This window comes from Stutzerimonas chloritidismutans (genome assembly GCF_038562055.1).
Taxonomy (GTDB): Bacteria; Pseudomonadota; Gammaproteobacteria; order Pseudomonadales; family Pseudomonadaceae; genus Stutzerimonas; species Stutzerimonas chloritidismutans_A.
Genome location: NZ_JBCFXD010000009.1, coordinates 57,397 through 113,301 on the forward strand (window position 1 = coordinate 57,397; position 55,905 = coordinate 113,301).

The window sequence follows — 55,905 nt, forward strand, 5'->3', positions numbered from 1 at the left end:
AACGTGACCGCGGGATTAAGGCGCTAGCCTCACGCGGGCACGCTTAGGCACACTGCCTTGCAGCTTATTTGACCAAGCCGAGAAATTCGCTGCGGGTCGCAGCATTCTCGCGAAATTGGCCGAGCATGACCGAGGTGACCATCGATGAGTTCTGTTTCTCGACGCCGCGCATCATCATGCACATGTGCTGCGCTTCGATCACCACAGCGACCCCCCATGCACCTGTAACCTGCTGAATCGCTTCTGCAATCTCGCGGGTGAGATTTTCCTGGATCTGCAGCCGGCGCGCATACATGTCTACGATGCGGGCGACTTTCGACAGGCCGAGCACCTTGCCGTTGGGCAAATAGGCGACATGAGCCTTGCCGATGAAGGGCAGCATGTGATGCTCGCACAACGAATAGAGTTCGATGTTCTTGACCAGCACCATTTCGCTGTTGTCGGAGCTGAACAGTGCGCCATTTGTAACGTCCTCCAGCGTCTGCTGGTAGCCCTTGCACAGGTACTGCATGGCTTTGGCGGCCCGCTTGGGCGTATCGAGCAGACCCTCGCGGTTGACGTCCTCACCCAGTTGGCCAAGGATCGCGGTGTAATGTGTTTCCAGAGACATTTGTCTACCTGTCAGGCTTGCAAATAAGCGCGAGTGCGAAGGTTAGGGACTTGACGGCTGGGCTGCAAGCAGCGCGCGCCTTATTAGAGAGGTTCATGAGTGGCCGCGCCAGGGTTACTCGTCGCGCCCTTCGAGCATGGTTCGTTTGAGCATCACATACACCGCGCCGGTACCGCCGTGTCTAGGCACGCAAGAGGCGAAGCCCAACACCTGAGAGTGCTGGCGTAACCAGGTATTGACGTGGCTTTTGATCAAAGGACGCTTGCCGTCCTTTCGTGCTGCCTTGCCATGGGTTACGCGCACGCAGCGAATCTCGAGTTTGCTCGCTTCGGCGAGAAAATCCCAAAGCAGCTCACGGGCTTTCTCGACGCTCAGTCCATGCAAATCCAGGCTGCCCTCGAACGGGATTTGTCCCGCTTTCAGCTTGCGCATCTGGCTGTCCTGAACACCGTCGCGGACCCAGTACAGTTCGTCTTCAGCCGCAACATCAATTACAAACTGATCAGACAGCCCGTCGATCCGGATCTCGCCGTCGCTGATCGAGGCGTTGGCCCGCAGCGTGGCGATCTGTGCCTTGTTGCTGCGTGGTTTGCCCGTCTCAGCCCGGTCGTGCTCAATCGGCTTGACGCCACGCACAGCTGATCTGAACAGTGAAAAATCATCGTCTTGCATGAGGCCTCCGCGTTAGTCGGCCATTTTATCGCAAAGCTTTGGTCGAGAGCCGCATCCATTGCCGACGACGACATGGGGCTGGCCGACATCTCAGCGCCTTTTTCTGAGGCGCGGCGACAGGCTCAAGTCGTTCGGTGCGCGCGCGCGGCGGCGAGCTCGACGTCGGATGATCATGCCTAGGAGAAGTAGAGCCACGCCCAATGTCAACAACGTCACTGCGGCTTCTTTATCCAGCGGCATGCTAGCGAGGGCTTCGATTCCGCTAAACAGCGAAGCCGCGCCAATGCCGGTGAAGAGCACTCCAGAGACGATCAGCAGCAGGCCGAGCGCGGCCCCAAGTCGCGAGCCCCAGCTGCGGTGTTGGCGAGGGCGGAGACGGCGAGCATCGAATCCATCGGTTCGTTTCATTCCAGTTCGCTCCTCAGAACGGCTATCGCCCCGTCAAAAAACGCAGGCGAGGTAAGCAAGACGAGGCGAAAGCAGCCGAAGACGCCGGGTTTGACTGTACTTGAAGATCACGCTGAGATTTTTTTACGGCCGGGTTGCCAGGGCAGGCTAGGTATCAACAGCCTGCTACGTCTGAATCCACTAGGCCAGTCTATTCGATGTCAGATAACACTTTTCGGTTCGGTGCGGCTTAAACCAATGCGCCGGCATCAGCTACGCAGACCGCAAAGTTGTCCGCGAGAATGGTCATCTCCATGCGATGCACCTCTGCCGCCGCAATCGTGCCGTCTCCCATCGGCAGGTCGCGTGTGGCACAGGCCTTGTCAACGAGTGTGCAGCGGTAGCCGTAATCCTTTGCCGCACGGACCGTGGTGCTCACGCTTGAATGTGTCATGAACCCACAAACAATGAGGTCGAGGCGACCGTGCTGCTGCAAAAGTTCATGCAATCGTGTGCCGGCAAATGCGTTGGGCAGCGTTTTGCCGATCACCGTTTCGCCAGGAAGCGGCGCTGCCTCCGGCATGATCTGACCGCGCAGCCCTTGGGGATCGAACAGCCCGCCCGGAATGCCCAGATGGTGGACATGCACGATAGGAGCGCCAGCCGCGCGGGCTGCGGTCAGTAGCTCGCTGACCTGCTCAAGCGCGGAAGTCAGATTCGGTAGTGCCAGTGTCCCGGTCCGATATTCTTCCTGAACGTCAATGACGACAAGGGTCGCGTTGGCCAGAGTCGCTGGTGCATAACTGCGGCCACTGAGCTGAAGCATGGTCTGTGGCTTGGACATGACTGACTCCTTGTTCTGAGAGGGGCATGATTGTGGCGCCAGTCGCGCGAGATGTGAACAGCCAATAAGTGATGAATTGGTCATATAGATTGGTGTTATGGGCGTTTTGCCATCGCACATAACCGCAAAACTCGCGAAACGCGCGTGGCCATCGGCTAGACTTCCGCCCTTTTTAGAGGAGATGCCCCGTGACCGCTTCGCCTTCCCGTTTGCGTACCTTGCGTGATCATATTCGCTGGGCTGTCAGCCGCTTCCACGCCGAGCAACTTTTCTTCGGCCACGGCACGGACAACGCTTGGGACGAAGCGCGTCAGCTGGTACTGGGTGCCTTGCACCTGCCCTGGGAAATGGCTGACAGCTATCTCGATTGTCGGCTGGAAGACGATGAGCGCGAACATCTGCAGACTCTGTTGCAGCGACGGATCGAGCAACGCGTACCGACTGCTTATCTGCTAGGACAAGCCTGGTTCTGCGGGCTTCCATTCATCGTCAACGATCACGTGCTGATTCCGCGCTCGCCGATTGGCCAATTGATTGAACGACGCTTCGAGCCGTGGTTGGCGCAGGCGCCAGCACGAATTCTGGATCTCTGTACCGGCTCCGGTTGCATCGGCATTGCCTGTGCCTATGAGTTTCTTGATGCCGAGGTGCTGTTGGCAGACCTGTCATTCGAAGCGCTGGAAGTGGCCAATCGCAACATTGAACAGCATGGTCTGGAAGACCGGGTCTACACCGTTCAGAGCGATGGGTTCGATGGTTTGCCCAAGCAGCGCTTTGATCTGATTGTTTCCAATCCGCCTTATGTGGACGCTGAAGACTTTGCCGATATGCCTGCCGAGTTCCAGCACGAGCCGGCCCTGGGTCTGGCTTGCGGCGACGACGGTTTGGATCTGGTCCGCAGAATACTGGCGCAGGCGGCGGATCATCTAACGGAGAAGGGCAGCCTGATCGTCGAAGTGGGCAACAGCCAGGTGCATGTCGAGGCACTTTATCCTGAAGTCGACTTCACCTGGCTCGAGTTGACCGAAGGTGGACATGGGGTTTTTCTGCTCGCCGCGAGTCAATGCCGGGATCATCAGGCGCTTTTCCTAGAGCGGCTTGCGCAAAAGGGCAACTGAAGGTCGGCTCAGTACAAGGGTAGGGCTGTCAGCGGGTCGCGATCCAGATCAGTAGCCCGGCCTGAAACAGTGAGAACACAATCAGGCAGGCAATGGTGAATCGGAGGGTGCCGTCCTCTCGACGCAGTTTGCTCAGTCGCTCATGGGTCTCGCGAATCCGATTTTCCTGTTCGAGCAGGTTTCGATCAGCCTGCTCGAGCATGGCCGCCGCTTCTTGCAGTTCGATGATTTGCACCTTTTCGATGTTCCAGTCGGGCCGCAAGGCACTGACACGAGGTGCGCTATAGGTTGCCTTGGACTTCTGGGGTTCGGCGTAGAGTACGTCGAATCCTTGACTCAGCAGGCAATGATCGCGCCGCAACCGTGAATCTTCGCCGGTTATATCCTTAAGCGGCAGCGCGCCGCCTTCTACCAGATAGTGAGCCCAGCGTCGTTGTGCCCAAGCGGCCCCTTGCGCCAGAAGGAAGCGCCCGAGGCCACGGTTTATCGGTTCTACATGCAAGCCTGAATCGGGGCCGAAGCGCAGCTCCTTGGCTCGGTGATCGGCCCAGACCTCCAGCAGGTTGTGCTGCTTCGATAACACTTGTCCCGGTATGCGAACGATGAGTCTCAACAGGCTCTGCTCAGGCGTATGTCGTTCGAGCTGGGCCAGCTCCACGAATCGCAGCGGACGTGTCCCGCTGTCTCGATCGGTAGCCAGCGGAGCCAGACGGAGCAGCCGGAATCGATCCGGCGCGAGCGCGGCCCAGGGGTGCGGCTGCTGCGCTACCGCGGACGTCTGGGCGTCGTTTTCTTCAGGGGCTGTAGGGCTGTCGGTCATCTCGGTGTCCATAGGCCTGGCGGTGGTCAATGCGGCAGGCAAGGAGCGTATCGGCCGGCGGTCGCCTAACTGGAGGCTGGCAATACGCCGTGCTCGGTCAAGAACCGGCTGATCTGCTCCGTCAGTTCGTGCGCGATAGGTAATTCGGGACTGTTATAGGAGGCCATTTGGCCGGCGCGATCCTGAGGCGTGATGCGTAATACGTGTCCCATTCCTTTAATCAACGCCAGCTCGGCCTCTGGTCTGGCCAGTTTCAGCGCTTGCGCATCTCTGGAGCTGACCTGAATGTCGTGGGTGCCCTGAACAATCAACGCTGGTGCTGTGGTGTTGCCAAATGCTGTGGCCGGATCATTCTGGAACAAAGAGATTAGGTAAGGTTGAACGCTCGAGCGAAAAAGCACTTCCAAGGGGGCGGGCACTTGCTGGTGGCGCCTTCCCGCGTTCAATTCATCTATCAAATAGTGCGCGTGCGCCAACAGGGGGGGCGGTAGACGGCCCTGCAGTTGCTCTCGCAGCAGCGTATCAATGGGGCGACCGCTACCGGCAAGGCAGATCAACGCGGCAGGTTTGACGGTCGGTTCGGCCAGACTGGCAATCAACCCGCCTTCGCTGTGGCCTATCAGCACGAGCGCGGAAAAACGTGGGTCGGCTTGCAATAGTCGCGACCAGGCCACGGCATCGTCGACGTAATCTCCCACCTTCAACTGGCTTTCGTCTGGCGCCACCGCCTGGCTCTGCCCGACGCCACGCTTGTCGTAGCGCAGGCTGGCTATACCGCGCTTGGCCAGTGCCTGCGCCAGTCGCTTAAGGCTGTCGTTGTGTCCCAGTGGGTTGTTGCCGTCGCGGTCGGTCGGGCCCGATCCAGCTATCAACAGCGCGACCGGCAAGGGGGCGTCGCTCTTAGGCAACAGCAGGCTGCCATGAAGACGCCCGTCCGGCACCTGCACAGTCATCCTCTGATTTATCCACGTCTGGGCTTGGGCTAAGGGAGCGAACATGACGAGCAAGGCGATCAGTAAAAAGAAACGCATGGGCAAAAAATAAACCATCGTCGGAACGGGATACGAAGCGAGCTCGCGAGTCGGCGGGTTGGCAGTATGCGCTGACTGCGCAGGCAGCGAAACCTCCAGCGGCTCGGGTATACTTCCGCCCCCTCTTTAGGTCGATCGCGGAGCGCCCTGCATGTCCGGCAATACATACGGCAAGCTGTTCACCGTCACCACGGCTGGCGAAAGCCATGGTCCGGCACTGGTCGCGATTGTCGATGGCTGTCCCCCAGGCCTGGAGCTAAGCGCCGCTGACCTGCAGCGCGACCTGGACCGACGCAAGCCCGGCACCAGCCGGCACACCACTCAACGTCAAGAGGCCGACGAGGTCGAGATTCTTTCTGGCCTGTTCGAAGGGCGGACCACCGGTTGCCCGATCGGTCTGCTGATCCGCAACACCGATCAGAAATCCAAGGATTACTCGGCCATCAAGGATCAGTTCCGTCCCGCTCATGCCGACTACAGCTATCACCATAAGTATGGTCTGCGAGACTATCGCGGAGGTGGCCGCAGCTCAGCCCGCGAAACAGCCATGCGCGTCGCCGCCGGTGCCATTGCCAAGAAATACCTGGCGACCCTGGGCATCCAGGTGCGCGGCTACATGAGCCAGCTGGGCCCGATCGAAATTTCTTTCAAGACCTGGGACAGCGTCGAGCAGAACGCTTTTTTCAGCCCCGACCCGGATAAGGTTCCGGAGCTCGAGGCTTACATGGATCAGTTGCGTCGTGATCAGGACTCGGTTGGCGCGAAGATCAGTGTCGTCGCCGAAGGCGTTCCGCCGGGGCTTGGGGAGCCGATTTTTGACCGTCTCGATGCTGAACTGGCACATGCCCTGATGAGCATCAACGCGGTGAAAGGTGTGGAGATCGGCGCTGGCTTTGCCAGTGTGGCCCAGCGCGGTACCGAGCACCGTGACGAGATGACGCCGGACGGTTTCCTGTCGAACAATGCGGGTGGCGTTCTGGGAGGCGTTTCGTCCGGCCAGCCGATCATCGCGCATCTGGCGCTCAAAGCTACGTCGAGTATCACGACGCCAGGACGCTCCATTGACGTCGACGGCAACCCGGTTGAGGTCATCACCAAGGGTCGCCACGATCCATGCGTAGGTATCCGAGCCACGCCCATCGCCGAAGCGATGATGGCCATCGTTTTGCTGGATCATCTGCTGCGTCATCGCGGGCAGAACGCCGATGTGCTGGTGGGTACGCCGGTGTTGGCGCAGCTTTGAGCCTGTCGCTGGAGGCCTGAAGCTGGAAAGCGAGCAAAGCGCTCGCTTCGGCGTCACGTTTTCCAGCTGCTGGCTTGTTGCTTATGGCGGCTTCCATTCCTTACTGGCGTCTGTCCGGGTTCTATTTCTTCTACTTTGCGCTGCTCGGTTCGGCGGCGCCGTTTCTCGGCCTCTATTTCGACCACCTCGGCTTTTCTGCAGAGCGCATCGGCGAGCTGGTCGCGATTCCCATGCTGATGCGTTGCCTGGCGCCGAACCTGTGGGGTTGGCTGGGCGATGTCACAGGCCGACGTCTGGCGATTGTTCGGATTGGTGCGCTCTGTACGCTGATTTCGTTCAGCTTGATCTTCTACAGCAAGAGCTACGCTTGGCTGGCGCTGGTGATGGCGCTGCATGCCTTCTTCTGGCATGCCGTTTTACCGCAGTTTGAGGTCATTACGCTGGCTCATCTGCATGAGCAAGCGTCCCGCTATAGTCAGATCCGCCTGTGGGGTAGCATCGGTTTCATCGCTGCGGTGGTTGGGCTTGGTGCGCTATTCGAACACCTGAGTCTCGACATTTATCCGGCGGCGGTCCTGTTGGTGATGATCGGGATCGTGATCAGCAGCGTATGGGTACCCAATGCGGTGCCGGCGGAGCGCCCTGAGCCGGAGGGGCAGGGTGGCTTTCTTCGCCAGCTCTGCCGACCGGGGGTCTTGGCATTTTTTGTGTGCGTCGGACTGATGCAGGTCAGTCATGGACCGTACTACACCTTTTTCACCATTCATCTCGAAGCGCTCGGCTACGGGCGTGGCACCATCGGACTGCTCTGGGCACTTGGAGTGGTCGCTGAGATTCTGATCTTCCTGGTGATGGCGCGGTTGCTTGCGCGCTTTTCGTTGCGTCAGGTCCTTGCCGCTAGCTTTCTGCTGGCGGCGCTGCGCTGGCTAGTGCTGGGAACTTTGGCTGATCATCTTGGGGTGCTGTTGATTGCGCAGCTGATGCACGCGGCAACCTTCGGCAGTTTTCATGCGGCCGCCATTCATTTCGTCCAGCGCAGCTTTGGTCACCGCCAGCAAGGGCAGGGGCAAGCACTGTATGCGACCCTTGCTGGAGTGGGCGGGGCGCTGGGTGCGCTTTATTCCGGCTACAGCTGGGCCAGTCTCGGCCCTTTGTGGACCTTTGCCATTGCCAGCCTGTCAGCGCTCGGCGCAGCCGTTATCATCGTCTTCCCGCGCAGGAATTCGGCATGACCGCTATACCGTGGAGACCGTTATCGACGCTGGCCAGTTTCGCTATGGCAGCGGTTGGTCGCCAGCCATCAGCAGTAACGCCCGGCCCGTCTGATGAGCGCCGAGGTTCCGACATTTTTTTCCAACGCCGGGGCAGCTATCCCGACAGGAGACAACCAGTATGGGCATCCTTAGCGTTTATCAGGACACTGCGCCGGAGCAACCACTCAAAGTGCTCACTCATGTTGATGATATTGCGGCCACCCTGGCCGAAGTTGGTGTACACCTGGAACGCTGGGAAGCCAGCACGCCCATTCGAGCTGGTGCAAGTTCAGAGGAGGTAATAGCCGCCTACCGTCCGCAAATCGAGCGATTAATGGGCGAGCGCGGCTACGTCACGGTCGACGCCATCAGCGTGACCAGCGACTCTCCAGAGAAGACACCACTCCGTGCCAAGTTCCTTGAGGAGCACCAGCACGCCGAGGACGAGGTGCGTTTCTTTGTCGTCGGCCGCGGGCTGTTCAGCCTGCATATCGAGGACAGGGTGTATGCAGTGCTGTGCGAGAAAAACGACCTGATCTCGGTGCCAGCCGGAACCCGGCATTGGTTCGATATGGGCGAGCACCCTCACTTCGTTGCCATTCGCCTGTTCAACAATTCAGAAGGTTGGGTCGCGCAATTCACCGGAGAAGACATTGCCGGCCGTTTTCCGCGCCTGGACGATTTCTGATCCCGGCAAAGCCATCCCCTTACCAATATCGAAAACACCACCAGCGCAGTGAGGATCGTCTTCGGCGTGCTGTTCCCACGTATCGCGTGGTTCGATCGGCTTGCCGTCCGGCGGGATTCTCTTTCTCTTCGATATATGAAGAGCTTGATGCTGCGCAGTGCTAGCGCACCTGTGGCCTGCTGCGAGAGGGTAGTCTGGCTGGTCATCCAGCGGTCGCAGCTTCGTGGCGAACGATCCGCGCCGTGAGCAGATCGCATACTGAACCCTCAAACCCGCGTGGCATCCTAATTACGAACTCACTGTAATTTGGAGTCTTGTCATGACCGATGCCTTCGGCGGTATCTTCGGCCTGCTTATCCTGGCGCTGGATATCTGGGCAATCATCAGCGTGGTGCGTAGCGACAGCAGCACCGGAAAAAAGGCCCTCTGGATGTTGCTGATCGTCGTCCTGCCAGTATTGGGCCTGATCATCTGGGGCATCATGGGGCCGCGCGGCAATCGGCCTGATGAGCGCAACCTGAGACACTAACCGGTGGAGGCCTGGAGTGCCCTGCTGGCCTTGATCGTATTGGTGGCTAACCTGATAGCCATCGTGCAAATCTGGCGGAGTCGTATCGAGGTGGGTCGCAAGATCATCTGGAGTCTTGTCGTCGTCCTGTTACCCGTCGTCGGACTGGTCATGTGGTTCGTGGCCGCCGGACATTTCGCCAAGGTCAGGTTTTAGATGCGCATAGCCGTTCTGGTCGCGTTGCTGCTTTGGGCCGTTAGTGCCTGGAGTGACGAGGAGGCTGCTTGGGCTGCACTTCGTGAGGGCCGTGCCGTTCTGCTCATGCGCCATGCCTTAGCACCTGGGACAGGCGATCCGCCAGGTTTCGTACTGGAGGATTGCACAACTCAGCGCAATCTTGATCAGGCGGGCCGCCTGCAGGCAAAGCGATGGGGTGATCTGCTACGGCAAAACCGCATTACTGCGCCGCGGGTACTTAGCAGCCGTTGGTGCCGAGCGTTGGAGACGGCGGAACAGCTAGGCTTTGCGCCAGTTGAGCCGCTGTCGATTCTCGATTCGTTCTTTGTCCAGACCGACCGCAAGAACGAGCAGACCCAAGCCTTGCACATGTACCTGCGAGCATTGCCAGGCACCTCGCCCGTCGTGCTCATCAGTCATCAAGTCAATATCACCGCACTGACCGGGGTTTTCCCCAGATCCGGTGAGGCTTTGATCCTCGCATTGCCGATCAGCGATCCGCCTCGCGTTCTGGCGAGGCTCTCTCCGCCTTAGCCTGAACCGAGCGCGTCAGCATCTTTCTTGCACGTATTGCCAGTGTTGAGAGTATTCCTCAAGCGAATCGCATGACCACTTCAAGAGCAGATTATGACAGCAGTGGTCGTACGATGAACCAGCCGACGTCGTCACCCACTTGCACGGCGAGGCTGTAACGCTCTGGCTCCAGTACCTCGACACTCGGCATTAGGCGCAAGGCAAAGTGCCGATGAAGCTGAGGCCAGCTCCCATCAGGCGCTTTAGGGAAGTTGGATGTAAATCATCACTAGACGATAGCCAGTGGTGATGGGCTATCTTCATTAAGCGTCCCTTGAAGGCGGGCGGTTTCTCCTGTCATAAGACCAAAGTAGAGTGCGCCTCTCTGGAAATCGGGCCGAGTGCGAGGCCCGTCTATTAAGTCATCCATCAGCGAGATACCCATGAGCGACTATCAGGAAACTCTCTACGAGGGGTACGGCCAGCGCTTCAGAGTCGACAAGATGCTGCATGAAGTCCACACCGAGCATCAGCATCTGGTGATATTCGAGAACGCCCGTATGGGACGCGTGATGGCGCTCGATGGGGTTATCCAGACCACCGAGGCAGACGAATTCATCTATCACGAGATGCTTACGCACGTGCCGATTCTGGCTCACGGGCTGGCGCGGCGAGTGCTGATCATTGGTGGGGGTGATGGCGGCATACTGCGTGAGGTGGCCAAGCACCGTGACGTCGAAAGCATCACCATGGTCGAAATCGACAGCACCGTAGTGGAGCTGTGCAAGGAGTTCTTGCCAGAACACTCAAAGGGAGCGTTCGAGGATCCCCGGTTGAACCTGGTGATTGATGACGGGTTGCGCTTCGTGGCAACCACCGACCAGAAGTTTGACGTGATTATCTCCGACTCGACCGATCCCATCGGGCTAGGAAAGGTGCTGTTCTCCGAAAACTTCTACCAGGCGTGCCGTCGTTGCCTCAACGAAGGTGGCATCCTAGTCACGCAAAACGGCACTCCCTTTATGCAATTGGCTGAAGTCCAGACCACCGCCAAACGGATGACCGGCCTGTTTCCCGACTGGCATTTCTACCAAGCTGCGGTCCCCACCTATATTGGGGGCGCCATGACGTTCGCCTGGGGCGCTTGCGATGCCGACAGTCGCAAACTGTCGTTGGAAACCTTGTGCCAGCGTTTCGTCGGCACTGGGATCGTTACCCGCTACTACAACCCACACCTTCATATCGGCTCGTTCGCGCTGCCTCAATACGTGTTGCAAGCCATCAGCAAGCCCAGCAATGGCTGAGTAAACTGTTTACTGCAACGAGATTCATTGCAGTAAACAGCGGTCGCACTCTTGTGTCGTGATCGCGGGTGTCAAGCTTCCCGTTGCGGAAGCGGTTTATACGTCGTATGTTCCAGTGGTAGCGATGGAGCACTGGAGTCGCTTGGTGCTTAGGCTGCTACGCTGTGCAGTATTGGTGACGTACGGTCAGAGCCGTTCGATTGCTGTATCGAACTCCCGGACGTTGCCGAGGCCTATTAGAAACACCGCTGGGTTTCTTTGTTCGATCAACCAGGCAATTCGCGACCGGCGCTGTCCGGTCGTTCCGCAACGAGGTAGACAAGGGCTTTCCATTCCTGAAATCGTCATCCATGAGTGAGAGGAGGTTGTTTTTATGAGTGCCACCTTCCATGAGGATGTAAGCGGCAATGTTCTATTGAGGATGAAGGAGGGCGGTTTCGACTTTGCCCGCGTTCATCCGATCGAGTTCTACGCCGTGTTTCCCGATCGTGAACGTGCCTGCGCCGCGGCCAGCAATTTCCGTGGCGAGTGCGTCAATACACAGATAGCACCCCGCGACGATGGCGCCTGGGACCTCCAGGTCAGCAAAGTTATGTATGCCACTTTTGATGGTATAGGCGATTTTGAGCAGGACCTGGAGAACCTGGTCGAGCCGCTAGGTGGTGTGCTGGATGGTTGGGGGGTGACCCAAGAGCTTTCGGGGTGCGCTGTCTGACACATCAATGCTTCAGGGCAAAGTGAGTCCGCTTTGCAGCGCCTGGTCCCATGGCGGGACCGGGCCGAAGCGACGCTTCAAAAACTCAAGCAACAATCGGCTGCGTGAATCGGCTTCCCGAGTCAGGCGCAAGGCATAGATGCCGCTAGGTTCCGGTTCTGGCAGGCCACCTTCACAGAACAGCGGCAGCAAATCACCACTGAGGAGTTGGTCACTGATCAGCCAGGTGGGTAGATGGGCGATACCCAACCCCGCCAAAGTGGCAGTCAGCAACGCTTCCGCATTGTTCGCCACCATGCGCAGCCGCTTCGGTTTTAGCAGTTGTCGTTTGCCCTCGTGCTGGAAACGCCATGCGTGCGGAGGCGCCAGCGCGTCCCAGTCCAGCCCGTCGTGTTCCGGCAGTTCCGCTACCGTTTGCGGTACTCCTCGCCGCTGCAGATAACTCGGGCTGGCACAAACGATGCGCCTCATCGGTGCCAGCGGCGTTGCCACGAGGCGCGTGTCGGCAAGCTGGCCAATACGTAGCACCAGATCGACCTCTCCCAGATGCTCGCCGTGCATATCAATAAAGCTATCGATCAGGCGTAGCTGGATGTCCACTCGAGGGTAGGCCTGCAAGAAATCGGCAAGTGCTGGCGCCAGATGTCTGCGTCCGAAAGGAGCGGGTGCGTCAATGCGGATGCGGCCTTCCGGTGCGCTTTGTAGCGAGGCCATCTCGGCCCGAGCAAGTTGCAATTCCTGAACGATGCGTCTGGCGCGCTCGGCAAACAGCTGCCCAGCAACGGTAGGCTTGATCGCATGGCTGGTACGACTGACCAGCTGGCAACCCAGTGATCGCTCCAATGCGTCCATGCGTCGCGAGACGGACGAGGGCGCTAGCGCATGCATTCGCCCCGCCACCGAGAAGCTGCTGGTATCGATTACGTCGAGGAATAACTTGAACTGATCACTAAGGGTTGTTGCATCCATGATGCTCGCTTCGCTTTGCGAAATACGCAAAGCCATTGTGCATGCTTGTGCATATGCCTACCAGAGCTCGCTGAGTAGCATTGCGCCTTTCATAGGAGGCGTTATGGACCTGGTCGGATTTGTTTTGGACGTGGTGCTGGGTCTGGCGTTGGGCACGCTGGGTGGCCTGTTCGGTATTGGGGGAGGGCTGATCGCAATTCCGGTATTAGGTGTGTTGTTCGATCTGGACCAGCAGGTCGCTCAGGGCACCGCCTTGGTCATGGTGGTGCCCAACGTGCTGCTCGCCATCTGGCGCTACCATCAGCGCAATCGCATCGACCTTCGCCACGCGGCAGCGCTGGGCATCGCCAGTTTCTGCTTCGCCATCGCGGGTGCTGCGCTCGCTGTATCGCTGGACGCTGAGCGCATGCGGATTGCCTTTGTGGTGTTTCTCGTCGCCTTGGCTATACACACATTGTCGCGGGTGTTCTTCAGGCCGCCATCCGGTGGGACCGAACTGCGTCATCCCTGGCCCTGGTTAGGCGTACTGGGCGCTGGCGCCGGCGGGCTGGGCGGGTTATTTGGCGTGGGGGGCGCAGTGCTTGCCACGCCAGTACTCACAGCTGTATTTGGCACGTCACAGGTCGTGGCACAAGGTCTTTCTCTTGCGCTCGCGGCGCCAAGCACCGCTGTTACGCTGGTCACTTACGCCACTCATGGTCAGGTGAACTGGATGCTCGGGTTGCCGCTTGCCATCGGGGGGCTATTGAGCATCAGCCTCGGGGTGAGGTTGGCCCATGCGCTGCCGGAGCGTACTTTGCGTGTGCTATTCAGCGGCTTCCTGTTGCTGAGTGCTGTCATGCTGGCCTTAGAGGTCTGAACAGTCGGTAGTAAATAAGCGCTAGATTGCTGCCTGGTTCGGCTTTCGGCGAATTTCACGACGGGCGCTGCGCACCAGGCGAATGGTCAGCAGAAACGCGGCGCAGCTCAGTCCGGCGATCAGGCCTTGCCAAAGCCCTGCCGGTCCGCTGGGCTCGCCAAACCTGTCGGTAAGGCCAAGCAGGTAGCCCACCGGCAGGCCAATTCCCCAATAGGCGAAAAGCGTGAATATCATGGTCATCCGCGTATCCTGATAGCCGCGCAGTGCGCCTGCTGCGGTGACTTGAACCACGTCCGAAAACTGAAACAGTGCGGCGTAGAAAAACAGGCTGGCGGCTACGGCGATCACGGCCTGATCGGGTGTGTAGATACGCGCAATCTGCTCGCTGAACAACAGCATGCTGCCTGCCGAGAAACAGGCATAGACGAGGCTTGATACGATCCCCACGCCAGCAACAAAGCGTGCGTCGCGTGGTGCGCCTCGACCCAGCGCCTGGCCGATGCGAATGGTGATGGCCATGCCCAGCGACAGCGGAATCATGAAGATCAGCGAGGTGAAATTCAGCGCAATCTGGTGCCCGGCTACCACGGTCGCACCGAGGCCGCCGATCAGAAGCGCAATGACCGAAAAAATGCTGGCCTCTGCGAACACCGCAACACCAATCGGTACACCGACCGATAGCAGTCGGCTGAGCACCGGCCATTCTGGCCAATCGAAACGGGTGAACAATTGACTGGGCTGGTAGTAGTTGGCGCGGCGCACCCAGAACAGCATCGCCAGCAGCATGAAAGTCATGACCACCGCGGTAGCCCAGCCACATCCGACGCCGCCCATGGCTGGCAGCCCCAACTTGCCGTAAATGAAGATGTAATTGAGCGGAATATTCAGCATCAGCGCAAGAATGCCGACCACCATGCTGGGTCGAGTGTGACCAAGCCCATCGCTGTAACAACGCAGCACCTGGTACAGCGCCACTGTGGGAAAGCCGCAGGCGACTGCGCGCAAATAGGCCATGGTTGGGTCGATCAGTGCCGGTGCGACTTCCATCAGATGCAGCACCGGTTCCGCGTTCCACATCAGCACGGCGAAAAACGACCCCACACCGAGCCCCATCCATAACGCCTGGCGCACCAAGGGCCCAATCCGGTCGTGCTGGTCGCGGCCAAAGTGCTGAGCGACATTTGGGGTAGTCGCCAAGATGACACCTGTTACAAGGAGAAATACCGGCACCCAGATCGAGTTGCCCAAGGCAACTGCTGCTAGGTCTTCGGGACTGACGCGGCCAGCCATCAGGGTGTCGACAAAACCCATGGCTGTGTTTGCCAGTTGAGCAATCATCATCGGCAGGGCGAGGGCGAAGAGGGTGCGCAGTTCAACGCGAACCCGTCTGAGTCTGAGCTCAGTGGGCATTGCAGATTATCCGGATTGTATACAGGAAGACCGACTAGTCTACGCCGCCAAGCGCACGCGCGGGAAGCCAGCAGAGCGGCTCGACGCGGTCTAGAATGGGAAATCACTGACGGAGCCTGACAAATGCGCATCCTTGCCGATGAAAACATTCCTCTGGTCGAGGCTTTTTTTGCTGAGTTCGGCGAGATACGCCGCATGCCTGGGAGAAGCATCAACAGGGCCGCACTCGAGCAGGCCGACGTACTTCTGGTGCGGTCGGTTACCCGGGTTGACCGCGAGCTACTCGAAGGGACTGCAGTGCGCTTCGTGGGCACTTGCACGATCGGCACCGACCACCTCGACCTCGATTACTTTGAAGAGGCGGGAATCAGCTGGGCTAGCGCACCGGGTTGCAACGCTCGGGGCGTCGTCGATTATGTGCTCGGCAGTCTTCTGGCTCTGGCCGAAGGTGAAGGCGTTGAGCTAGAGGGACGCCGCTATGGTGTGATCGGCGCCGGCGAGGTCGGGGGCCGGCTGATAGAGGTTCTGCGTGGCCTGGGCTGGGACGTGCGAGTCTGCGATCCGCCGCGGCAGGCACGTGAAGTGGGTGAGTTCGTCACGCTGGATGAAATACTGGCCGAGTGCGATGTCATCAGCCTGCACACCCCGCTGACCCTGGAAGGGGAGCACTCGACTTTTCATCTGTTGAACCAAACCCGTCTGGAGCGGCTGCGACCCGGTACCTGGCTGATCAATGCCGCACGCGGCGCGGTCGTCGACAATCACGCTTTGCGCGCGCAGTTGGCCAGGCGGACAGATATTCAGGCAGTACTCGATGTCTGGGAGGGAGAACCGCAGGTCGATGTCGAATTGGCCGAGTTGTGTTGGATCGCGACTCCGCATATCGCCGGTTATAGCCTCGACGGGAAGTTGCGCGGAACGGCGCAGATCTATCAAGCGTTTTGTGCCAGCAAAGGGCTGGAGCCAAAGGTCGAGCTGGCAGAGCTGATGCCACCCACGTCGCTGCGCGGCCTGGTCTTCGAGGCGTCCGCAGGGTCGGCTGACCTGTTGGCGACAATCTGTCGGGCGGTTTACGACCCACGGCGTGATGACGCCGCGTTTCGCCGTCATCTGGGCGGCGAGGAGGCCCAGCGCCGGGTCGGCTTCGATCAGCTGCGCAAGCAGTACCCGCCGCGTCGAGAAATAGACGGTTTGCAGATCGAGATCAAAGGCGCTCAACCCCGGTTGGAGAGAATCGTACGAGCCTTGGGCGCCACCTTTAAGTGTTAACCGGGCGCTGGCAACCAGGAGCGTCGACGAGACGGGCGTCAGGCTGGATGCAATTTGCAGCCTGCTCCGCTAGCATTACCCGTCCTCTGCTTTATCCCGCGATGGTGTTATGAGTTATCAGGTACTAGCCCGCAAATGGCGTCCGCGCTCGTTCCGCGAAATGGTCGGCCAGACGCATGTGCTCAAGGCTCTGATTAACGCGCTGGACAGCCAGCGCCTCCACCACGCCTATCTGTTCACCGGGACGCGTGGCGTCGGAAAAACCACCATCGCGCGAATCATCGCCAAATGCCTCAATTGCGAGACGGGTATCAGCTCCACACCTTGTGGAGAATGCTCGGTCTGCAGGGAAATTGATGAAGGTCGGTTCGTCGACCTGATCGAGGTGGACGCCGCAAGTCGAACCAAGGTCGAAGATACCCGCGAGCTGCTGGATAACGTGCAGTACGCCCCTAGCCGCGGGCGTTATAAGGTCTATCTGATCGACGAAGTGCACATGCTCTCGTCGCATTCGTTCAACGCATTGCTTAAGACGCTTGAAGAGCCGCCGCCCCACGTCAAGTTCCTGCTGGCCACCACGGATCCGCAGAAGCTGCCGGTGACCATCCTGTCGCGCTGCCTGCAGTTCTCGCTGAAAAACATGCCACCCGAGCGGGTAGTCGAGCACCTCACCCATGTGCTTGGAGTGGAGCAGGTGCCGTACGAGGAGGATGCGCTCTGGTTGCTCGGGCGTGCCGCTGACGGTTCAATGCGCGATGCGATGAGCCTCACCGATCAGGCGATCTCCTTTGGCGAGGGCCGGGTGCTCGCGGCTGACGTTCGCAGCATGCTCGGAACGCTGGATCATGGTCAGGTTTATGGCGTGCTGCAGTCGCTGTTGGAGGGCGATGCTCGTGCGCTACTCGAAGCGGTGCGTCATCTGGCAGAGCAAGGCCCCGATTGGGGGGGGGTGCTCGCGGAAATGCTCAATGTTCTGCACCGCGTTGCTGTCGCTCAGGCTTTGCCGGATGCGGTCGACAACGGGCAGGGTGATCGTGATCGAGTACTGGCGCTGGCGCAGGCGTTGCCGGCCGAAGACGTACAGTTTTACTACCAGATGGGGCTGATTGGCCGGCGCGATCTGCCGTTGGCGCCCGATCCGCGAAGCGGCTTCGAAATGGTTCTGCTGCGTATGCTCGCGTTTCGGCCTGCCGATACTGAAGACGCGCCGCGAACACCGCTAAAGATATCGGGAGTCAGTCCGGCCACGACTGACTCCAGAGCAACGAACGTGGCCGGTTCAGCAGCATCGGCTGCGCCGGTTCGTGATACGGTTGCGCTGCCGGTGGCGTCGACACAACCGGCACTAACAGCTCCGATAGATGCGCATCCGTCGCAGACTATGCCGGCCAACGTTACTGCCGAGCGGGCGCCAGAGCCTGCGCCAGCGATCAAGGTTTCGTCGTCGGCAATAGCAACAGTGACAAACACTCAGTCTGCGCCCGCTTTGTCCAGATCTGCTAAAGCGAAATCAGCGCCGCCGGTGGTGGATGTGCCCTGGAATGAGCCTCCAGACACCCCGCCGATAGCTGTGGAAAGCGAGGCGTTGGAACGAAAGGTTGAGCCTCTAGCTGAGCCAGCGCATCACACTGCGGTGGTTGAAGTGAACGAGCCGGATGATGATGAGCCGCCGCTCACGGACGAAGACTACTTCGAAGTTGAAACGCAGGCGGAAGCCTACCTTGGCGGACTGGACGATTTCGAGGCCGATCCCCAGCCGGTCGAACCGGCTCCAGCCGTCGAGCCGGCCACGGGGTTAGCGGCCGAGTGGCTGGACATTTATTTGAAGCTGGGACTCGCTGGCCTCACCGGAAGTATCGCTGCTAACTGCACCTTGATTGCAGTGGAGGGCGACCGCTGGCTCATGCACCTGGACCCGGCACAAAGTGCGCTATTTAACTCCACTCAGCACCGGCGTCTCAACGACGCACTCAACCAATACCACGGGCGCACTTTGCAGCTGGATATCGAGTTGCAGACCCCGCAGCAGGAAACGCCGGCGCAGGCTGCTGCGCGGCGGCGTGGCGAGCGTCAGCGGGCTGCAGAGCAGTCGATTCAGGCAGACCCCGTGGTCCAGCAGTTGATGCAACAGTTCGCTGCCGTCATTCGCGACGGTACCATCGAACCCGTAGAACACACCGAACCCTGATCCGAGGTAAACCCCATGATGAAAGGTGGCATGGCCGGCCTGATGAAGCAGGCGCAGCAAATGCAGGAAAAAATGCAAAAGATGCAGGAGGAGCTGGCCAACGCAGAAGTGACCGGTCAATCCGGTGCTGGCTTGGTAAGCGTCGTAATGAATGGTCGGCACGACGTCAAGCGTGTCAGTCTTGATGACAGCCTGATGCAGGAAGACAAGGAAATTCTCGAGGACTTGATAGCCGCTGCGGTAAACGACGCGGTTCGCAAGATCGAGCAGAACAGCAAGGAAAAAATGGCCGGCATGACCGATGGTATGCAGTTGCCACCGGGTTTCAAAATGCCCTTCTGAGTGATGCCGGGTGCCGTTCCAGGCATTCGTCCAGCGTGGCCTATCGGCGCCGTGAACGACGCTTAGCGAAGCGAATTTCACGGCGTTGTTCTAAACGCCGCTTCTGTATAAAACAGCCCCATTGCCTCTCAGTTTGGTGAGCCCATGTCTTTCAGTCCGCTTATTCGTCAACTCATTGATGCATTGCGAATTCTTCCAGGCGTAGGGCAAAAAACCGCCCAGCGCATGTCTTTGCAGATGCTTGAACGCGACCGCAGTGGCGGGCTGAGACTGGCTCAGGCGCTTACGCGTGCAATGGAGGAGGTGGGCTATTGCCGTCAGTGCCGCACGCTAAGCGAGGAAGAGCTGTGCCCGCAATGCGCTGACCCGCGTCGGGACGATAGCTTGCTTTGTATCGTCCAGAGCCCTGTGGATGTGTTCGCGGTGGAGCAGACTGGTTTTCGAGGTCGCTATTTCGTACTCAAGGGCCACCTTTCTCCGCTTGATGGCCTGGGGCCAGAGGCCATAGGCATCCCGGAATTGCTCGGCAGGGTGGCTGACGGAAATTTCAGCGAGGCAATTTTGGCCACCAATCCCACCGTCGAAGGCGAAGCTACTGCGCATTACATTGCGCAGCTCTTGATTCCCAAAGGGTTGACGCTCAGCCGTATTGCGCACGGTGTGCCCCTTGGCGGAGAGCTTGATCTTGTCGATGGGGGCACGCTTGCGCATGCGCTGGCTGGGCGGAAGACGATCACGCTCTGACATATCGTTCTCGATGTGCCGAAAGCGATGCGAGCAGGAGCCGCTATATAACCTCCGGTTCAATCCTTATGGCGCCTAAGTGGGTGCTTTGCTCGCCTGACTTGATGTAAAGTTCTAAGCCACAACTCATTAATAACCAAAACTACATTTTTGTGTTCGTTCGGTTATATACATGGCGCTGCCTATCCACTTGAGGTCGACAATGAAGGCTAAACACTGGTTGGTTCCCGCACTGCTGCTGCTAAGCGCTTTTGCGCAAGCGCAGGAAAAATTCAAAGTCGGCTATATCCGTGTAATGGATGATGCTCAGGCGATGGTTGCCCATGAGGGCGGCTTCTATAAGAAGCATGGTCTCGACGTCGAGCTGGTCGAGTTCAGTTCCGGTACCGATCTGATCAAGGCAATCATTGGCGGTCAGCTGGACACTGGGGTTCTGGGGTTCACCAACGCGGTCGCATGGGCATCCAAGGGGGCTGACCTCAAGGTCGTCGGTGGCGCCCAGCAGGGCTATCACTCCATCGTAGCCCGCGAAGGGACAGGTATCGAAAAGATCGCCGACCTTAAAGGCAAGATTCTGGCATCGCAGAAAGAAGGCAGCACCGCCGATGCGGTGCTGCGTGGCGTGACCTTGAAAGCTGCCGGCTTGGCGCCCAGCGACGTCAACATCATGGGTACGAGTCCGGCAGTAGCCGTCCAGTCGCTCGTCTCGGGACGCACCGATGCTGCGTTTCTCTTCGAGCCCTACGATCGGATCGCTCAGCTCGTGGCACCCGTCAAGCAGATCTATGAAATAGGCGAGGTCTGGCCGTTCCCGTGCATGGTGGTAATTACCGCCGGCGAAACCTTGGAAAAGCGCAAAGAGGCAGTTTGGAAGTCATTGGATGCTCAGCGTGAGGCAATTGAGCTGCTGGAAAATCAGCCAGCAGAAGCTGCCAAATTGATTGCCGACTACTTTATCGCCGAGCCTACGCTCAAGACGCTGAACCGCGGTGAATTGCCCCGTGAAGTGGTAATTGAAGAGGCCATTGCGACCCAAACCTTCGGCGCCAAGCTTGGCAGCGATGATCTGGCGCGTATTCAGGAACTGGCCAATATTCTACAAGAGCTTGGTTCGCTCAAAACTCGCGATGGCAAGCCATTCGATACCAGCGCCATTCTCGACCTGTCCTGGCAAGAGTCGCGCGAGCTGTAAACATCGGCAGATCGTTCCGCACTGCCCGGCCATAGAGCCGGGCAGTGTCATTTAGCCCACTGATTGGGCAGTTCTTGAGGTTTCCCTAGCGATATGCAACTCAGGTTCGAAGAAGTAGACAAGCAATTTGGCCAGCTTGAAGTCATCAAGGGTTTCAGTGGCGAGTTTGCCCAAGGTGAGCTGGTCGCTCTGGTAGGACCTTCCGGTTGCGGGAAGTCGACGTTACTGCATTTGGTTGCCGGACTCGAAAAACCTACCGCAGGACGTGTACTCGCCGATGGCAAAAAAATTCCTGGTCCCAGTCCCCGGCGCACCTTGGTTTTCCAAGAGCACGCGCTATACCCCTGGCTGTCATTGCAGGCCAATGTGGCAATGGCTCTTGAGTTACAAGGCGTAGCTAAGGCCGATGCTTTCGAGCAGGCCAGGGTCTGGCTCGCTCGGGTCAGCCTAGAAGGCTTCGAGCACTACTACCCGCATCAGGTCTCGGGCGGCATGCGGCAGCGTACGGCACTGGCACGTGCATTCATTGCCAAGCCGGAAGTTTTGCTGCTCGATGAGCCGTTCGGGGCGCTTGATGCGCTTACACGCATGGCATTGCAGGATGTTCTGCGTGAATTGATCGACGAGCATCAGCCTACGGTGTTGTTGGTCACGCATGACGTTGATGAGGCGCTGTATCTGGCTGATCACGTGCTGGTGTTCAGTGCCCGTCCGGCCAAAGTACTTAGAACGTTCAACTTCATCCATTGCGAGAAAAGCCACGACCTTTCCGAATTCGCTGCCGAGCGGCGCGAGATTCTTCGCTTGTTGGGTATCAAGACGGAGGTAGGGCACTGATGAGCCAGGGGCGTCGTCTGACCGGACCGAAGAAATACCTCGCCGTGGTGTTGGCGATTCTATTCATCCTGCTGATTTGGCAGATCGCTGCGTGGAGCCTTCCTGCATTTCTGATGCCTGGGATACCTGTTGTTTTCGAGCGGTTGTTTACCACGGTCTATGAGCCGGAGTTTCGCGAAGGGCTTTATGGCAGCATGAGCCGACTGGGGAGCGGTTATAGCTTCGCAATGCTGTTTGGTATCGGCTTCGGATTGCTGGGTGGTGTGCTGTTCTTTTTTCGTGAAATCCTACGTTCTGCCATCGTAATCCTCCAGTCAATCCCCTCGATCGCGTGGGTGCCGCTGTTCCTGATCGTGATGGGTTTCGGCAACTTACCAATCATCGTCGTGGTCGCACTGGCAGCATTCTTCCCGATGGCGCTGTCGGTCATGAACGCCACCGAAAGCGTGCAGCCTGTCCAGGTTGCCGCTGCTCGGGTGATGGGCGCATCACGTTGGCAGCTGGTGCGGCGGGTCTATCTCCCGGCCGTGATGCCCGAACTGATTACCGGCGCGCAGCTGGCTTTCGGAAACGCATGGCGAGCGCTGATCTCGGCAGAAATGCTGATCGGCTTCGGTCAGGGCCTTGGGCGCTCGCTGGCTTATTCCGGTGAGATTGCCGACATGGCCGGCGTGATGATGAATATCCTGGTCATCGCTATTCTGGCGACCTTGATCGATCAGGTTGTTCTGGAGAAGTTCAAGCAGCGCATGCTGCGCTATCAGTACGTGTAGGACGGCGCCGTGAAAACCTGTCTGTTACGGCTGATGCTCCTGCTGATGGCGCCAGTTGGGGCTCAGGCTGCCACGCTGGAGGCTGTTGCGGTTGACTCTTATCGTCCGCTCAAAGCGGCGGAGGCTGAATCAATCGGGGAGGGTTTCGAGGCCAATTGGCTTGTCCGCCTGGGCGAAGCCTTGGGCTACAACATAGCGCCCATAGTTATCACCGGAGAGGGCCAGCTTCGCTTTGGTCAGCTTGGGTCAGTTGCTGCTTACTATTCCAGTGAGATCAGCGCTCTAACCGCAAGCGAAGCAGGCCCAGACGGCTGGGCTGAGCTTGCTGGTGAGCCGTTCTGTGTCACCGCAGGAAGCCCGCATGCGGGCGTTGTGGTCGGTCGCTTCGGCGGCGTGGCACATATATATCCCAGTACGGCACAGGCACTGATCGGGCTGAAACTCGGTGAGTGCCAAGCGGTTGTAGGCGACCTTGTCTTGCTGCGGCAAATCGCCGAGTTGCCTGAGTGGCGTCGTTATAGCCGGCTACTTCCTGCCCTTGGAGATGCTCACGTGACATTGAGCGTTGCGACAGCTGATATAGCGCTGCAGCAGCGCATCGAGCAATTCACTGCCAGCCGTGAGGGGCAGGATGCATTGGCTGAGGTAACGCAGCATTGGATCGAGGAAGTTGCCTTTCAGGCCTACGTGCTCGCCGATACGCTTGACTGTCACTAGGTTATCCAGACCTAGATGCCGTCATTTCGCGTCGATTAGCTGTTGCAAGGCCCTGCTTAACCCTTCCAGCTTCAATGGGGCTCGGATATGTCCGCGCAGCGTCCCGTTCGGGCCAACGATCGCTAGGTTGCTGCTGTGACTGACGTTGTAGTCGGATACCGTAGTATCCGTTGCCGAAACGAAAGGAAGCCCAAGACCTTTGGAGAGCTTCTGCAGTTCGGGCATTTCGCCGGTCAATCCTTTGAAGTCTGCTCGGTAATAACTCAGGTAGGTACGCAGTGCTTCAGGCGTGTCGCGTGCAGGGTCGGCGCTGACCAAGATCACTTGCAGCTGGTCACGTACCGTGGGCGGCAGCTGGTTGAGTAAACGACGCATGTCGCTCAGCGTTGTCGGACAGATGTCAGGGCAAGCCGTGAATCCAAAAAAGAGCAGGAACCAGCGCTCACGTAGCGCATCGCTTGTGAAGCTCAGGCCCTGTTCGTCAACGAGTTCAACAGTAGGCAACTGTCGCTCCCGTGGAAGCACTAGCAGATTAGCCTCGTCGAGCATGGCTCCGCGATCAATTGCAAACGACGCTGAGCAGAGCGCGAGAAGACCGAGCATCGCTCCGCAGCGTATCGCCGACGTCCAACTGATGATCAAGCCTAGCGCTCGTTCAGTTCGAATGCGGTCAGGGTGAAGGTGGGGATGCCCATGTCCTGCAATTTGCGTGAACCTCCGAGTTCAGGGAGGTCGATAATCGCAGCGGCCTCATGAATGTGAGCGCCCATGCGGCGAACCAGCTGAGCCGCGGCGACCAGCGTACCGCCCGTGGCGATCAGGTCGTCCAGCAGTAGAACCGAATCCCCTTCGCAGAGGCTGTCGGTATGCACCTCAAGGTAGGCTTCGCCGTATTCGGTACTGTAGGCCGCTGCCAGCACGTCGGCTGGAAGCTTGCCCTTCTTACGAAACAGGACCAAAGGCCGGTTCAGTTCGTAGGCGATGATCGAACCGATGAGAAATCCACGGGCATCCAGCGCACCCACATGGGTGAAATCGCTTTCGACATAGCGCTGAATCAGGCTGTCCGCCACCATGCGCAGGGCTTTTGGCGACTGCAAGAGTGGCGTGATGTCACGGAACACCACGCCCGGTTTGGGGAAGTCCGGAACCGGTCTGATCAAGGTTTTGATCGCGAATTCGTCAAAAATCATACGAGCTCCGTTAGGCGTCCATGTTTCCGCCCGCCAGGGCGCACAACCGGATGGAATCAAGAATTCGGACTTCCTTTCCTTCAGCTTCGAGCAACCCACTCGCTTGGCAGCGGGTGAACACGCGCGAAACGGTTTCCACCGCGAGACCCAGGTAGTTGCCTATTTCATTGCGTGACATGGGCAGACGGAACTGATTGGCGGAAAAGCCGCGGGCGCTGAAGCGGGCCGACAGATTGATCAGAAAGGTCGCGATGCGCTCGTCGGCAGTCTTCTTCGACAGCAGCATCATCATCTGCTGATCATCGCGAATCTCGCGGCTCATGATGCGCATCAGCTGACGGCGCAGCTGGGGCAGCAGCACACTGAGCTCGTCGAGGCGTTCGAAGGGGATTTCACACACCGAGGTTGTTTCAAGCGCTTGCGCGGAAACTGGATAGGTTTCGGTGTCCATTCCGGACAGCCCGACCAGCTCGCTCGGCAGGTGGAACCCGGTGATCTGCTCCTCGCCGGCATCCGTGACGCTGAAAGTGCGAAGGGCACCGGAGCGGATGGCGAACACGGAATTGAACGCATCACCCTGACGAAACAGTGTTTCGCCTTTCTTCAGGGGGCGTCCGCGCTTGACGATCTCGTCCAGCGATTCCATGTCCTGCATGTTCAACGAAAGCGGCAGACAGAGGCCAGAGAGGCTGCAATCCTTGCAATTAGCCTGCGGCTGTTTGCGGACCTTGATGGGCTCGGACATTGCGGGATCCTGATAAACCTTACGGTGCGCAAGACTAACTCACGCAGGCACCTAAGGCCAATCGGTACAAGGGTCGCAGTGGGGGTGGCAAGGGCCGTTATTCACATGGCGTGTAAGAGCCGCGACGCGGGGCGAGGTGGCAGGCAGTGGTCGAACTGCATACACACGGCATGGACGAGTAACCGCCCGGCCGGCAGAATGGTCATCGCGTCCGCACTTAGCTGGATGAGACCATCAGCAGCCATCTGCTCCAGAACTGGCCAGGTTTCCTCAAAATAGACCTTGAAGCTGACACCGAAGATGCTTTCGATTTCGTCGAAACGGAGCTCGAAATCACAGAGCAAGGCCTGAATGGTGTAGTGCCGGATCTGATCGTCTTGATTGCATCGCAGACCCCGAACCGTAGCGAGTTGGCCTTGTGCCAGCGACTGCTGGTAGAGCGTGATGTCGCTGTTGTTCTGGCAATATAAGTCGCCGATCTGGCTGATCGCTGAAACCCCGAGGCCGACCAGATCGCAATGTCCATGAGTCGTATAGCCCTGGAAGCTGCGTTGAAGGGCCCCATCTTCCTGGGCCATCGCGAGCTCATCGTCGGGCAGGGCGAATAGATCCATGCCTATATAGCGATAGCCCGCGCGAGTCAGCTGTTCCACGCTGTGCTGCAGCATCGCCAACATATCCGACCGTGTTGGTAGCTCTGCAGCGTTGATCTTTCGCTGCGCCATGTGCCGCTCGGGCACATGCCAATAGCTGGAAACTGAAACCCGCTCCGGCTGCAGAGCGATCACAGCAGTGATCGTGTGAGCAAATCGCTCAGGGGTCTGCAGCGGCAATCCATAGCTCAGATCGAGTTGTATCGAGCGAAACTGCAGGGTTCGGGCAGCTTCGATAACCGTCTGGGTCTGTTGCAGAGTCTGAATGCGGTTGATTGCTCGCTGCACATCCGGATCAAGATCTGTCAGGCCTATGTTGATGCGGTTGAAGCCAAGCTCACGCAATAGCCCCATCGTCGGCCAGTCTGCTCTGCGGGGATCAATGTCGATGCTGAAATCACCATGATCGTCGTTTTGCAGGTTGAAGTGCTCGCGCAAATGGCTCATTAACCCGCGCAGCTCGGCGTGAGTGAGAAAGGTAGGTGTGCCACCCCCGAAATGAAGTTGCTCCACCACCTGGTCCTGGCTGAGGTGACAGCCGATCAGCTCGATTTCCTTCGCCAGTTGCGCCAGGTACGTAGAGGCACGTTCGCGGTCTTTGCTGATGACCTTGTTGCGCGGGCAGTGGTAGCAGATGTCGGCACAGAATGGCAGATGTATATAGAGCGACAGCGGTCTGGCCGCTTGGCGGCTACTGCGCAGTGCATACAGCAGGTCGAATGAGCCCAGATTGCTGTTGAACTGCAAGGGCGTCGGATAAAGGGTATAGCGCGGTCCATCCTGATCGTAACGATGAATCAGGTCGGCATCCCAGCGAATGGCGTCGAGCATCATACGGTCTCGGGTTGACTGCGGTGAGCGGATTCTAGGGCGGGCGCTACCGCGTAGACTTGACCTGTATCAAGCGAGCCAAGACCCTGCTGCGGAGCTGGAGAGCAGTGGTACATACCAGGAGATTTATTGACTGAGTTATGGTCGGATTAGCTACCGTCTTGCCAACCTTATCTATTGCAAGGAGACACCCATGCATCACCGTCAGCAAGAAATCGCTGCTGCGCTTAACGTCTGCGGCCCTTTTGATGGAGCAGCGGCAATACAGGCTGAGATTGACCGGCGTATTGCCTTCATTCAGCAATGCCTGCGCGAATCTGGTCTCAAGACGTTGGTGCTGGGCATTAGTGGAGGTGTCGACTCGACCACCGCCGGTTTGCTTGCGCAGCGCGCCGTCGAGGGCATGCGCGATGCCGGCGAAGGCGACGACTACCGATTCATCGCTGTCCGGCTTCCCTACCAAGTCCAGCATGACGAAGACGAAGCGCAGCTTGCAGTCGATTCGATCAAGCCGGACGAGTGCCACACGGTTAACATCGGCGCCGCTGTGCAAGGCTTGACGCGAGCGACCGAAGCGCTTGATGACTTGGCGCCGGAGAAACGTGACTTCGTTGTCGGCAATACCAAGGCGAGGATGCGGATGGTGGCGCAGTACACGATTGCCAATGCCCGGCAGGGACTGGTTATCGGCACCGATCATGCCGCCGAGGCGGTTATGGGGTTCTTTACCAAGTTTGGTGATGGCGCTTGTGACCTGACGCCGTTGGCCGGTCTGGTCAAGCATCAGGTTCGTGAGCTGGCCGCTGCGTTAGGCGCACCTGAGCAGCTGGTTAAGAAGGTCCCCACCGCCGATCTCGAGGAGCTTTCACCTGGCAAGCCGGACGAAGAGGCTCATGGGGTGACGTATCAGGATATCGATGCCTTTCTGCTGGGGCGCTCAGTGCCGGACGAGGCGGCTCGCATCATCATCGACACTTACGACAAGTCGGCTCATAAGCGCCAGCTGCCGAAAGAGCCCTGAGTCAAACGCCGGTGAAAGTAGGCCCGCTGAGCGCATGCTTGCTACTCAGTGGGCTATCTCGGTCAGCGACCCTTCAGTGATGAACGTGCGTGGGCGCTTGCTGCGCGGACGCACTGTTAACGTGACCGTGGCCCATCAACCATTGCTGGTGAGGGCCTGGAAGTGTCCAGAGTCCGAAAAGAATTACCGTGAGTCCGCCGAGCATTCGTACGCCGCGTTTGCGAAGCAGTGCGGTAAGGCGTTCGGCGGCTAGGCCGGTCGCCAGAAGCACGGGCCAGGTGCCGATACCAAATGCCAACATCAGCAAGGCGCTATCCAGTGCATCGCCCTGGCTGGCGGCCCACAGTAGGGTGCTGTAAACAAGACCGCACGGCAGCCAACCCCAAAGAGCACCAAGCAGGAGCGCGCGTGGCACGCTCTTGACGGGCATGAGCTTGCTTGCGAATGGTTGTATATGCCGCCACAGGCCCCTCCCGACTGCTTCGACACGCGTCAAGCCTGTCCACCATCCCGCCAGATACAGGCCCATGCTGATCAACAGAAGTGCAGCTAAAATCCGCAACGCCATCGCGAAAGGGCTGTTGGCAACGGCCCAGCCTGCCAGTCCGATGAGCAGGCCGGCACTGGTATAACTGAGTACCCGGCCCAGGTTATAGGCCACGAGTAAACGCAGGCGTTTGCCACGCTGCTCAGCAGGAATGGCCATGGTCAGGGCACCCATCAAGCCGCCACACATGCCCAGACAGTGACCACCGCCAAGCAGGCCAAGCACCAGCGCCGACACCAGCAGAGGCAACAATTCACTCACGATCAGACTTCCCTTCATCGTGAGCTTTGTCTGCTTGCTCGATGCCTGCCCTGTGCTTTGGGTCCTCTTCGTCGAAAAGGATGCTGTGGGCCGGACCGTCCAGATCATCGTATTGGCCGCTGTCCACAGCCCAGAAAAATATCCAGATGGCCAGCGCGACCAGAACCACGGCCACGGGAATCAAGATGTAAAGTGCGGCCAAAAGAGCCTCCAGAAGTGGTGGGTAACGCCAAGCCCCGGGTAGGCGCTACCTATCCTACGCCGGTCGGACCGGACTGTCGGGTCGCTGCTGATTCGGCACTCGGCTCAGACGCAATGCGTTCAGTACGACCAGCAGCGAACTGGCAGACATGCCCAGAGCCGCCCATAGCGGTGTTACCCAGCCGATAGCCGCGAACGGCAAGATCAAGCCGTTGTACAGGCTCGCCCAAGTCAGGTTTTCAATGATGATGCGGCGGCTGCGGCGCGCCACGCTGAATGCCTGCACCAGACTGTCGAGACGGTTGCTGAGAAGGACGGCGTCAGCGCTGGTCTTGGCTAGATCGGTCGCTGACCCCATGGCCACGCTGATGTCCGCCGCTGCGAGGACCGGCGCATCGTTGACACCGTCGCCGATCATCAGCACACGACGACCGTCGGCTTGCAGTCTCTGCAGGTGAGTGAGTTTGTCGGTTGGGGTCATGCCGCCGTGGGCATCACTGATGCCGAGCTGCTGAGCGATTTCTCCTACCATCGGAGAACTGTCGCCGGACAAGAGGACGGTGTCCCAGCCACGTGATCTACACGCCTGTAACAGTGCCGGCGCGTCATCGCGCAAACGGTCGTTCAGTACCAGCCAGGCCAGAGGCCCCTGGGCGTCGCCCAACAGCAACCACTGGCCCTCTTTTCCGGGAATCTCGGGCGCTGCGCCGGCATAGCCGATTGCTACGAAATCGGGTTGTCCAATACGCAGCGTACGTTGGCCAACCGAACCTTGGAGGCCTAAGCCGGGAAAGCTGGTCACGGCATCGGCCGCCTGGGGCGCCCGACCGAACGCCCGGGCAATCGGGTGCTCGGAGCGGTTTTCCAGGGCGGCGGCCAACTCCAGGCAGGCGCCGGCTTCCAGCTCAGCCAGTGGTTGAACTTCATTCAAGGTCAGTCGCCCTTCGGTGAGGGTTCCGGTCTTGTCGAAGATCACCGTGTCGATGTGATTGAGCCCCTCCAGCACATGACCCCGGGTGAGCAGTAAACCCAGTTTGTGCAGCGTGCCGGTGGCCGTGGTCAATGCGGTGGGTGTAGCCAATGACAAGGCGCAGGGGCAGGTGGCCACGAGGAGCGCAAGCACGATCCAGAAAGCGCGTTGCGGGTCGATCTGCCACCAGACAATGCCAACCACTGCGGCGGTCAATAGCACGATTATCAAGAACCACTGCGAGACGCGGTCGGCCAGTTCGGCCAGGCGTGGCTTGTCTGACTGGGCGCGCTCCAGCAGGCTAACAATGGCAGAAAGCCGCGTGTTGTCGCCCAGCGCTTGAACCTCGATGGTCAATGCGCCCTCGACGTTGAGGGTGCCTGCAGTGACGGTATCGCCAACGATTCGAGCCTGTGGCAGGTACTCTCCGGTGAGTACCGATTCGTCCACACTCGATTGGCCGCTGAGGATACGGCCGTCTGCCGGAATCAGCGCGCCGGGTTGAACCAGCACTCGATCGCCAAGCTGCAGTTCTCGAAGCAGAATGCGAGCTGTCTGTCCGTCGTCGGACAATTTCAGGCACGAAGCTGGCAGCAGATTGACCAGCTGTGCAGTCGCCGCCGCGGTGCGCTCGCGCGCACGGCGCTCGAGAAAACGTCCAGCCAGAAGAAACAAGGCGAACATGCCCACGGCATCGAAATACAGCTCGCCCTGACCGGTGACCGTCGACCATATACCGGCGACGTAGGCGCCGCCGATCGCCAGTGAGACAGAAACGTCCATGGTCAGGTGACGGGTGCGCAGGTCACGCAGTGCACCTTTGAAGAAGTCGGTGCAGCAATAGAAGACAATTGGAGTGGTGAGCAGCAGAGCGGTCCAGCGAAGGATGCTAGCCATGCCTGTCGAGAGGTCGATGTTGAATTCGGGCCAGGTCGCCATTGTCGCCATCATCACCTGCATCCAGAGCAAGCCAGCCACGCCCAGCTGGCGCATGCTGCGGCGGTTCTCATGAGCAAGTCGTTCCGCAGCCTGGTCCGCTTGATAGGGGTGGGCGGCGTAACCGACACGACGAAGCTCGGCGAGCAGCTCGCTCAGCGGCAACGAGGCATCATCCCAGCGCACCCGCAGGCGGTGGTTCGACAAGTTCAGGCTGGCCTCGGACACCGCGTCGAGCCGGCGCAGGTGTTTTTCGATCAGCCAGCCACAAGCGGCACAGCTGATGCCTTCAATCATCAGGGAGGCATCGGCCAGCTCACCTTCGTGGCGTACGAAAGGCGCCTGTACGTCCTTGCGATCGTAAAGCTCCAGTTCGTCGGTCAGCGCTTGCGGCAGTGAGTCGGGATTGATGGACGCATCGCTACGATGCGAATAGTAGTTTTCCAGACCGCCCTGGACGATAGCTTCCGCAACTGCCTGGCAGCCAGGACAGCACAGCGCCCGCTGCTCGTTCAGCACGCGGGCGTGGTAGGTACTGCCAGCAGGAACTGGCAACCCGCAGTGGTAGCAGGGGACAGGGCTTGCCATCGTTCGGTCAATAGCTCAGTTTGATCGTCTGACCGCTAGCGATTTCCTTTTCCTCGAACAGCCGCCAATCCTGGTCGCCCTCACGGCCAAGCAGCTCAACGAAGCGCCTGCCGGTGACTGGCTCCTGCATCTGCCCCTGATAGAAGCCACCGCCCTGCGGCTGTAAAACGATGCGACGATCGCGTTCTGGCTGCGTAGGGGAGATCAGGTTGAGTATCACTTGTTGCGGACGGCTCGCGCCGCTCAGCTGGACCTCGGCGAGCCCGCGCTCATCGTTGAGGTTGAGTTGCGCCTGCATTTGCAGGCGCTCGGCGAGCTTTTCGCGTTCCAGTGACTGGTTTATACCTTTGCCGGCGTCGTAATAGTTGTCTGAGACCAGGGTGTCGGCATTGCGAATCGCGATTGTCAGCATCGAGGTGCCAAGGATGACCGACATCAGCAGGATGCCGATCACGAACCAGGCCCAGAACTGCTTGTACCAACGCGTACTTTCTTGCTCAGAATTGCTCATGTACTACCTGTTTAGCGGATGCTGGGGCCGATGAAGCGGCTTTCCGCTTCATCTTCAATTGAGGAATCATCTGCCGATCTGATGTGGAAGACGACTTCGTTGGTGCTCGACGGAAGCTGCTCTGGTGCAACCGACAGTTCTACTGGAATGGTGACCAGTTCGCCTGCTTCAGCACGAACCTCATTGCGCCCCTCGTATTGCAAGCCTTCAAGGCCAACGGCCTCAATGATGAAGGTCTGCTCACTTTGGGCCTTGTTCATCACCTTGAGCGTGTAGACGTTTTCGATTCGTCCTTGCTCGTTTTCCCGGTAAAGCACGCGGTCCTTGAGCACATCGAGCTTGACGAGCGCACGGTCCGAGACGGCATAGGCAAATACGCCCATCATCGCCGTCAGCGCAACGGCATAGCCGATCAGTCGCGGCCGCACCAGATGGGTTTTTTGTTCGGACAGGTTGTGTTCGGTGGTGTAGCTGATCAGCCCGCGCGGGTAGTTCATCTTGTCCATGATGGTGTCGCAAGCGTCAATGCACGCGGCGCACCCGATACATTCGATCTGCAGTCCGTCGCGGATGTCGATGCCGGTGGGGCATACCTGCACGCACATGGTGCAATCGATACAATCTCCCAGGCCCATCGCTTTGTAGTCGGCATCCTTTTTCCGCGGACCACGACGCTCGCCGCGGCGTGGGTCGTAGGAGACGATTAAGGTGTCCTTGTCGAACATCACGCTCTGGAACCGAGCGTACGGGCACATGTAAATGCACACCTGTTCGCGCAAGTAACCCGCGTTGCCGTAAGTCGCTAGGGTGAAGAACCCCACCCAGAACAACGCCCAGCCGCCTACCTGGAGGGTCACGAGATCAGGCACCAGGTCCCTGATCGGTGTGAAATAGCCTACAAAAGTAATACCGATCGCTAGAGAAACAGCCAGCCAGATCGAGTGCTTGGCGGCTTTGCGCAAGAACTTGTTGGCACTCATGGGCGCCTTGTCGAGCTTCATGCGCTGGTTTCGGTCACCCTCTGTGACCTTCTCTGCCCACATGAAGACCCAGGTAAATACGCTCTGGGGGCAGGTGTAGCCACACCAGACGCGACCAGCGAAAACGGTGATGAAGAACAGGCCGAATGCGCAAATGATCAACAGGGCAGAAAGCAGGATGAAGTCCTGCGGCCAGAAGGTGGCGCCAAAGATATAGAACTTGCGCTCTGGCAAGTCCCACCAAACCGCCTGCCGTCCGTTCCAGGTCAGCCACACGGTGCCGAAGTACAGTACGAACAGGAGTGCACCGCCAGCAAGTCGCAAGTTGCGAAACAGGCCGCTGAAGGCTCGTGTGTAGATCTTTTCGCGCGCGGCGTAGAGGTCGCCCGATGCTTCGGACTTGGAGGGGGGGGTTACGTTGCGGACGGGAATCTGCTCAGTCATCAAGTGCGTACCACGGCGGAGGGTGAGTGTCCCGGCCGATGCATGTCGGCCGGGATCTTTTGCTTACCTGCTGCGAATGGTACGCCTCGTCAGTCGAACTAAGGTGCGACCTTGGGTCGCGCCAGGACCGATGGATCAGTCCTCCGACTCTTGCGAGAGGCTATACACATACGCTGCCAGCAGGTGCACCTTGTCGTTGCCAAGAATGTGTTCCTGGGCAGGCATACGGCCGTTCCGGCCGTAGCGCAGGGTCTGCTGAATCTGTCCAAAACTCGAGCCATACAGCCAGACGTTGTCGGTCAGATTAGGCGCGCCCATAGCCTGAGTGCCTTTGCCTGCAGGACCATGACAAGCTACACAATTGGCTGCGAAGATTTTTTGACCCTGCTCAATGTCGACGTTAATACCCTCGGGGGTATCGCGGCCGGACAGGCTGCGAACGTAGCCAGTTACATTGCGGATACCATCTTCGCCAATCACATCGCGCCATGCGGGCATCGCTGCCTGCCGTCCGCCCATGATGGTGGTTTTAATGGTTTCAGGCGCGCCGCCCCATAGCCAGTCGTTGTCTGTCAGGTTGGGGAAACCGTAGGCACCCTTGGCATCCGAACCATGGCACACGGAGCAGTTGGAGGCGAACAGGCGGCCACCCATTTTCAGGGCTTGCGGATCCTGAGCAACCTGTTCAACGGGCATCGCTGCGAATTTGGCATAAAGCGGGCCATACTGCTCGTCCGCCTTATCCATCTCACGCTGCCATTCCTTCACCTGGGTCCAGCCACCTTCGTAGCCGGGCAGCATGCCCTTCCAGTTACCCAGCCCCGGATACAGTGCCAGATAACCCAGCGCGAAGATCACGGTGGCAACGAACAGCAGGAACCACCAGCGCGGGAGCGGGTTGTCGTACTCCTCGATTCCATCATAGGAATGGCCAACGGTTTCTTCGGTGCTGTCGTGGCGTTGTCCCTTGCGAGTGGCGAGCAATAGCCAGACCAGTGCGGCAATGGTCCCCAGGCTCAGCAGGGTGATGTACCAACTCCAAAACGAGGTCATTTATTTCTTACTCCTGGAAGCTTCTTCATCACGCTTGTTGGCGTCGGGCTCATCCGCGAAGGGCAGGTTGGCCGCTTCATCGAAGCTTTTCTTGCGCTTGCTGCTATAAGCCCAGAGGATGATGGCTATCATTGCGACGAAAACAAGAATGGTGCCCAGGCCGCGAAGAGTCCCGATATCCATGGTGCGTTACCGTTTGTTGGTGAGTGCAGTGCCGAGTACTTGCAGGTAGGCGACAAGGGCATCCATTTCGGATCTGCCTTTGACCGCGTCCTTAGCGCCGGCTATGTCTTCTTCGGTGTAAGGCACGCCAACGCTGCGCAGCGCAACCATCTTGTCGGCGGTGTTCTTGCCATCAAGGCTGTGCTCGACCAGCCACGGGTAGGAAGGCATCTTCGATTCCGGTACTACGTTGCGCGGGTTGTAGAGGTGCGCCCGGTGCCAGTCATCGGAATAGCGGCCGCCGACACGCGCCAGGTCCGGGCCGGTACGCTTGGAACCCCACAGGAACGGGTGGTCGTACACGCTTTCACCAGCAACCGAGTAGTGGCCATAACGCTCGGTCTCGGCGCGGAATGGACGAACCATCTGCGAATGGCAGCCAACGCAACCTTCACGGATATAGATATCGCGCCCTTCGAGCTGTAAAGCTGTGTAGGGCTTCATACCTTCCACGGGCTCGTTGACCACATCCTGAAAGAACAGCGGAACGATCTGAGTCAGACCGCCGATGCTCACTGCCAGGATCATGAACAGGGTCAGCAGACCGATGTTCTTTTCGAGTATTTCGTGATTCTTCATTTATCGGTTCCCTCAGGCGATCTGCGCAGCGGCTTCGAATTCAGCCGACTTGGCGGCACGCACAGTGCGCCAGGTGTTGTAAGCCATCAGCAGCATGCCGGCCAGGAAGAACGCGCCGCCCAATGCCCGCACGATGAAGCCCGGATGGCTGGCTTCCAGGGCTTCGACAAAGGAGTAGGTCAGCGTGCCGTCTTCGTTGATTGCGCGCCACATCAGGCCCTGAGTGATGCCGTTGACCCACATCGAAGCGATGTAAAGCACGGTACCGATTGTTGCCAACCAGAAGTGGGCGTTGATCAGACCAATGCTGTACATCTGCTCGCGAGCGAAGACCTTCGGAATCAGGTGATACAAGGAACCGATGGAGATCATGGCGACCCAGCCGAGGGCGCCGGCGTGCACGTGGCCGATGGTCCAGTCGGTGTAATGGGACAGCGCGTTGACGGTCTTGATGGCCATCATCGGACCTTCGAAGGTCGACATGCCATAGAACGCCAGGGACACGACCAGGAAGCGCAGAATCGGATCGGTACGCAGCTTATGCCAGGCGCCCGACAGGGTCATCATGCCGTTGATCATGCCACCCCAGCTCGGGGCCAGCAGGATGATCGACATCACCATGCCCAAACTCTGCGCCCACTCTGGCAGCGCGGTGTAGTGCAGGTGGTGAGGGCCGGCCCAGATATAAAGCGTGATAAGTGCCCAGAAATGCACGATAGACAGGCGGTATGAGTAGACCGGACGGCCAGCCTGCTTGGGTACGAAGTAATACATCATGCCCAGGAAGCCGGTAGTCAGGAAAAAGCCTACGGCGTTGTGGCCATACCACCACTGAACCATCGCATCGGTTGCACCCGAGTAGATCGAGTAGGACTTGAACCAGCTCACCGGTACTTCCAGGTTGTTGACGATATGCAACATCGCCGTCACCAAGATGAATGCTCCGTAGAACCAGTTACCTACGTAGATATGGGCAGCCTTGCGCTTCATGATCGTGCCGAAGAACACTACGGCATAGCTGACCCATACGAGCGTGATCAGGATGTCGATCGGCCACTCGAGCTCAGCGTATTCCTTCGAGCTGGTGAAGCCTTGCGGCAAAGTGATGACGGCCAGAACGATCACCGCCTGCCAGCCCCAGAAGACGAATGACGCGAGGCCATCCGAGAACAGGCGAGCCTGCGAGGTCCGCTGTACCACGTAAAAGGACGTGGCCATCAGGGCACAACCACCGAAGGCGAAAATCACCGCGTTGGTGTGAAGCGGGCGTAAACGACCGAAACTGGTCCATGGCAGGTCGAAGTTGAGTTGAGGCCAGACCAGCTGTGCGGCGATAAACACACCCAGGCCCATTCCGATAATTCCCCACACCACCGTCATGATGGCGAATTGGCGAACCACCTTATAGTTATATGCAGTCTCACTTATTGCTGTGCTCATGCAAGGCTTCCACGCTAATGGCATTTCAAGGGGGCAAAAACGGCGGCAAGTATGGAGAAAGGAGGGGGGCAATGCAATCAAGGCCCAGGCCGTCTCATGCCGTTCGGACCCTGATTCCAAGCGTTTTCCATGCTCTTTGCAGGGTCGTTTAGCACATCATGCCGATGTGTTGAATCGAGGGCTTCGCCTTATAGTTCTGCGCGACTTCGGCGAGTAGAGAGGAATATTAGATCAGCGGGCGGGAGGAGCAAACGGAGGAGGGGTGGGCGGTCTGCGACAGAGCGTCGCATACAGCAGAAAATTGATCAGGAGCAGGGCGATACGGCGTATCGCCCTGTAAAGCGTTACTGCTTGGCTACGCGTTCTGGTTGCTGTGAAAGGCTATAAACGTAAGCGGCCAGGAGGTGCACTTTGTCGTTGCCGAGGTACTGTTCCTGCGCAGGCATCTGCCCGTTGCGGCCGTGACGAATGGTCTGCTGCAGCTGCGGCAGGCTGGAGCCGTAGATCCAGCCGGCTGGGTTGGTCAGTTTCGGTGCGCCGAGGGCGGCCATGCCTTCCCCATTTGCACCATGGCAGACCGAGCAGGTCTGAGCGTAGACCTGGCCACCCGCAGCAGTGTCTGCATCGCTGCCTTCCGGCAGGGGCAGACCACCCAGATCATTGCGAACATAGGCTGCGACGTTCTTCACGCCTTCTTCACCGATGACCTGACCCCAGGCCGGCATCGCTGCCACGCGACCGTGGAGGATAGTCGTCTTGATGGTTTCGGCATCGCCACCCCAGCGCCATTCGCTATCCGCCAGATTCGGGAAACCGACAGCGCCCTTGGCGTCCGAGCCGTGGCAAACCGAGCAGTAGTTGGCGAACAGGCGACCGCCGATCTTCAGCGCCCGCTCGTCCTGAGCGACCTGCGCCACAGTCATGGCGGAATATTTGGCAAAGATAGGACCGAATTTCGCGTCAGCCTGATCAACTTCACGCTGCCACTGCTTGTCCTGCGTCCAGCCATCTTCATAGCCCGGCATCACGCCTTTCCAGTTACCCAGGCCCGGGTAGAGCACCAGATAGAAAATGCCGAACACCAAGGTGCCGATGAAGAGCATGAACCACCACCGAGGCAGCGGATTGTCGTATTCCTCGATACCGTCGAAGGAATGTCCCATGGTCTTGTCGGTCGTGCCTGCGGATTCGCCCTTGCGGGTGGCGAAGATCAGCCAGAACAGAGCGACAATGGTGCCCAGCGTCAGCAGGGCGATGTATCCACTCCAGAAAGCGTTCATCTGTTACTCCTGGGCAGCCCGAACGCTCGAACTGCCCGCGATGTTGGTTCCCTGACGGCTGCGCTGCAGCGCGTCGTTCTCGATAACTCGCCGTCGATCTCAGCGCTTGTTCTGCAGCGCGGTACCGAGCACCTGCAGATAGGCCACCAGAGCGTCCATCTCGGTCTTGCCCTTGACAGCGTCTCCCGCAGTGGCGATGTCCTCGTCGCTGTAAGGCACGCCGACGGTGCGCAGCGCTTTCATCTTCGTAGCGGTGTCCTGGCCGTCAAGGGTGTCCTCAACCAGCCACGGATAGGACGGCATCTTCGATTCAGGCACGACGTTGCGCGGGTTGTAGAGGTGCGCACGGTGCCAGTCGTCGGAGTAGCGGCCGCCGACACGCGCCAGGTCCGGACCGGTACGCTTGGAGCCCCACAGGAAGGGGTGGTCGTACACGCTTTCACCCGCCACTGAGTAGTGCCCGTAGCGCTCGGTTTCGGCGCGGAACGGACGGATCATCTGCGAGTGACAGCCGACGCAGCCTTCACGGATGTAGATGTCGCGTCCTTCCAGCTGCAGCGCGGTGTAGGGCTTCATGCCTTCTACCGGCTCGTTGACCACGTCCTGAAAGAACAGTGGAACGATCTGGGTCAGACCGCCGATGCTCACTGCCAGAATCATGAACAGAGTCAGCAGACCGACGTTCTTCTCGAGTATTTCGTGCTTCTTCATCAGTCTGCTCCTCAGGCGATCTGCGCGGCGGCTTCGTATTCGGCCGGCTTGGCGGCCTGTACGGTGCGCCAGGTGTTGTAGGCCATCAGCAACATGCCGGTGAAGAAGATCGCACCACCGAGCATGCGAACCACAAAGCCCGGATGGCTGGCTTCAAGCGCTTCGACGAAGGAGTAGGTGAGGGTGCCGTCTTCGTTAATCGCACGCCACATAAGGCCCTGAGCGATACCGTTGACCCACATCGATGCGATGTAGAGTACGGTGCCGATGGTGGCGAGCCAGAAGTGCGCGTTGATCAGGCCGATGCTGTGCATCTGGGCACGACCGAACACTTTCGGGATCAGGTGGTACAGCGCACCGATGGAGACCATGGCAACCCAGCCGAGCGCACCGGCATGCACGTGACCGATGGTCCAGTCCGTGTAGTGGGACAGTGCGTTGACGGTCTTGATGGCCATCATCGGACCCTCGAAGGTCGACATGCCATAGAACGCCAGGGACACGACCAGGAAGCGCAGGATCGGGTCGCTGCGCAATTTATGCCAGGCCCCGGAAAGCGTCATCATGCCGTTGATCATGCCGCCCCAGCTTGGCGCCAGCAGAATCAACGACATCACCATGCCCAGGCTTTGTGCCCAGTCCGGCAGCGCGGTGTAGTGCAGGTGGTGCGGACCGGCCCAGATGTAGACGGTGATCAGTGCCCAGAAGTGGACGATCGACAGGCGATAGGAATACACCGGACGCTCGGCCTGCTTGGGCACGAAGTAGTACATGATCCCGAGGAAGCCTGCAGTGAGGAAGAACCCTACGGCGTTATGACCGTACCACCACTGGACCATTGCATCGGTCGCACCGGCATACACCGAGTAGGACTTCATTGCTGTGACCGGGACTTCCAGGTTGTTGACGAGATGCAGGATCGCCACGGTCAGGATGAAGGCGCCGAAGAACCAGTTACCGACGTAGATGTGCTTGACCTTGCGCGTGGCCAGGGTGCCGAAGAACACGACCGCGTAAGACACCCAGACGATGGTGATCAGGATGTCGATCGGCCATTCCAGTTCGGCATATTCCTTGGAGCTGGTGAACCCCAGCGGCAGCGATATCGCGGCCAGGAGGATGACCAGTTGCCAACCCCAGAACGTGAACGCGGCCAGCTTGGGCGCGAACAGAGTGGTCTGACAGGTGCGCTGGACCGAATAGTAAGACGTCGCGAACAATGCACAGCCGCCGAAGGCGAAGATCACCGCGTTGGTGTGCAATGGGCGTAGACGACCGAAACTGGTCCACGGGAGGTCAAAGTTGAGAAATGGCCAGGCCAATTGTGCTGCGATGAAAACGCCGAGCCCCATCCCGACGATTCCCCACACCACCGTCATGATGGCAAATTGGCGGACCACCTTGTAGTCATAGGCGGTACTGGTTGCTGTGTTCATGTATGGGCTTCCATCCACGGTAATGAGCATGTTTTTTGTTGCGGTGAGCAGAGATTTCTTTCAATAGAAAGCGGGGGCAAGGATGGGCACTGGGCAAATGGCCGGTATTGACGCCGGTCAATACTCAAAGGGCGACGAAATTCCATTCGTCCGGCGTGATCAACCAAAGGGGGCGGTTTGCGCCAGCCTGATCCTGGCGCATGGAGCTGGCGCTCCGATGGACAGTCCGTTCATGGAGCAGATGACTGAACGGCTGGTAGAGCGGGGCGTGGCGGTCTTTCGTTTCGAGTTTGCCTATATGGCCAGCAGGCGCATCGACGAACGCAAGCGTCCGCCAAATCCACAGGCACAGCTGCTTCAGCAATGGCGTGCGGTTTATCGAACGGTGCGACAGCAAACCGCAGGGCGATTGGCGATCGGTGGCAAGTCGATGGGCGGGCGAATGGCGAGCTTGTTGGCCGACGAACTCGCGGTCGATGCACTGGTATGCCTGGGCTATCCGTTTCATGCCGCACGTAAGCCGGAAAAGCCACGAGTGGCGCACCTGGCCGAGCTGCGAACACCGACGCTGATTATTCAAGGGGAGCGCGATGCCATGGGTAACCGAGACACCGTCGCTGGCTACTCACTGTCGCCGGCGATTCGCCTCGATTGGCTGATGTCGGCCGACCATGATCTCAAACCACTGAAACGCTCAGGCTTTACCCATGAGCGGTATCTGGACAAGGCTGCAGACGCAATCGCGGCATTCCTCGGCAGTCCTTAGCCCCAATAGGAAATAGGAATGCCCGCTGCCGCAATGCGGTAAGCGGGCATGCTTGGTGGCATCAGCGAGATGAGGCTTTAGTTAGCGGTTGAAACGCTCTACCAGGCTGTACTGCGACTGTGCAGTCGCCGCCAGGTCTTCAGAAAGCAGCGCTGAGCTCTGCGCATCGCCAGAGGTCTGGTCGGCGAGTCGGGCGATATTGCCAACGTTCTGGCTGATTTCGTCGGCCACTGCGCTTTGCTGCTCGGTTGCGGAAGCGATCTGCGCCGTCATGTCGATAATGCGTCCCACCGCCTCACTGATGCCGGTCAGTGCCCCGTCGGCATCGATCACGCGCTCGACGCCACGGCTCGCCTGGCTACGGCCTTGCTCAGTGGTTTCCACGGCTTGGCGTGCCTGCTGTTGCAGCTTTTCGATCAGCTGATGAATCTGTCCGGTGGCGGATGCCGTGCGCTGAGCCAGTTGTCGGACCTCGTCGGCCACCACGGCGAAGCCGCGGCCGCTTTCACCCGCTCGCGCGGCTTCGATGGCTGCGTTCAGCGCGAGCAGGTTGGTCTGGTCAGCAATGCTCTTGATCACATCGACAACAGTGCCGATCTCGTTACTGTTCTGTGCCAGCGCTGACACCGCATCGCCGGTTTCGGTGACGGCAGCAGCCAGCAGTTCGATGGCCTTGCGAGTCTGCGAGCTAATCTGGCGACCCTGGGCGGTGAGCTGGTTGGCTTGTTCGGTGGCCTCCGCTGCAAGAGCCACGTTGCCGGCAACCTCCTGGGTGGTGGCGGCCATCTGCGTGATTGCAGCAGCGACCTGCGAGGTCTCGTGATGCTGTCGCGACAATCCATCAGAGCAGCTATGCGCCAAGTCGTCCGCACGCTTGGCCTGCTGCTGCAGTTGCACGGCGCTGTCCTGCAGGCGGGTCAGGCATGTCTTGAGTCGTGCATGCTCGCTGAGCAGGGCCATCTCCAACTGTGCCTCGGCACCGTGGCTGTCGGTGTACATTTTAGCGATCAGCGGATCACTGGTTGACTGCTGGGCCAGACCTAGCAATCGCCGCATCCCGCGCATCTGCCAGTGACGACCGATCAAACCGAGGGGTATTGATAGCAGGGCGGCGAGCGCGAACCCCCAGCCGTGGTCGTGCCAGGCTCCGATCAGGAAGCCAATCTGACTGATGACGATAAAGGGCAGCCAATTGACCAAGATGGGAAGCCATTTGTCGCGCTGGGGAACCCCACTTTTTCCTGCGTTTAGCCGAGCATAGAGCACTTCTGCGCGCCCGACCTGTTCACGGGTTGGCTTGGTGCGGACCGACTCATATCCAATGACCTTGCGCTGAGCATCCAGCACCGGCGTGACATAAGCGTTGACCCAATAGTGATCGCCGTTGTTGCGGCGGTTCTTAACGATGCCCATCCAGGGCTTGCCATCCTTGAGTGTGGCCCACATATGGCCGAACACCGCCGGCGGGACGTCTGGATGGCGTATCAGGTTATGTGGCGCGCCGATCAATTCACTGCGTTCAAAGCCACTGACTTCGGCAAAGATATCGTTGCAATAAGTAATCTTGCCGGTCAGGTCAGTGGTCGAAATCAACCTTTGCTGATCGGGAAACGCATATTCACGTTGAGTAACGGGCTGGTTGTTTCGCATGCAATACGCCTGGCAAGTCGGGGTGGCTGCAGCCACTTATTGTGTTCGGTCAGTCCGCCAATTCTGCGGTGCGGGGAATGATGGCATTTTGACGCCAAGTTCACGACCGTTGTGCTTGGCATCCTAACGGCTGATTTTCCAAAGACTTAAGCGTCAACAGATAAATGGCAGCACAAAAAAGCCCGCTGCAGATGTGCTGCAGCGGGCTTTGATTGAAGCGACATATGTTTCGGGCTATCAGGCCTCGATCAGCTGGCGCAGCACGTAGTGCAAAATGCCGCCGGCTTTGAAGTACTCAACCTCGTTGAGAGTGTCGATGCGGCAGAGCACCTGAAAGCTATCGCGCCCGCCGTCGGCACGTTCTACGTCGACGGTCAGCAGCTGACGCGGCTTGATGTCGGCGCCCAGGCCACGGATCGACAGCTTCTCGTTACCGGTCAACCCCAGCGATTGCCTGGTCTGGTCGCCGACAAACTGCAGCGCCAGTACGCCCATGCCTATCAGGTTCGAACGGTGGATTCGCTCAAAGCTCTCGGCAATAACGGCCTTTACCCCTAGCAGATTGGTACCTTTTGCGGCCCAGTCGCGGCTGGAACCGGTGCCGTACTCCTTGCCCGCGATGACGACCAAGGGCACAGCCTCCGCCTGGTAGCGCATCGCAGCGTCGTAGATGGACATGCGCTCACCACTTGGCTGATACAAGGTGTTGCCGCCTTCCTCGCCGCCAAGCATCTCGTTTTTGATGCGGATGTTGGCGAAGGTGCCGCGCATCATGACTTCGTGATTACCGCGGCGCGAACCATAGGAGTTGAAATCCTCCGGCTGTACGCCCAGCTCCTGCAGATACACGCCGGCAGGGGAGCTGGCCTTGATGTTGCCGGCCGGGGAGATGTGGTCGGTGGTGATGGAGTCGCCAAACAGCGCGAGGATTCGAGCGTTCTCGACATCTTTCGGTGGCGTCAGGGGTTGCCCGATGTCCTCGAAGAAGGGCGGGTTCTGCACATAGCTGGAATTATTGTTCCATTTGTAGGTGTCGCCAGCGGTGACCGCAATGGACTGCCAATGCTCATCGCCACTGAATACATCGGCGTAGCGGGTGCGGAACATTTGTCCGTCGATCTTGCTGACTGCCTCGTTCACTTCCGCGCTGGTCGGCCAGATGTCCTTGAGGTAAACGGGCTGGTTCTGCTCGTCATAGCCCAGCGGATCTTTTTCCATGTTGATCCGCGTGGTTCCGGCCAGCGCGAAGGCCACCACCAGCGGCGGCGATGCCAGCCAGTTGGCCTTGACCAGCGGATGCACGCGGCCTTCGAAGTTACGGTTGCCGGAAAGCACCGATGACACGACAAGATCGTTATTGGTAATCGCCTTGCTGATGGCATCAGGAAGTGGCCCGGAGTTACCGATGCAGGTTGTGCAGCCATAGCCGACGAGGTTGAAGCCAAGTTGATCGAGGTAGGTGGTCAATCCGGCGCGCTCGAGGTAGTCGGTGACGACCTTGGAGCCCGGCGCCAAGGATGACTTCACCCAGGGCGCGCGCTTTAGGCCGCGCTCGAGTGCCTTCTTCGCCACCAGGCCGGCAGCCATCAGCACGTTCGGGTTGGAGGTGTTTGTGCAGGAAGTAATGGCTGCAATCACCACCGCGCCGTGCTTGAGGCGGTAGTCTTCGCCGGCCACCACGACCGAGCTGGCGGCCTGCTGGGCTTTGCCACTGGTTTCCAGCAGCAGGTCAAAGTTGGCACCGATATCCTCAAGCGATACGCGGTCTTGCGGTCGCTTAGGGCCCGCCAGGGATGGCTTGACCTCGGCCAGGTCCAACTCCAACGTGGCTGTGAAAACGGGATCGGGAGAGTGGGTGTCGCGCCACATCCCCTGGGCTTTGCTGTAGGCCTCGACCAGGGCGATACGGTCTTCGTCACGTCCGGTCAGACGCAGGTAATCAATGGTGACCTGATCGACCGGGAAAAAGCCGCAGGTCGCACCGTACTCCGGCGCCATGTTGCCGATGGTCGCGCGGTCGGCGAGTGGAAGATGGTCCAGACCGGGGCCGAAGAACTCGACGAACTTGCCCACCACACCGTGCTTACGCAGAATTTGGGTCACGGTCAGCACCAGATCGGTGGCGGTCACGCCTTCGTTGAGCTTGCCAGTCAAGCGCATGCCGATCACTTCCGGGATCAGCATCGAGACCGGTTGGCCGAGCATCGCGGCTTCCGCTTCGATGCCGCCGACGCCCCAACCCAGCACGCCGAGACCGTTGATCATCGTGGTATGCGAGTCGGTGCCGACCAGGGTGTCGGGGTAGGCGATGGTTTCGCCGTTCTCTTCCTTGGTCCAGACAACCTGTCCCAGGTATTCCAGGTTGACCTGGTGACAGATTCCGGTGCCAGGCGGCACCACGCGGAAATTGTCGAATGCTTGCTGACCCCAGCGCAGAAACTCGTAGCGCTCCCCGTTGCGCTGCATTTCGATGTCGACGTTCTGCTCGAACGCCTTGTCCGTGCCGAACCGGTCCACCATCACAGAGTGGTCGATCACCAGATCGACCGGCGACAACGGATTGATGCGCTGTGGGTCGGCACCGGCCCGGGAGACCGCGTCCCGCATGGCAGTGAGGTCGACGACTGCGGGTACGCCAGTAAAGTCCTGCATCAATACTCGCGCGGGGCGATACTGGATCTCGCGTTCGGAGGTGTGTGTCTTGAGCCACACGGCCAACGAGTTGAAGTCATCGGCGCGAACGGTGGCGCCATCTTCCCAGCGCAGCAAGTTTTCCAGCAGTACCTTCAGCGAGGTAGGTAGTCGGCTGATGTCGCCCAACTGTGTCGCAGCTTCCGGGAGGCTGTAGTAGTGGTAGGTCTTGCCGTTCACGTCGAGACTGCGACGGCAATTCAGGCTGTCCAGGGATGGCATTCGTCTCTCCTTGTGCCCGCACGGCCGGGCTGATTGAGTCGGGAGCGTTCTTGGAACCTAGCTTCTGGCGAAGTGATTCGCCACGAAACTGGCCGCCAATCGTCATGGCTAAACTGCAAGGGTCGGGCCGCGACAGCTTGTTCGCAGCGGCGCAAAGGCGCTGCTTGTCGGGACGCAAACGACTCCTGCAACTGTTCACTGGACCGAACCAGCAAGCCCGTGGTTCCCCACTCGGCTATCATGTGCGGCTTTTGTCGCAGGGGGGTGCTGGCGCCGATGCGCTTTGTGCCGCTTATAGGGTTCGTACCATGAATACATTGCTGCTGCATTGCCGCCCCGGTTTCGAGAGCGAGGTCTGCGCTGAAATCAGTGACCAGGCTGCTCGCCTTGATGTGGCCGGCTACGCCAAGGCCAAAGCTGACAGTGCTTGTGCCGAGTTCATCTGCAACGACGCGGCAGGACCTGAACGCCTGATGCGCGGCGCGCGTTTCGCACGGCTTATATTTCCCCGGCAATGGGCGTGCGGGGAATGGCTGGCGCTTCCGGAAACTGACCGGATCGGTGTATTGCTCGATCAGCTGAAATCCATGCCGGTGTGCAGCAGTCTGTGGCTGGAAGTGTTGGATACCAACGACGGCAAAGAGCTGTCGAACTTCTGCCGCAAGTTCGAGGCGCCGTTGCGCAAGGCGCTGGAGAAAGCCGGCAGGCTGAAGGAGGGCAGCCATGGTCCCCGCCTCTTGCTCACGTTCAAGAGTGGTCGTGAGGCCTTTGTGGGGTTTGCCGAAGCAGAGAACAGTGCCATGTGGCCGATGGGCATCCCCCGGCTGAAATTTCCTCGCCAGGCGCCAAGCCGCTCGACCTTGAAGCTCGAGGAGGCGTGGCACCATTTCATCCCGCGCGAGCAATGGGATGAGCGGCTGGCGCCAGGCATGACGGCGGTCGATCTTGGCGCCTCACCGGGCGGCTGGACCTGGCAGCTGGTCAACCGCGACATCGAAGTAATGGCTGTCGACAACGGGCCGATGAACGAGGAATTGCTCGAGTCCGGTCTGGTGGGTCATTACCGCGCCGATGGCTTCGCCTTCCGTCCTAAGCGCCCGGTGAACTGGATGGTCTGCGATATCGTCGAAAAGCCGGCGAAAAATGCCGCGTTGCTCGAAACCTGGATCGGCGAAGGCTTGTGTCGCGAAGCCGTGGTCAACCTGAAGCTGCCGATGAAGCAGCGCTATGCCGAGGTGAAACGACTGCTGGAACGCATCGCCGATGGGCTTGCCGAACGAGGGGTGAAAGCGAGCATCGGCTGCAAACAGCTCTATCATGACCGAGAGGAAGTGACTTGCCATTTGCGTCGGTTGTGAACCCTGCCGCCTGCTTTCTTGCGCGAAATACCGTCCTGTTTTCTGGAGCCTCTGATGTCTCGAACTACCGAACTGTCTGCTGATGCGCTGCTCGATGCCAGCGGCCTCAACTGCCCCGAGCCGGTCATGATGCTGCACAACAAGGTGCGCGATCTGCCTGCGGGCGACGTCTTGAAGGTCATTGCGACCGATCCGTCGACTCAGCGCGATATACCCAAGTTCTGCGTTTTTCTGGGCCATGAACTGGTCGACCAGCAGACCGACGACGGCGCCTATCTGTACTGGATACGCAAGAAGCTCGATTAGACGCCCGCAATATTTGGGCGCCTGGTTTAGATGCAGGGCGGCAGAAACACCAGCTGCATGCCAACGAAAACCGTCGCCAACGCTGCGATGAAGTGAATCCCGGACGACACCTTGATCACGAAAACCTGGCGTTCATTGAAATCGTTCGGTTCATGAGACAGCTTCCAGGTCCGGCGTCCCAGCCAGAGCAGCAACACTATCACCAGTACCGTGAACAGTCCGAAGCTCGCATTCAACCAGTTGAAGACCCCGAGGCTGGGGTCCGGCGGGGCGATCGAACAGACCACCGCGTGTGAGCCGTACATGATGGCAAACCAGAGGCTCCAGATGGTCAGCCCAAACGGAATCTGAATGGGGTGGAAGACAGATGTGCGGCTGTACTTCATCAGGCAGCCCCCCATGCATTCGGGAACAGGACAATCGCGGCATAGGCGCTCCAGACTACGCCGAGGTTGTAGTACCAGAGCTGCTCGACGACCACCACTTCATAGGGCGCCTTGTCGCCGACATAGCCGTACATCACCCGCAGGGTCTGCAGCAGGGTAAGAATCGTCGCCAGCCCGCAGTGAATCAGGCCATAGGCCAGAATCACGAAGACCACCGCGTCGTGCGCTGTCTCGGTCACCCTCAGGTCGGCGGTTAGCAGCAGCCACAGCAGCATTGCCCACTGCACGGCACCGATTACCGTGATGGCGCCGAGGTTGAGCATCAGCTGCCCCCCATTTCCGCGGCGCAACCGGCCGGGCACGAGGCGCATCCACAGTGTCCCGATGGTCAGCAGCAGGGCACTGGCGAGCATCAGCCAGCCGTTCAGATCGGAATGCTCGGGCACCATCCATTCCGGTGACACCGTCCACAGGTAGAACCAGCCGAACAGCAGCGACAGATAAAGGGTGCCGTTGGCCAGCAAGGTGACGCCCATACCCCATAGACCGGGCCCGTCAAAGGTTCGCGAATGCAACGGCGGCTCGCCAGGTTGCGTTTGCGCATCGGGCGCAGCAGCGGGGTGCGCACCGTTTTCCCAAGACCAGCGGAACAGCACGATCAAGGTGGCGACTGTGGCAATCAATGCGACCCAGTAAAACTTGTTCAGCAGACTCAGGCAGAGCACCGCAAGAAACACCGAAGCCACGAAAGGCAACCAGCTGTTACCGGGCAAATGGATGATTTCACGAACCTTTCCAGTCAGCGGGTCCGAGCCCCAGGTTTCGCGCCGGCCATGATCGATTGTCTTCAGCGAGTGCTCGGCACGGGCGATGCTGTTGGGCAGGTCTGGATCCTTCCACAGCGGATGGCGGTCGGTAATGTCCGGCAAGCTGACGAAGTTATAGGGGCTAGGAGGCAGGCAGGTACCCCATTCCAGCGTGTCAGCACTCCAGGGGTTGGTTTTTGCCGGCTGGCCGAAGCGGAAGTGCAGGACGATGTCCAGCAGAATGGTGCCAATGCCGATGGCCATGATGAAGCTGCCGATCGACGAGATCAGGTTGGGCATGTCCCAGCCCAGCCCGGTGTCGTAGGTGTAAACCCGCCGTGGCATTCCGATCAGCCCGGTCCAGTGCATGATCAGGAACGTCGTGTTGAAGCCGATGAAGACCAACCAGAAGCCCCAGCGGCCCAGGCGCACCGAGGGCATGCGGCCGGAAAAATGCGGCAGCCAGTAGTAAAGCCCGGCCATCAGCGGGAAGAACATCCCGCCTACCAGCACGTAATGCATGTGCGCAACGATGAAGTGGGTGTCATGCACCTGCCAGTCGAAGGGCACGAGCGCCACCATCACACCGGTAAGACCGCCACAGACGAACACGATTAGAAAGCCAACCAACCAAAGCATCGGCACGTGATAGACCGGCTTACCCAGCCACAGCGTTGCGATCCAGGCAAAGATCTGTACCCCGGTGGGTATCGCCACAAGCATGCTTGCGGCGGAAAAGAACCCCAGCGCCAGCGCTGGAATGCCGACGGTGAACATGTGGTGCACCCACAGCCCGAAACTCAGGAATCCGGTGGTCAGCACGCCGAGCACCACCCACCGATACCCCACCAGTGGCCGCTGGCAGAACACGGGTAGCAAGGTGGAAACGATGCCGGCTCCGGGCAGGAAGATGATGTACACCTCTGGATGGCCGAACAGCCAGAACAGGTGCTGCCAAAGCACCGGATCGCCGCCCTTGGCTGAATCGAAAAATGGCATGCCGGCAGCGCGCTCCAGCTCCAGCAGAATGCTGCCCAGGATCAGCGGAGGGAAGCCGAACACGATCATCAGCGCCATCACCAGGATGTACCAGGCATACAGCGGCATCTTGTGCAGCGCCATGCCGTTGGTTCGGGTGCGCAGGATTGAAACCACCAGCTCGACACCGGCACTGACTGCGGAAATCTCAACGAAGGTGATGCCGAGCAGCCAGAAGTCTGAGTTGACGCCAGGCATGTGCGCAGAGCTCGACAGCGGGGTGTACATGAACCAGCCCGCTTTGGGCGCGACGCCGAGAAACACGCTGGACAACAGGATGATGCCGCCGAACAGGTAGCAGAAATAGCCCAGTGACGAGAGGCGCGGAAAGATCAGGTCTCGCGCGCCGATCATCTTTGGGATCAGGTAGACCGCCAGCCCCTCCATCATTGGAACGGCGAACAGGAACATCATCACCGAGCCATGCATGGTGAAGACCTGGTTGTACACCTCGGGCTCCATCAACACATAGCCGGGCAGGGCGAGCTGGGTGCGGATAAGCATCGCCATCAGCCCGCCAATCAGGAAGAACACAGCTCCGGTGACCAGAAAACGCAGGCCAATCGTGGTGTGGTTGACGATGGTCAGCGCGCGCCAACCGCGCGGGTTGCCCCAGACCTCGTTGAACTGGTCGCGCAGCTGATCCGGATGCGTGCTGGGCTTGCTGCTTTGGTCGAGTTGAGTCATGGAGCGAGCGTCTCCAGCCAGTCGGCAATCTGATCGAGTGTTTGCGGCGGAACGTCGTCATGCGCAGGCATGCCGTTGCCGAATTTGAGCGTCTTGTGGTCACGTAGCCACTGCCGCAGCCCGTCGTGGTCGTTGTCGATCACGCCGGCGCCGAGGGTTGGCCGCGTGGCGAGGTCGGTGAGGTCCGGCGCACGATTGCCGTTGCTGATACCCGCCACGCGGTGGCACTGCCCGCAGCGCTCATCGAACACGCGACCGGCGTTGGCAGGAGCGCGTTGCTCAATGCTGAGATTCTCTCTTGCGGCGATCCATTGATCGAAACCGGTTTCGTCCAGCGCTTCGACGTGCAGTTTCATGTGCGCATGCTGCAAGCCGCAAAACTCCGAACACTGTCCATGAAAGACACCGGTATGGCCGGCTTGCAAACGGATGACATTGGTGCGCCCGGGGATCATGTCCATTTTTCCGCCGAGTCTCGGAATCCAGAACGAATGGATGACATCGGCGCTGGTGACGTTCACGTCTATCAGTCTTCCGGCTGGGATGATCAGCTGGTTCGCTGTGGTGACACCGCTATCGGGGTAGTGCACCTCCCACCACCATTGGTGGCCAGTGACCTCTACTTTTAGCGGCTGCTGACCTTCGACCGGCAGGGGCATCATGCTGCGCCCGGTAGGTATGCCGAAAATCAGCAAGACAACGATGCTTAGACTTGGCAGTACGATGCCGCCGCCAATGACCCAGCGGCGGTTGATCTTGAGGGCCGTTTCCTCGCTGGTTTCCCGCGGCTTGCGTGCCAGCGCATAGATCCATATCGCGCTGACTGCGACCAGCACCAGCGTGGCGAAGGCAAACATGCCCCACCAGACATGGGATATCTGGCGCGCCATGGGACTGGCTGGGTTGAGCGACGACAGCGGACCGCCACAGCCACTCAGTAAAGGAACTGCCAGCGCCAGCGTGGTCCATTTCAAAAGGTCGCCGGCTCGTTTTGCGCGGTGGCCTACCCCCGACAAATGCTGCCGGAGCGCCCAATGGCCCGATACAGAGATTCTATTCACAGTCGCGCTGCGATAGCCGGCCACCCGCTGCACCCGATGTTGATCCACTTTCCGGTCGCCGCACTGACCGGCTTGCTGCCGGTTGATCTCGCGCACCTCTGGACGTTGGATGACTTCTGGTGGCGAGCCGGCCTGTGGCTGTCCGGCGTGGGCGCCCTGGGTGGCTGGATCGCCAGCATCTTCGGACTGATCGATTTGGTGACCGTGCGTGAGATTCGCCACAAGATCACTGCATGGTGTCATGCGATTCTCGCCGTGATGATGCTGTCGCTGGCTTCGCTGAACTGGCTGCTGCGCTACCAGAACGACGCCCAGAGTATGCAGCTGTGGGCGCTGTACCTCTCGGCGATCACCGCCGTGTTGATATCCCTCGCGGCGTATCTCGGCGGCCGGCTGGTCTACGAGCATGCTGTCGGGGTCGACCTGGACAAGGTCTGAATCAGAAAAATACGGGGCTTGGGATCGTTCGGTCATGGGCATCTTCGAGGTGATCGAGCGGTTCGGGGCGTGCTAGAAAGGTTTTGCCAGCACCAGCCAAAGCGTCGCGGTGATGAACGTTGCGGCAACTGCTCCAAGGAAACGACAACGGATGCTCACGCTCTGCTCAGGCGCCCGTTCGATATGCAGTACCAGCACGCCACATAGGGTGTGGCAGAGCACCATCCCGGCCACGGTGCTGAGCTTGACGATCAACCAGCCGGCCACGAGACCCTGGCTCAGGAAAAGCGCTGTACCCGAACCAATGGCGACCAGCGCCGCTGGCGTGCCGATCAGGTTGAACACCATGCGCGTCAGATGCGCATGGTCACGATAGAAAAGTGGGTCACTGCGTCGAGTACCTGCTGCAATCAGCGCAGGCAGGTAGAGCAGGGTGCCGCACCAGCAGAGCAAGCCCGCGAAGTGCACCAGTTTGAGCAAGGGCATGCATGTCTCCGTCCAGCCCGCGGCAAGTCAGAGGTTGTGACAGCCGCTTGCCGGGGGGGTTCGGAGCTCGCAGGGGAAGCGTATGGAGGAGGAGCTTGGACGGCGAAGCGCAGCGCTGCCTCAGTCGCTCTGCTGCTTCGATGGATCCTGCTCGTCGTCGTGCTCAGGCTCACTGCGTTTGAACAGGTGGGTGCCACAGCGGCTGCAAAAGGCCGCGTTTGGCTCGTGGCTGAGCTTTTCGCAGGTCGGACAGCGCTGCTGAAGACTGTCGGCACGCATGGCGGTCGCCAGCTCCGCGGTAAAAATGCCGGTGGGCACCGCGATGATCGAATAACCGGTGATCATTACCAGGCTCGCCACTGCTTTGCCCAAAGGCGTCTGAGGCGTGATATCGCCAAATCCGACAGTGGTGATGGTGACGATCGCCCAGTAAATACTCATCGGAATGCTGGTGAAGCCTCTTGACGGCCCTTCGATCACGTACATCAAAGTGCCGAAAACCAATACCAGGGTGCTGACGCTAAGCAGAAAGACGACGATTTTCTGCTTGCTGCCTCGCAGCGCGATCATCAGAAAGTTGGCCTGACTCAGGTACTGGGTGAGTTTGAGAACGCGGAAGACGCGCAACATCCGGATCGCGCGTACTACCAATAGATACTCAGCGTCTGGCAGCACCAGGGCGATGAAGGCCGGAACGACCGAAAGCAGATCGATCGCACCATAGAAGCTGAAAATGTATTTGCGCGGCTCGGGATGACAGTAAATCCGGACCAGGTACTCGATCAGGAAAACGCCAGTAAACAACCATTCCAGAGCGTCCAGTAATCCGCCATAGCGCTCGCTGTACAGCGCTACGCTGTCCAGCATCACCACTACTAGGCTTGCGAAGATGGCCACCAACAACCAAGTATCGAAGCGCTTCCCGGCCGGCGTATTGGTGAAAAAAATGATGACATAGAGGCGTTCTCGCCAGCTCATCGACTGGAGGGCGTCGTTGTCCATGTGGGCTCCCGGCAAAACTCGAGCGCGAAGTATCCCCGAGTTCGATCCGCACGCAAAAGGATCGTTGTAAGGGTGCCTTCTTTTATAGCGCGATCCAGCCGCTCAGGCAGGCTAAAGTCCAAGCAGGCTGAATCGTTCCCAGATACCTCGGGTCTACCATTCAGCCCGCAGCCTTTGCTACGCCTGGCGTTCAGTAATAGTCTTAGTCTCGCGCATCAAACCGCTGGAGAGCGAAATGCCAGATTCGAAGTTGGTCGACCCATTCGGCCGGCGCATCACGTACCTCAGATTGTCGGTCACCGACCGTTGCGATTTCCGGTGCACCTACTGCATGAGTGAGGACATGGTCTTCGCCCCGCGTGCGCAGATCCTAACGCTGGAAGAGCTCTATGCCGTGGCTGACGCGTTTATCAGTCTGGGCGTCAAGCGTATCCGTGTGACCGGTGGAGAGCCGCTGGTGCGCAAAGGGTTGCCGAGCCTGCTGAGTCGTCTGGGTGCGCGTGAAGAGTTGGAAGACCTGGCGATCACAACCAACGGTTCGCAGCTGCCGACACTGGCGCCGGTACTGCGGGATGCGGGCGTCAAGCGTCTGAATGTCAGCCTGGACTCGCTCAAACGTGAACGTTTCGCCGAGCTCACGCGCCGCGACATGCTTGAGCAGGTCGTCGCCGGTATCGATGCTGCTCGCCGTGCCGGATTCGAGCGGATCAAGCTCAACAGCGTGATTCAGAAAGGCCGTAACGATGATGAAGTGCTGGATCTGGTGAATTTCGCCGTCGAGCGCGGGCTGGATATCAGCTTCATCGAAGAGATGCCGCTGGGCAACGTCTCCAGCCACGAGCGCGAAATAACCTTTTGCTCCAGCGAGGAGGTGCGCGAACGTATCGAAGTCGGCCATCAGCTGATACGAAGCAGTCACACTACCGGCGGCCCTTCGCGCTATTGGCAAGTGGCGGGCAGTGACACTCAGGTGGGCTTCATCTCGCCTCATAGCAACAACTTTTGCGGCAGTTGCAACCGGGTGAGAGTGACCGCCGAAGGCAAACTGGTGCTCTGCCTTGGTCACGAAGGCGCGCTGGATCTCAAGACCTTGATGCGTCGCTACCCCGGCGACAGCGAACGGCTGCGCCAGGCGTTGGTGGATGCGCTGCAGCTCAAGCCTGAAAAACACGAATTCCGCACTGATGAACAGGTCCAGGTGGTGCGGTTCATGAGCATGACGGGCGGCTAGCGACTGCGCCTGTTCTGAAAGATATTGGCTTCCCTCACGCCATGGACATCGGTTCAATGGTGGCGTATGGGCGGCTTTTTCCATCGGCAGTGGCTAAGCACTGTCGGCAGCCAATACGCGGTAGAGACCGCCATTTCCGAACTCCCTTCACGCGTTTTCGCTTTATGCTACAGGCCCTGAGAGGCCCGCTAGTCGTCGTGATAAACTGCGCAGCCGACCGCCCAGACGACTCCAGCAATGCCCCGGGAAACCCATCAAGCCCACGGTGAATACAACGCTCCGACTGCCACGGATAGGCCTCAATGCGTCTGAAAAGCATCAAGCTCGCCGGTTTCAAATCCTTCGTCGATCCCACCACGGTAAGTTTTCCTAGCAACATGGCGGCCGTAGTCGGCCCGAACGGTTGTGGCAAGTCCAACATCATCGATGCCGTACGCTGGGTAATGGGCGAGAGTTCAGCTAAAAACCTGCGTGGCGAGTCGATGACGGACGTCATCTTCAATGGCTCGAACACACGCAAACCAGTGACGCAGGCCAGCATCGAGCTGATCTTCGATAATTCGGACGGCACGCTGCTTGGCGAGTACGCGGCTTACGCGGAGATATCAATTCGCCGCCGGGTGACCCGTGATGCACTGAACACCTACTTCCTCAATGGCGTGAAATGTCGTCGCCGCGACATCACCGATATCTTTCTGGGCACCGGGTTGGGGCCACGCAGCTACTCGATCATCGAGCAAGGCATGATCTCCAAGCTGATCGAGGCCAAGCCCGAAGACCTGCGCAACTTCATCGAAGAGGCGGCCGGCATCTCCAAGTACAAGGAGCGGCGCAGGGAAACCGAAAATCGTATTCGCCGCACCCACGAAAACCTGGCTCGTCTGACCGATCTGCGCGAAGAGCTCGAGCGTCAGCTGGAGCGTCTGCATCGCCAGGCGCAGTCGGCGGAGAAATACCAAGAGTACAAAGCCGAGGAGCGCCAGTTGAAAGCCCAACTGTCGGCGCTGCGCTGGCAGACACTGAATGATCAGGTGGGGCAGCGTGAACAGGTGATCGGCGACCAGGAGGTCAGCTTCGAGGCGCTGATAGCTGAACAACGCAATGCTGACGCCAGCATTGAGCGTTTGCGCGACGGCCACCACGAGCTGTCGGAGCGCTTCAACCTCGTTCAGGGGCGCTTCTATTCCGTCGGCGGTGATATCGCACGCGTCGAGCAGAGCATTCAGCATGGCCAACAGCGTTTGCGTCAGCTGCAGGACGATCTGCGCGAGGCCGAGCGGGCCCGACTCGAAACCGAATCTCATCTGGGGCACGACCGGACCGTGCTCGCCACCCTTGGTGAAGAGCTGGCCATGCTTGAGCCGGAGCAAGAGATCGCAGGCGCGGCCGCTGAAGAGACTGCCGCCCAGCTCGAAGAAGCCGAGACAACCATGCAGCACTGGCAAGACCTGTGGGAGCGGTTCAACCAGCAGAGCGCCGAACCGCGCCGAGCGGCGGAGGTCGAGCAGTCGCGTATCCAGCAGCTTGAACAGAGCCTGGAGCGGCTGGCCGAGCGTCGGCGACGTCTTGAGGATGAACTCAGCTTGCTCGCCGGCGATCCGGAAGATGCCGTGGTTACCGAGATGAGCGAACAGTTGGCCATCGGCGAGATGAATCTCGAGGAGCTGTCTGCGGCACAGAAGCTGACCGATCAGCAGCTCGAGGGCCTCCGCGAACAACTGCAACAGGCGAACCGCGCCGAACAGGAGGCGCTGGGCCAATTGCAGCGTATGGATGGCCGTATCGCTTCGTTGGAGGCCTTGCAGCAGGCTGCCATGGATCCCGGAAAAGGCGTCTCCGATTGGCTGCATGAACGAGGGCTTGACCGGCGGCCACGCCTGGCCGAAGGCCTGCGCGTCGAGACGGGTTGGGAGTTGGCGGTTGAAACCGTGC

At 59.2% G+C, this 55,905-nt stretch carries 56 protein-coding genes (1 of these 56 only partly in view); 25 read left to right on the forward strand and 31 right to left on the reverse strand.

The window, feature by feature from the left end:
- Positions 1–64 precede the first annotated feature (64 nt).
- From folE to AAGW23_RS14605, 4 genes are all read right to left on the reverse strand, one after another.
- Positions 65–610, reverse strand: a complete 546-nt coding sequence (gene folE / locus AAGW23_RS14590) for a GTP cyclohydrolase I FolE (RefSeq protein ID WP_045427837.1) — start codon at positions 608–610, stop codon at positions 65–67.
- Between the two features lie 114 nt (positions 611–724).
- A complete protein-coding gene (locus tag AAGW23_RS14595; protein ID WP_342407127.1) occupies positions 725–1,282 on the reverse strand; it encodes a Smr/MutS family protein in 558 nt (185 codons plus the stop codon).
- A 90-nt stretch (positions 1,283–1,372) separates the two neighbouring features.
- Entirely contained in the window at positions 1,373–1,690 is a 318-nt protein-coding gene (locus AAGW23_RS14600; protein ID WP_342407128.1) for a hypothetical protein, read from the reverse strand.
- Between the two features lie 229 nt (positions 1,691–1,919).
- Complete coding sequence (locus AAGW23_RS14605; protein ID WP_342407129.1) at positions 1,920–2,513, reverse strand: cysteine hydrolase family protein; 594 nt, start codon at positions 2,511–2,513, stop codon at positions 1,920–1,922.
- 188 nt (positions 2,514–2,701) lie between these two features.
- On the opposite strand from AAGW23_RS14605, the gene prmB reads away from it, so the two are divergent.
- The gene (gene prmB / locus AAGW23_RS14610) at positions 2,702–3,631 is read left to right on the forward strand and encodes a 50S ribosomal protein L3 N(5)-glutamine methyltransferase (RefSeq protein ID WP_342407130.1); all 930 of its coding nucleotides are present in this window, start codon (positions 2,702–2,704) and stop codon (positions 3,629–3,631) included.
- Between the two features lie 28 nt (positions 3,632–3,659).
- Here prmB and AAGW23_RS14615 read toward each other — a convergent pair whose 3' ends face one another.
- Both AAGW23_RS14615 and AAGW23_RS14620 read right to left on the reverse strand, forming a co-directional pair.
- A complete protein-coding gene (locus tag AAGW23_RS14615) occupies positions 3,660–4,451 on the reverse strand; it encodes a hypothetical protein (RefSeq protein ID WP_342407131.1) in 792 nt (263 codons plus the stop codon).
- A gap of 65 nt (positions 4,452–4,516) precedes the next feature.
- Positions 4,517–5,482 (reverse strand): alpha/beta hydrolase family protein, encoded by a 966-nt coding sequence (locus tag AAGW23_RS14620; protein WP_342407132.1) that lies wholly within the window; start codon positions 5,480–5,482, stop codon positions 4,517–4,519.
- Between the two features lie 151 nt (positions 5,483–5,633).
- Here AAGW23_RS14620 and aroC point away from each other — a divergent pair, with 151 nt between their 5' ends.
- The 8 genes from aroC to AAGW23_RS14660 all read left to right on the forward strand — a co-directional run bounded on the left by aroC (position 5,634) and on the right by AAGW23_RS14660 (position 11,943).
- Positions 5,634–6,725 carry a chorismate synthase gene (gene aroC, locus AAGW23_RS14625; protein ID WP_342407133.1) on the forward strand — a complete coding sequence of 364 codons (1,092 nt, stop codon included), beginning with the start codon at positions 5,634–5,636 and terminating at the stop codon, positions 6,723–6,725.
- An 83-nt stretch (positions 6,726–6,808) separates the two neighbouring features.
- A complete protein-coding gene (locus AAGW23_RS14630; protein ID WP_342407134.1) occupies positions 6,809–7,957 on the forward strand; it encodes an MFS transporter in 1,149 nt (382 codons plus the stop codon).
- 160 nt (positions 7,958–8,117) lie between these two features.
- Positions 8,118–8,666, forward strand: a complete 549-nt coding sequence (locus tag AAGW23_RS14635; protein WP_342407135.1) for an acireductone dioxygenase — start codon at positions 8,118–8,120, stop codon at positions 8,664–8,666.
- A 319-nt stretch (positions 8,667–8,985) separates the two neighbouring features.
- Positions 8,986–9,195, forward strand: a complete 210-nt coding sequence (locus AAGW23_RS14640) for a PLD nuclease N-terminal domain-containing protein (RefSeq protein WP_342407136.1) — start codon at positions 8,986–8,988, stop codon at positions 9,193–9,195.
- A gap of 3 nt (positions 9,196–9,198) precedes the next feature.
- The gene (locus AAGW23_RS14645; protein WP_342407137.1) at positions 9,199–9,390 is read left to right on the forward strand and encodes a PLDc N-terminal domain-containing protein; all 192 of its coding nucleotides are present in this window, start codon (positions 9,199–9,201) and stop codon (positions 9,388–9,390) included.
- Positions 9,391–9,945: a histidine phosphatase family protein gene (locus AAGW23_RS14650; protein WP_342407138.1), complete on the forward strand. Its 555-nt coding sequence runs from the start codon at positions 9,391–9,393 to the stop codon at positions 9,943–9,945.
- Between the two features lie 422 nt (positions 9,946–10,367).
- On the forward strand, positions 10,368–11,228 hold the full coding sequence (gene speE, locus AAGW23_RS14655) for a polyamine aminopropyltransferase (RefSeq protein WP_342407139.1): 861 nt from the start codon (positions 10,368–10,370) through the stop codon (positions 11,226–11,228).
- Positions 11,229–11,601: 373 nt separating this feature from the next.
- Positions 11,602–11,943, forward strand: coding sequence for a ribonuclease E inhibitor RraB (locus tag AAGW23_RS14660; protein ID WP_342407140.1), 342 nt, complete (start codon positions 11,602–11,604; stop codon positions 11,941–11,943).
- 12 nt (positions 11,944–11,955) lie between these two features.
- Here AAGW23_RS14660 and AAGW23_RS14665 read toward each other — a convergent pair whose 3' ends face one another.
- Positions 11,956–12,912 carry a LysR family transcriptional regulator gene (locus AAGW23_RS14665; protein ID WP_342407141.1) on the reverse strand — a complete coding sequence of 319 codons (957 nt, stop codon included), beginning with the start codon at positions 12,910–12,912 and terminating at the stop codon, positions 11,956–11,958.
- A 103-nt stretch (positions 12,913–13,015) separates the two neighbouring features.
- Here AAGW23_RS14665 and AAGW23_RS14670 point away from each other — a divergent pair, with 103 nt between their 5' ends.
- Positions 13,016–13,771, forward strand: coding sequence for a sulfite exporter TauE/SafE family protein (locus AAGW23_RS14670; RefSeq protein ID WP_342407142.1), 756 nt, complete (start codon positions 13,016–13,018; stop codon positions 13,769–13,771).
- Positions 13,772–13,792: 21 nt separating this feature from the next.
- On the opposite strand, the gene AAGW23_RS14675 is transcribed toward AAGW23_RS14670, so the two are convergent.
- A complete protein-coding gene (locus AAGW23_RS14675) occupies positions 13,793–15,181 on the reverse strand; it encodes an MATE family efflux transporter (protein WP_342407143.1) in 1,389 nt (462 codons plus the stop codon).
- 123 nt (positions 15,182–15,304) lie between these two features.
- On the opposite strand from AAGW23_RS14675, the gene pdxB reads away from it, so the two are divergent.
- The 8 genes from pdxB to AAGW23_RS14715 all read left to right on the forward strand — a co-directional run bounded on the left by pdxB (position 15,305) and on the right by AAGW23_RS14715 (position 23,243).
- Complete coding sequence (pdxB, locus tag AAGW23_RS14680; RefSeq protein ID WP_342407144.1) at positions 15,305–16,450, forward strand: 4-phosphoerythronate dehydrogenase PdxB; 1,146 nt, start codon at positions 15,305–15,307, stop codon at positions 16,448–16,450.
- Positions 16,451–16,559: 109 nt separating this feature from the next.
- On the forward strand, positions 16,560–18,638 hold the full coding sequence (gene dnaX, locus AAGW23_RS14685) for a DNA polymerase III subunit gamma/tau (RefSeq protein WP_342407145.1): 2,079 nt from the start codon (positions 16,560–16,562) through the stop codon (positions 18,636–18,638).
- A 15-nt stretch (positions 18,639–18,653) separates the two neighbouring features.
- A complete protein-coding gene (locus AAGW23_RS14690) occupies positions 18,654–18,980 on the forward strand; it encodes a YbaB/EbfC family nucleoid-associated protein (RefSeq protein ID WP_025241324.1) in 327 nt (108 codons plus the stop codon).
- Between the two features lie 144 nt (positions 18,981–19,124).
- On the forward strand, positions 19,125–19,724 hold the full coding sequence (gene recR / locus AAGW23_RS14695; protein WP_342407146.1) for a recombination mediator RecR: 600 nt from the start codon (positions 19,125–19,127) through the stop codon (positions 19,722–19,724).
- 202 nt (positions 19,725–19,926) lie between these two features.
- Positions 19,927–20,916, forward strand: coding sequence for an ABC transporter substrate-binding protein (locus AAGW23_RS14700; protein WP_342407147.1), 990 nt, complete (start codon positions 19,927–19,929; stop codon positions 20,914–20,916).
- A 93-nt stretch (positions 20,917–21,009) separates the two neighbouring features.
- Complete coding sequence (locus AAGW23_RS14705; RefSeq protein ID WP_200636996.1) at positions 21,010–21,753, forward strand: ABC transporter ATP-binding protein; 744 nt, start codon at positions 21,010–21,012, stop codon at positions 21,751–21,753.
- Positions 21,753–22,526 (forward strand): ABC transporter permease, encoded by a 774-nt coding sequence (locus AAGW23_RS14710; protein WP_342407148.1) that lies wholly within the window; start codon positions 21,753–21,755, stop codon positions 22,524–22,526. Before AAGW23_RS14705 ends, AAGW23_RS14710 begins: the two co-directional genes overlap by 1 nt.
- 9 nt (positions 22,527–22,535) lie before the next feature.
- Positions 22,536–23,243, forward strand: coding sequence for a transporter substrate-binding domain-containing protein (locus AAGW23_RS14715; protein WP_342407149.1), 708 nt, complete (start codon positions 22,536–22,538; stop codon positions 23,241–23,243).
- Positions 23,244–23,264: 21 nt separating this feature from the next.
- Here the strand turns inward: AAGW23_RS14715 and AAGW23_RS14720 are convergent, their stop codons facing one another.
- The 4 genes from AAGW23_RS14720 to hemN all read right to left on the reverse strand — a co-directional run bounded on the left by AAGW23_RS14720 (position 23,265) and on the right by hemN (position 26,665).
- Entirely contained in the window at positions 23,265–23,846 is a 582-nt protein-coding gene (locus AAGW23_RS14720) for an SCO family protein (RefSeq protein ID WP_200637161.1), read from the reverse strand.
- A 41-nt stretch (positions 23,847–23,887) separates the two neighbouring features.
- A complete protein-coding gene (locus AAGW23_RS14725; RefSeq protein ID WP_102835414.1) occupies positions 23,888–24,436 on the reverse strand; it encodes an adenine phosphoribosyltransferase in 549 nt (182 codons plus the stop codon).
- A gap of 10 nt (positions 24,437–24,446) precedes the next feature.
- Positions 24,447–25,181 (reverse strand): fumarate/nitrate reduction transcriptional regulator Fnr, encoded by a 735-nt coding sequence (gene fnr, locus AAGW23_RS14730; RefSeq protein ID WP_102835413.1) that lies wholly within the window; start codon positions 25,179–25,181, stop codon positions 24,447–24,449.
- A 101-nt stretch (positions 25,182–25,282) separates the two neighbouring features.
- The gene (gene hemN, locus AAGW23_RS14735) at positions 25,283–26,665 is read right to left on the reverse strand and encodes an oxygen-independent coproporphyrinogen III oxidase (protein WP_342407218.1); all 1,383 of its coding nucleotides are present in this window, start codon (positions 26,663–26,665) and stop codon (positions 25,283–25,285) included.
- A 193-nt stretch (positions 26,666–26,858) separates the two neighbouring features.
- Between hemN and nadE the strand changes: the two genes are divergently transcribed.
- A complete protein-coding gene (nadE, locus tag AAGW23_RS14740) occupies positions 26,859–27,686 on the forward strand; it encodes an ammonia-dependent NAD(+) synthetase (RefSeq protein ID WP_342407150.1) in 828 nt (275 codons plus the stop codon).
- Between the two features lie 73 nt (positions 27,687–27,759).
- On the opposite strand, the gene AAGW23_RS14745 is transcribed toward nadE, so the two are convergent.
- The 12 genes from AAGW23_RS14745 to ccoN (AAGW23_RS14800) all read right to left on the reverse strand — a co-directional run bounded on the left by AAGW23_RS14745 (position 27,760) and on the right by ccoN (AAGW23_RS14800) (position 39,845).
- On the reverse strand, positions 27,760–28,494 hold the full coding sequence (locus AAGW23_RS14745; RefSeq protein WP_102835411.1) for a sulfite exporter TauE/SafE family protein: 735 nt from the start codon (positions 28,492–28,494) through the stop codon (positions 27,760–27,762).
- The gene (gene ccoS, locus AAGW23_RS14750; protein WP_102835410.1) at positions 28,487–28,696 is read right to left on the reverse strand and encodes a cbb3-type cytochrome oxidase assembly protein CcoS; all 210 of its coding nucleotides are present in this window, start codon (positions 28,694–28,696) and stop codon (positions 28,487–28,489) included. Before ccoS ends, AAGW23_RS14745 begins: the two co-directional genes overlap by 8 nt.
- 54 nt (positions 28,697–28,750) lie before the next feature.
- A complete protein-coding gene (locus tag AAGW23_RS14755) occupies positions 28,751–31,189 on the reverse strand; it encodes a heavy metal translocating P-type ATPase (protein ID WP_342407151.1) in 2,439 nt (812 codons plus the stop codon).
- Between the two features lie 7 nt (positions 31,190–31,196).
- Positions 31,197–31,700: a FixH family protein gene (locus tag AAGW23_RS14760; protein WP_342407152.1), complete on the reverse strand. Its 504-nt coding sequence runs from the start codon at positions 31,698–31,700 to the stop codon at positions 31,197–31,199.
- 11 nt (positions 31,701–31,711) lie between these two features.
- Positions 31,712–33,124, reverse strand: coding sequence for a cytochrome c oxidase accessory protein CcoG (ccoG, locus tag AAGW23_RS14765; RefSeq protein WP_342407153.1), 1,413 nt, complete (start codon positions 33,122–33,124; stop codon positions 31,712–31,714).
- Positions 33,125–33,259: 135 nt separating this feature from the next.
- A complete protein-coding gene (ccoP, locus tag AAGW23_RS14770) occupies positions 33,260–34,177 on the reverse strand; it encodes a cytochrome-c oxidase, cbb3-type subunit III (protein ID WP_200636983.1) in 918 nt (305 codons plus the stop codon).
- Complete coding sequence (locus AAGW23_RS14775) at positions 34,178–34,360, reverse strand: CcoQ/FixQ family Cbb3-type cytochrome c oxidase assembly chaperone (RefSeq protein WP_045427751.1); 183 nt, start codon at positions 34,358–34,360, stop codon at positions 34,178–34,180.
- A 6-nt stretch (positions 34,361–34,366) separates the two neighbouring features.
- On the reverse strand, positions 34,367–34,978 hold the full coding sequence (ccoO, locus tag AAGW23_RS14780; protein ID WP_200636982.1) for a cytochrome-c oxidase, cbb3-type subunit II: 612 nt from the start codon (positions 34,976–34,978) through the stop codon (positions 34,367–34,369).
- Between the two features lie 12 nt (positions 34,979–34,990).
- Positions 34,991–36,418: a cytochrome-c oxidase, cbb3-type subunit I gene (gene ccoN, locus AAGW23_RS14785; protein WP_102835404.1), complete on the reverse strand. Its 1,428-nt coding sequence runs from the start codon at positions 36,416–36,418 to the stop codon at positions 34,991–34,993.
- A gap of 344 nt (positions 36,419–36,762) precedes the next feature.
- Positions 36,763–37,698, reverse strand: coding sequence for a cytochrome-c oxidase, cbb3-type subunit III (gene ccoP, locus AAGW23_RS14790; RefSeq protein WP_045427743.1), 936 nt, complete (start codon positions 37,696–37,698; stop codon positions 36,763–36,765).
- 99 nt (positions 37,699–37,797) lie between these two features.
- Positions 37,798–38,409 carry a cytochrome-c oxidase, cbb3-type subunit II gene (ccoO, locus tag AAGW23_RS14795; protein ID WP_102835403.1) on the reverse strand — a complete coding sequence of 204 codons (612 nt, stop codon included), beginning with the start codon at positions 38,407–38,409 and terminating at the stop codon, positions 37,798–37,800.
- Between the two features lie 11 nt (positions 38,410–38,420).
- The gene (ccoN, locus tag AAGW23_RS14800; RefSeq protein ID WP_200636978.1) at positions 38,421–39,845 is read right to left on the reverse strand and encodes a cytochrome-c oxidase, cbb3-type subunit I; all 1,425 of its coding nucleotides are present in this window, start codon (positions 39,843–39,845) and stop codon (positions 38,421–38,423) included.
- An 82-nt stretch (positions 39,846–39,927) separates the two neighbouring features.
- On the opposite strand from ccoN (AAGW23_RS14800), the gene AAGW23_RS14805 reads away from it, so the two are divergent.
- Entirely contained in the window at positions 39,928–40,611 is a 684-nt protein-coding gene (locus AAGW23_RS14805; RefSeq protein WP_200636976.1) for an alpha/beta family hydrolase, read from the forward strand.
- 81 nt (positions 40,612–40,692) lie between these two features.
- Here AAGW23_RS14805 and AAGW23_RS14810 read toward each other — a convergent pair whose 3' ends face one another.
- Together AAGW23_RS14810 and acnA are read right to left on the reverse strand one after the other, a co-directional pair.
- A complete protein-coding gene (locus tag AAGW23_RS14810) occupies positions 40,693–42,261 on the reverse strand; it encodes a PAS domain-containing methyl-accepting chemotaxis protein (RefSeq protein WP_342407154.1) in 1,569 nt (522 codons plus the stop codon).
- 237 nt (positions 42,262–42,498) lie between these two features.
- Positions 42,499–45,174, reverse strand: coding sequence for an aconitate hydratase AcnA (acnA, locus tag AAGW23_RS14815; RefSeq protein WP_342407155.1), 2,676 nt, complete (start codon positions 45,172–45,174; stop codon positions 42,499–42,501).
- Positions 45,175–45,482: 308 nt separating this feature from the next.
- Here acnA and rlmM point away from each other — a divergent pair, with 308 nt between their 5' ends.
- Together rlmM and tusA are read left to right on the forward strand one after the other, a co-directional pair.
- On the forward strand, positions 45,483–46,532 hold the full coding sequence (gene rlmM, locus AAGW23_RS14820; RefSeq protein WP_200636970.1) for a 23S rRNA (cytidine(2498)-2'-O)-methyltransferase RlmM: 1,050 nt from the start codon (positions 45,483–45,485) through the stop codon (positions 46,530–46,532).
- Positions 46,533–46,586: 54 nt separating this feature from the next.
- Positions 46,587–46,838 (forward strand): sulfurtransferase TusA, encoded by a 252-nt coding sequence (tusA, locus tag AAGW23_RS14825; RefSeq protein WP_200636968.1) that lies wholly within the window; start codon positions 46,587–46,589, stop codon positions 46,836–46,838.
- A 26-nt stretch (positions 46,839–46,864) separates the two neighbouring features.
- On the opposite strand, the gene AAGW23_RS14830 is transcribed toward tusA, so the two are convergent.
- Genes AAGW23_RS14830 through coxB form a run of 3 tightly spaced genes read right to left on the reverse strand, consistent with a single transcriptional unit; the run spans position 46,865 to position 50,645 of the window.
- Positions 46,865–47,224 (reverse strand): hypothetical protein, encoded by a 360-nt coding sequence (locus tag AAGW23_RS14830; RefSeq protein ID WP_200636966.1) that lies wholly within the window; start codon positions 47,222–47,224, stop codon positions 46,865–46,867.
- The gene (ctaD, locus tag AAGW23_RS14835; RefSeq protein ID WP_342407156.1) at positions 47,224–49,755 is read right to left on the reverse strand and encodes a cytochrome c oxidase subunit I; all 2,532 of its coding nucleotides are present in this window, start codon (positions 49,753–49,755) and stop codon (positions 47,224–47,226) included. Before ctaD ends, AAGW23_RS14830 begins: the two co-directional genes overlap by 1 nt.
- On the reverse strand, positions 49,752–50,645 hold the full coding sequence (coxB, locus tag AAGW23_RS14840; RefSeq protein ID WP_342407219.1) for a cytochrome c oxidase subunit II: 894 nt from the start codon (positions 50,643–50,645) through the stop codon (positions 49,752–49,754). The genes ctaD and coxB overlap by 4 nt, the downstream gene beginning before the upstream one ends.
- A 144-nt stretch (positions 50,646–50,789) precedes the next feature.
- On the opposite strand from coxB, the gene AAGW23_RS14845 reads away from it, so the two are divergent.
- A complete protein-coding gene (locus AAGW23_RS14845) occupies positions 50,790–51,254 on the forward strand; it encodes a DUF2231 domain-containing protein (protein WP_102835395.1) in 465 nt (154 codons plus the stop codon).
- Positions 51,255–51,326: 72 nt separating this feature from the next.
- Here AAGW23_RS14845 and AAGW23_RS14850 read toward each other — a convergent pair whose 3' ends face one another.
- Complete coding sequence (locus AAGW23_RS14850; RefSeq protein ID WP_102835394.1) at positions 51,327–51,740, reverse strand: CopD family protein; 414 nt, start codon at positions 51,738–51,740, stop codon at positions 51,327–51,329.
- A 120-nt stretch (positions 51,741–51,860) separates the two neighbouring features.
- Positions 51,861–52,742, reverse strand: a complete 882-nt coding sequence (locus AAGW23_RS14855) for an ion transporter (RefSeq protein ID WP_342407157.1) — start codon at positions 52,740–52,742, stop codon at positions 51,861–51,863.
- A gap of 235 nt (positions 52,743–52,977) precedes the next feature.
- Here AAGW23_RS14855 and moaA point away from each other — a divergent pair, with 235 nt between their 5' ends.
- A complete protein-coding gene (gene moaA / locus AAGW23_RS14860; protein ID WP_342407158.1) occupies positions 52,978–53,973 on the forward strand; it encodes a GTP 3',8-cyclase MoaA in 996 nt (331 codons plus the stop codon).
- Between the two features lie 302 nt (positions 53,974–54,275).
- A protein-coding gene (gene smc, locus AAGW23_RS14865; protein WP_342407159.1) for a chromosome segregation protein SMC crosses the window boundary here: on the forward strand, positions 54,276–55,905 show its beginning. Its footprint extends 1,859 nt past the window's final position; the window shows 1,630 of its 3,489 coding nt (coding positions 1–1,630); the start codon lies at positions 54,276–54,278; the stop codon falls past the right edge of the window.

Excerpts from the sequence above, each read along its gene's own strand:
- folE (WP_045427837.1), bottom strand. The coding sequence starts at position 610 with ATGTCTCTGGAAACACATTACACCGCGATCCTTGGCCAACTGGGTGAG.
- AAGW23_RS14595 (WP_342407127.1), bottom strand. The coding sequence starts at position 1,282 with ATGCAAGACGATGATTTTTCACTGTTCAGATCAGCTGTGCGTGGCGTC.
- AAGW23_RS14600 (WP_342407128.1), bottom strand. The coding sequence starts at position 1,690 with ATGAAACGAACCGATGGATTCGATGCTCGCCGTCTCCGCCCTCGCCAA.
- AAGW23_RS14605 (WP_342407129.1), bottom strand. The coding sequence starts at position 2,513 with ATGTCCAAGCCACAGACCATGCTTCAGCTCAGTGGCCGCAGTTATGCA.
- AAGW23_RS14615 (WP_342407131.1), bottom strand. The coding sequence starts at position 4,451 with ATGACCGACAGCCCTACAGCCCCTGAAGAAAACGACGCCCAGACGTCC.
- AAGW23_RS14620 (WP_342407132.1), bottom strand. The coding sequence starts at position 5,482 with ATGCGTTTCTTTTTACTGATCGCCTTGCTCGTCATGTTCGCTCCCTTA.
- aroC (WP_342407133.1), top strand. The coding sequence starts at position 5,634 with ATGTCCGGCAATACATACGGCAAGCTGTTCACCGTCACCACGGCTGGC.
- AAGW23_RS14630 (WP_342407134.1), top strand. The coding sequence starts at position 6,809 with ATGGCGGCTTCCATTCCTTACTGGCGTCTGTCCGGGTTCTATTTCTTC.
- AAGW23_RS14635 (WP_342407135.1), top strand. The coding sequence starts at position 8,118 with ATGGGCATCCTTAGCGTTTATCAGGACACTGCGCCGGAGCAACCACTC.
- AAGW23_RS14640 (WP_342407136.1), top strand. The coding sequence starts at position 8,986 with ATGACCGATGCCTTCGGCGGTATCTTCGGCCTGCTTATCCTGGCGCTG.
- AAGW23_RS14650 (WP_342407138.1), top strand. The coding sequence starts at position 9,391 with ATGCGCATAGCCGTTCTGGTCGCGTTGCTGCTTTGGGCCGTTAGTGCC.
- speE (WP_342407139.1), top strand. The coding sequence starts at position 10,368 with ATGAGCGACTATCAGGAAACTCTCTACGAGGGGTACGGCCAGCGCTTC.
- AAGW23_RS14660 (WP_342407140.1), top strand. The coding sequence starts at position 11,602 with ATGAGTGCCACCTTCCATGAGGATGTAAGCGGCAATGTTCTATTGAGG.
- AAGW23_RS14665 (WP_342407141.1), bottom strand. The coding sequence starts at position 12,912 with ATGGATGCAACAACCCTTAGTGATCAGTTCAAGTTATTCCTCGACGTA.
- AAGW23_RS14670 (WP_342407142.1), top strand. The coding sequence starts at position 13,016 with ATGGACCTGGTCGGATTTGTTTTGGACGTGGTGCTGGGTCTGGCGTTG.
- AAGW23_RS14675 (WP_342407143.1), bottom strand. The coding sequence starts at position 15,181 with ATGCCCACTGAGCTCAGACTCAGACGGGTTCGCGTTGAACTGCGCACC.
- pdxB (WP_342407144.1), top strand. The coding sequence starts at position 15,305 with ATGCGCATCCTTGCCGATGAAAACATTCCTCTGGTCGAGGCTTTTTTT.
- dnaX (WP_342407145.1), top strand. The coding sequence starts at position 16,560 with ATGAGTTATCAGGTACTAGCCCGCAAATGGCGTCCGCGCTCGTTCCGC.
- AAGW23_RS14690 (WP_025241324.1), top strand. The coding sequence starts at position 18,654 with ATGATGAAAGGTGGCATGGCCGGCCTGATGAAGCAGGCGCAGCAAATG.
- recR (WP_342407146.1), top strand. The coding sequence starts at position 19,125 with ATGTCTTTCAGTCCGCTTATTCGTCAACTCATTGATGCATTGCGAATT.
- AAGW23_RS14700 (WP_342407147.1), top strand. The coding sequence starts at position 19,927 with ATGAAGGCTAAACACTGGTTGGTTCCCGCACTGCTGCTGCTAAGCGCT.
- AAGW23_RS14705 (WP_200636996.1), top strand. The coding sequence starts at position 21,010 with ATGCAACTCAGGTTCGAAGAAGTAGACAAGCAATTTGGCCAGCTTGAA.
- AAGW23_RS14710 (WP_342407148.1), top strand. The coding sequence starts at position 21,753 with ATGAGCCAGGGGCGTCGTCTGACCGGACCGAAGAAATACCTCGCCGTG.
- AAGW23_RS14720 (WP_200637161.1), bottom strand. The coding sequence starts at position 23,846 with ATGCTCGGTCTTCTCGCGCTCTGCTCAGCGTCGTTTGCAATTGATCGC.
- AAGW23_RS14725 (WP_102835414.1), bottom strand. The coding sequence starts at position 24,436 with ATGATTTTTGACGAATTCGCGATCAAAACCTTGATCAGACCGGTTCCG.
- fnr (WP_102835413.1), bottom strand. The coding sequence starts at position 25,181 with ATGTCCGAGCCCATCAAGGTCCGCAAACAGCCGCAGGCTAATTGCAAG.
- hemN (WP_342407218.1), bottom strand. The coding sequence starts at position 26,665 with ATGCTCGACGCCATTCGCTGGGATGCCGACCTGATTCATCGTTACGAT.
- nadE (WP_342407150.1), top strand. The coding sequence starts at position 26,859 with ATGCATCACCGTCAGCAAGAAATCGCTGCTGCGCTTAACGTCTGCGGC.
- AAGW23_RS14755 (WP_342407151.1), bottom strand. The coding sequence starts at position 31,189 with ATGGCAAGCCCTGTCCCCTGCTACCACTGCGGGTTGCCAGTTCCTGCT.
- AAGW23_RS14760 (WP_342407152.1), bottom strand. The coding sequence starts at position 31,700 with ATGAGCAATTCTGAGCAAGAAAGTACGCGTTGGTACAAGCAGTTCTGG.
- ccoG (WP_342407153.1), bottom strand. The coding sequence starts at position 33,124 with ATGACTGAGCAGATTCCCGTCCGCAACGTAACCCCCCCCTCCAAGTCC.
- ccoP (WP_200636983.1), bottom strand. The coding sequence starts at position 34,177 with ATGACCTCGTTTTGGAGTTGGTACATCACCCTGCTGAGCCTGGGGACC.
- AAGW23_RS14775 (WP_045427751.1), bottom strand. The coding sequence starts at position 34,360 with ATGGATATCGGGACTCTTCGCGGCCTGGGCACCATTCTTGTTTTCGTC.
- ccoO (WP_200636982.1), bottom strand. The coding sequence starts at position 34,978 with ATGAAGAATCACGAAATACTCGAAAAGAACATCGGTCTGCTGACCCTG.
- ccoN (WP_102835404.1), bottom strand. The coding sequence starts at position 36,418 with ATGAGCACAGCAATAAGTGAGACTGCATATAACTATAAGGTGGTTCGC.
- ccoP (WP_045427743.1), bottom strand. The coding sequence starts at position 37,698 with ATGAACGCTTTCTGGAGTGGATACATCGCCCTGCTGACGCTGGGCACC.
- ccoO (WP_102835403.1), bottom strand. The coding sequence starts at position 38,409 with ATGAAGAAGCACGAAATACTCGAGAAGAACGTCGGTCTGCTGACTCTG.
- ccoN (WP_200636978.1), bottom strand. The coding sequence starts at position 39,845 with ATGAACACAGCAACCAGTACCGCCTATGACTACAAGGTGGTCCGCCAA.
- AAGW23_RS14805 (WP_200636976.1), top strand. The coding sequence starts at position 39,928 with ATGGGCACTGGGCAAATGGCCGGTATTGACGCCGGTCAATACTCAAAG.
- AAGW23_RS14810 (WP_342407154.1), bottom strand. The coding sequence starts at position 42,261 with ATGCGAAACAACCAGCCCGTTACTCAACGTGAATATGCGTTTCCCGAT.
- acnA (WP_342407155.1), bottom strand. The coding sequence starts at position 45,174 with ATGCCATCCCTGGACAGCCTGAATTGCCGTCGCAGTCTCGACGTGAAC.
- rlmM (WP_200636970.1), top strand. The coding sequence starts at position 45,483 with ATGAATACATTGCTGCTGCATTGCCGCCCCGGTTTCGAGAGCGAGGTC.
- tusA (WP_200636968.1), top strand. The coding sequence starts at position 46,587 with ATGTCTCGAACTACCGAACTGTCTGCTGATGCGCTGCTCGATGCCAGC.
- AAGW23_RS14830 (WP_200636966.1), bottom strand. The coding sequence starts at position 47,224 with ATGAAGTACAGCCGCACATCTGTCTTCCACCCCATTCAGATTCCGTTT.
- ctaD (WP_342407156.1), bottom strand. The coding sequence starts at position 49,755 with ATGACTCAACTCGACCAAAGCAGCAAGCCCAGCACGCATCCGGATCAG.
- coxB (WP_342407219.1), bottom strand. The coding sequence starts at position 50,645 with ATGGCGCGCCAGATATCCCATGTCTGGTGGGGCATGTTTGCCTTCGCC.
- AAGW23_RS14845 (WP_102835395.1), top strand. The coding sequence starts at position 50,790 with ATGGCCCGATACAGAGATTCTATTCACAGTCGCGCTGCGATAGCCGGC.
- AAGW23_RS14850 (WP_102835394.1), bottom strand. The coding sequence starts at position 51,740 with ATGCCCTTGCTCAAACTGGTGCACTTCGCGGGCTTGCTCTGCTGGTGC.
- AAGW23_RS14855 (WP_342407157.1), bottom strand. The coding sequence starts at position 52,742 with ATGGACAACGACGCCCTCCAGTCGATGAGCTGGCGAGAACGCCTCTAT.
- moaA (WP_342407158.1), top strand. The coding sequence starts at position 52,978 with ATGCCAGATTCGAAGTTGGTCGACCCATTCGGCCGGCGCATCACGTAC.